44 protein-coding genes and 1 pseudogene (1 of these 45 only partly in view) are annotated in these 44,780 nt (G+C 36.4%); 22 read left to right on the top strand and 23 right to left on the bottom strand.

Going from position 1 to position 44,780, the window contains the following annotated elements:
* Positions 1–199: 199 nt before the first annotated feature.
* The 4 genes from BLW28_RS09320 (at position 200) to BLW28_RS09305 (ending at position 4,776) form a co-directional block, all read left to right on the top strand.
* On the top strand, positions 200–1,216 hold the full coding sequence (locus BLW28_RS09320) for an AAA family ATPase (protein WP_073217985.1): 1,017 nt from the start codon (positions 200–202) through the stop codon (positions 1,214–1,216).
* A 217-nt stretch (positions 1,217–1,433) separates the two neighbouring features.
* The gene (locus tag BLW28_RS09315) at positions 1,434–2,759 is read left to right on the top strand and encodes a DUF58 domain-containing protein (protein ID WP_073217987.1); all 1,326 of its coding nucleotides are present in this window, start codon (positions 1,434–1,436) and stop codon (positions 2,757–2,759) included.
* Positions 2,760–3,438: 679 nt separating this feature from the next.
* Complete coding sequence (locus tag BLW28_RS09310) at positions 3,439–3,696, top strand: hypothetical protein (RefSeq protein WP_177165885.1); 258 nt, start codon at positions 3,439–3,441, stop codon at positions 3,694–3,696.
* A gap of 141 nt (positions 3,697–3,837) precedes the next feature.
* Positions 3,838–4,776, top strand: a complete 939-nt coding sequence (locus BLW28_RS09305) for a hydrogen peroxide-inducible genes activator (protein WP_073217993.1) — start codon at positions 3,838–3,840, stop codon at positions 4,774–4,776.
* A 283-nt stretch (positions 4,777–5,059) separates the two neighbouring features.
* Here BLW28_RS09305 and BLW28_RS09300 read toward each other — a convergent pair whose 3' ends face one another.
* Both BLW28_RS09300 and BLW28_RS09295 read right to left on the bottom strand, forming a co-directional pair.
* A complete protein-coding gene (locus BLW28_RS09300; RefSeq protein ID WP_073217995.1) occupies positions 5,060–5,884 on the bottom strand; it encodes a class I SAM-dependent methyltransferase in 825 nt (274 codons plus the stop codon).
* A 342-nt stretch (positions 5,885–6,226) separates the two neighbouring features.
* Positions 6,227–7,072, bottom strand: a complete 846-nt coding sequence (locus tag BLW28_RS09295; protein WP_073217997.1) for a DUF2911 domain-containing protein — start codon at positions 7,070–7,072, stop codon at positions 6,227–6,229.
* 332 nt (positions 7,073–7,404) lie between these two features.
* Here BLW28_RS09295 and BLW28_RS09290 point away from each other — a divergent pair, with 332 nt between their 5' ends.
* From BLW28_RS09290 to BLW28_RS09275, 4 genes are all read left to right on the top strand, one after another.
* Positions 7,405–7,866: an SRPBCC family protein gene (locus tag BLW28_RS09290; protein WP_073217999.1), complete on the top strand. Its 462-nt coding sequence runs from the start codon at positions 7,405–7,407 to the stop codon at positions 7,864–7,866.
* A 15-nt stretch (positions 7,867–7,881) separates the two neighbouring features.
* Positions 7,882–8,577 carry an SDR family NAD(P)-dependent oxidoreductase gene (locus BLW28_RS09285; RefSeq protein WP_073218002.1) on the top strand — a complete coding sequence of 232 codons (696 nt, stop codon included), beginning with the start codon at positions 7,882–7,884 and terminating at the stop codon, positions 8,575–8,577.
* 2 nt (positions 8,578–8,579) lie between these two features.
* A complete protein-coding gene (locus BLW28_RS09280; RefSeq protein WP_073218004.1) occupies positions 8,580–9,884 on the top strand; it encodes a cryptochrome/photolyase family protein in 1,305 nt (434 codons plus the stop codon).
* Between the two features lie 115 nt (positions 9,885–9,999).
* The gene (locus BLW28_RS09275; RefSeq protein WP_073218006.1) at positions 10,000–10,590 is read left to right on the top strand and encodes a hypothetical protein; all 591 of its coding nucleotides are present in this window, start codon (positions 10,000–10,002) and stop codon (positions 10,588–10,590) included.
* Between the two features lie 6 nt (positions 10,591–10,596).
* Here BLW28_RS09275 and murA read toward each other — a convergent pair whose 3' ends face one another.
* The 3 genes from murA to BLW28_RS09260 form a co-directional block, all read right to left on the bottom strand.
* The gene (gene murA / locus BLW28_RS09270; protein WP_073218009.1) at positions 10,597–11,910 is read right to left on the bottom strand and encodes a UDP-N-acetylglucosamine 1-carboxyvinyltransferase; all 1,314 of its coding nucleotides are present in this window, start codon (positions 11,908–11,910) and stop codon (positions 10,597–10,599) included.
* An 18-nt stretch (positions 11,911–11,928) separates the two neighbouring features.
* The gene (locus tag BLW28_RS09265) at positions 11,929–12,594 is read right to left on the bottom strand and encodes a DUF4290 domain-containing protein (RefSeq protein ID WP_073218012.1); all 666 of its coding nucleotides are present in this window, start codon (positions 12,592–12,594) and stop codon (positions 11,929–11,931) included.
* 71 nt (positions 12,595–12,665) lie between these two features.
* Positions 12,666–12,956: a DUF493 family protein gene (locus tag BLW28_RS09260; protein ID WP_073218014.1), complete on the bottom strand. Its 291-nt coding sequence runs from the start codon at positions 12,954–12,956 to the stop codon at positions 12,666–12,668.
* Between the two features lie 466 nt (positions 12,957–13,422).
* On the opposite strand from BLW28_RS09260, the gene BLW28_RS09255 reads away from it, so the two are divergent.
* The 5 genes from BLW28_RS09255 to BLW28_RS09235 all read left to right on the top strand — a co-directional run bounded on the left by BLW28_RS09255 (position 13,423) and on the right by BLW28_RS09235 (position 18,240).
* Positions 13,423–13,968, top strand: a complete 546-nt coding sequence (locus BLW28_RS09255; protein WP_073218017.1) for an AAA family ATPase — start codon at positions 13,423–13,425, stop codon at positions 13,966–13,968.
* Entirely contained in the window at positions 13,965–15,863 is a 1,899-nt protein-coding gene (locus BLW28_RS09250) for a RecQ family ATP-dependent DNA helicase (RefSeq protein WP_073218019.1), read from the top strand. Before BLW28_RS09255 ends, BLW28_RS09250 begins: the two co-directional genes overlap by 4 nt.
* Before the next feature lie 5 nt (positions 15,864–15,868).
* Positions 15,869–16,819 (top strand): methionyl-tRNA formyltransferase, encoded by a 951-nt coding sequence (gene fmt / locus BLW28_RS09245; protein WP_073218022.1) that lies wholly within the window; start codon positions 15,869–15,871, stop codon positions 16,817–16,819.
* 180 nt (positions 16,820–16,999) lie between these two features.
* Positions 17,000–17,272, top strand: a complete 273-nt coding sequence (locus tag BLW28_RS09240) for an HU family DNA-binding protein (protein WP_073218024.1) — start codon at positions 17,000–17,002, stop codon at positions 17,270–17,272.
* A gap of 407 nt (positions 17,273–17,679) precedes the next feature.
* Positions 17,680–18,240 carry a YqgE/AlgH family protein gene (locus tag BLW28_RS09235; protein WP_073218027.1) on the top strand — a complete coding sequence of 187 codons (561 nt, stop codon included), beginning with the start codon at positions 17,680–17,682 and terminating at the stop codon, positions 18,238–18,240.
* On the opposite strand, the gene BLW28_RS09230 is transcribed toward BLW28_RS09235, so the two are convergent.
* The 4 genes and pseudogenes from BLW28_RS09230 to BLW28_RS15610 form a co-directional block, all read right to left on the bottom strand.
* Positions 18,237–19,082 carry an aminotransferase class IV gene (locus BLW28_RS09230; RefSeq protein ID WP_073218030.1) on the bottom strand — a complete coding sequence of 282 codons (846 nt, stop codon included), beginning with the start codon at positions 19,080–19,082 and terminating at the stop codon, positions 18,237–18,239. The genes BLW28_RS09235 and BLW28_RS09230 overlap by 4 nt on opposite strands.
* Before the next feature lie 55 nt (positions 19,083–19,137).
* Positions 19,138–19,524, bottom strand: a complete 387-nt coding sequence (locus BLW28_RS09225; protein ID WP_073218033.1) for an START-like domain-containing protein — start codon at positions 19,522–19,524, stop codon at positions 19,138–19,140.
* A gap of 324 nt (positions 19,525–19,848) precedes the next feature.
* Positions 19,849–20,805 carry a thioredoxin-disulfide reductase gene (gene trxB, locus BLW28_RS09220; protein WP_073218036.1) on the bottom strand — a complete coding sequence of 319 codons (957 nt, stop codon included), beginning with the start codon at positions 20,803–20,805 and terminating at the stop codon, positions 19,849–19,851.
* A gap of 237 nt (positions 20,806–21,042) precedes the next feature.
* Positions 21,043–21,138 (bottom strand): annotated as a pseudogene (locus BLW28_RS15610) (NAD-dependent deacylase); the annotation flags it as partial.
* A gap of 589 nt (positions 21,139–21,727) precedes the next feature.
* Between BLW28_RS15610 and BLW28_RS09210 the strand changes: the two are divergent.
* The 4 genes from BLW28_RS09210 to BLW28_RS09195 all read left to right on the top strand — a co-directional run bounded on the left by BLW28_RS09210 (position 21,728) and on the right by BLW28_RS09195 (position 24,912).
* Complete coding sequence (locus BLW28_RS09210) at positions 21,728–22,342, top strand: DEAD/DEAH box helicase (RefSeq protein ID WP_073218042.1); 615 nt, start codon at positions 21,728–21,730, stop codon at positions 22,340–22,342.
* A 293-nt stretch (positions 22,343–22,635) separates the two neighbouring features.
* Complete coding sequence (locus BLW28_RS09205) at positions 22,636–23,277, top strand: thiamine phosphate synthase (RefSeq protein ID WP_073218044.1); 642 nt, start codon at positions 22,636–22,638, stop codon at positions 23,275–23,277.
* Positions 23,278–23,331: 54 nt separating this feature from the next.
* Complete coding sequence (locus BLW28_RS09200) at positions 23,332–23,556, top strand: hypothetical protein (RefSeq protein ID WP_073218047.1); 225 nt, start codon at positions 23,332–23,334, stop codon at positions 23,554–23,556.
* Positions 23,557–23,598: 42 nt separating this feature from the next.
* Positions 23,599–24,912: a S28 family serine protease gene (locus BLW28_RS09195; protein ID WP_073218050.1), complete on the top strand. Its 1,314-nt coding sequence runs from the start codon at positions 23,599–23,601 to the stop codon at positions 24,910–24,912.
* Positions 24,913–25,004: 92 nt separating this feature from the next.
* Here BLW28_RS09195 and BLW28_RS09190 read toward each other — a convergent pair whose 3' ends face one another.
* Positions 25,005–26,789 carry an aminopeptidase P family protein gene (locus BLW28_RS09190; RefSeq protein WP_073218053.1) on the bottom strand — a complete coding sequence of 595 codons (1,785 nt, stop codon included), beginning with the start codon at positions 26,787–26,789 and terminating at the stop codon, positions 25,005–25,007.
* 792 nt (positions 26,790–27,581) lie between these two features.
* On the opposite strand from BLW28_RS09190, the gene BLW28_RS09185 reads away from it, so the two are divergent.
* The 4 genes from BLW28_RS09185 (at position 27,582) to BLW28_RS09170 (ending at position 30,604) form a co-directional block, all read left to right on the top strand.
* The gene (locus BLW28_RS09185) at positions 27,582–27,908 is read left to right on the top strand and encodes a hypothetical protein (protein ID WP_073218055.1); all 327 of its coding nucleotides are present in this window, start codon (positions 27,582–27,584) and stop codon (positions 27,906–27,908) included.
* A 101-nt stretch (positions 27,909–28,009) separates the two neighbouring features.
* Positions 28,010–28,720 (top strand): DUF4488 domain-containing protein, encoded by a 711-nt coding sequence (locus BLW28_RS09180; RefSeq protein ID WP_073218058.1) that lies wholly within the window; start codon positions 28,010–28,012, stop codon positions 28,718–28,720.
* A gap of 23 nt (positions 28,721–28,743) precedes the next feature.
* The gene (locus BLW28_RS09175) at positions 28,744–30,027 is read left to right on the top strand and encodes a DUF2157 domain-containing protein (protein WP_073218062.1); all 1,284 of its coding nucleotides are present in this window, start codon (positions 28,744–28,746) and stop codon (positions 30,025–30,027) included.
* Complete coding sequence (locus BLW28_RS09170; RefSeq protein ID WP_073218064.1) at positions 30,020–30,604, top strand: GDYXXLXY domain-containing protein; 585 nt, start codon at positions 30,020–30,022, stop codon at positions 30,602–30,604. The genes BLW28_RS09175 and BLW28_RS09170 overlap by 8 nt, the downstream gene beginning before the upstream one ends.
* Before the next feature lie 93 nt (positions 30,605–30,697).
* Here the strand turns inward: BLW28_RS09170 and BLW28_RS09165 are convergent, their stop codons facing one another.
* The 6 genes from BLW28_RS09165 to udk form a co-directional block, all read right to left on the bottom strand.
* Complete coding sequence (locus BLW28_RS09165) at positions 30,698–31,453, bottom strand: carbonic anhydrase family protein (protein WP_073218066.1); 756 nt, start codon at positions 31,451–31,453, stop codon at positions 30,698–30,700.
* A gap of 99 nt (positions 31,454–31,552) precedes the next feature.
* Complete coding sequence (locus BLW28_RS09160; RefSeq protein ID WP_073218069.1) at positions 31,553–32,782, bottom strand: serine hydrolase domain-containing protein; 1,230 nt, start codon at positions 32,780–32,782, stop codon at positions 31,553–31,555.
* 768 nt (positions 32,783–33,550) lie between these two features.
* Positions 33,551–35,677 (bottom strand): methylmalonyl-CoA mutase, encoded by a 2,127-nt coding sequence (gene scpA / locus BLW28_RS09155; RefSeq protein WP_073218071.1) that lies wholly within the window; start codon positions 35,675–35,677, stop codon positions 33,551–33,553.
* The gene (locus BLW28_RS09150; protein ID WP_073218074.1) at positions 35,670–37,052 is read right to left on the bottom strand and encodes a methylmalonyl-CoA mutase subunit beta; all 1,383 of its coding nucleotides are present in this window, start codon (positions 37,050–37,052) and stop codon (positions 35,670–35,672) included. Before BLW28_RS09150 ends, scpA begins: the two co-directional genes overlap by 8 nt.
* 2 nt (positions 37,053–37,054) lie before the next feature.
* Positions 37,055–37,324 carry an FtsB family cell division protein gene (locus tag BLW28_RS09145; protein ID WP_317042279.1) on the bottom strand — a complete coding sequence of 90 codons (270 nt, stop codon included), beginning with the start codon at positions 37,322–37,324 and terminating at the stop codon, positions 37,055–37,057.
* Positions 37,325–37,377: 53 nt separating this feature from the next.
* On the bottom strand, positions 37,378–37,998 hold the full coding sequence (udk, locus tag BLW28_RS09140) for a uridine kinase (RefSeq protein ID WP_073218080.1): 621 nt from the start codon (positions 37,996–37,998) through the stop codon (positions 37,378–37,380).
* Positions 37,999–38,245: 247 nt separating this feature from the next.
* Here udk and BLW28_RS09135 point away from each other — a divergent pair, with 247 nt between their 5' ends.
* The gene (locus BLW28_RS09135) at positions 38,246–38,869 is read left to right on the top strand and encodes a WbqC family protein (RefSeq protein ID WP_073218249.1); all 624 of its coding nucleotides are present in this window, start codon (positions 38,246–38,248) and stop codon (positions 38,867–38,869) included.
* Between the two features lies 1 nt (position 38,870).
* Here BLW28_RS09135 and BLW28_RS09130 read toward each other — a convergent pair whose 3' ends face one another.
* The 7 genes from BLW28_RS09130 to BLW28_RS09100 all read right to left on the bottom strand — a co-directional run.
* Positions 38,871–39,842 (bottom strand): endonuclease/exonuclease/phosphatase family protein, encoded by a 972-nt coding sequence (locus BLW28_RS09130; RefSeq protein WP_234946471.1) that lies wholly within the window; start codon positions 39,840–39,842, stop codon positions 38,871–38,873.
* Between the two features lie 50 nt (positions 39,843–39,892).
* Positions 39,893–40,768, bottom strand: coding sequence for a rhomboid family protein (locus tag BLW28_RS09125; RefSeq protein WP_073218085.1), 876 nt, complete (start codon positions 40,766–40,768; stop codon positions 39,893–39,895).
* A gap of 2 nt (positions 40,769–40,770) precedes the next feature.
* Positions 40,771–41,511: a rhomboid family intramembrane serine protease gene (locus BLW28_RS09120; RefSeq protein WP_073218088.1), complete on the bottom strand. Its 741-nt coding sequence runs from the start codon at positions 41,509–41,511 to the stop codon at positions 40,771–40,773.
* Between the two features lie 49 nt (positions 41,512–41,560).
* On the bottom strand, positions 41,561–43,438 hold the full coding sequence (mutL, locus tag BLW28_RS09115; protein ID WP_073218091.1) for a DNA mismatch repair endonuclease MutL: 1,878 nt from the start codon (positions 43,436–43,438) through the stop codon (positions 41,561–41,563).
* A gap of 5 nt (positions 43,439–43,443) precedes the next feature.
* Positions 43,444–43,728, bottom strand: a complete 285-nt coding sequence (locus tag BLW28_RS09110; RefSeq protein WP_073218094.1) for a riboflavin synthase subunit beta — start codon at positions 43,726–43,728, stop codon at positions 43,444–43,446.
* A gap of 196 nt (positions 43,729–43,924) precedes the next feature.
* A complete protein-coding gene (gene ribH / locus BLW28_RS09105; protein ID WP_073218099.1) occupies positions 43,925–44,422 on the bottom strand; it encodes a 6,7-dimethyl-8-ribityllumazine synthase in 498 nt (165 codons plus the stop codon).
* On the bottom strand, positions 44,423–44,780 hold the final stretch of the coding sequence (locus BLW28_RS09100) for a tetratricopeptide repeat protein (protein WP_073218102.1). It continues 410 nt past the right edge of the window; 358 of the gene's 768 nt are visible here — the last part of the coding sequence; the start codon falls outside the window, past its right edge — the gene reads right to left on this strand; it ends in the stop codon at positions 44,423–44,425.

Raw genomic sequence — 44,780 nt, 5'->3', positions numbered from 1 at the left:
TCAGTTCCTAACGATCTATGAAAAAAGGGTCAGACTTTAAAAAGTCTAACCCCTGTTATTTTAAACTTACACACTTAGCGGGATAGTGTCTTTAATATCCTGAAACTTGTAACTTTCAACCTGAAACCTGAAACCTGTAACCTGTAACCTGCAACTTGTAACTTGTAACCTGAAACCCGCAACATTAACCCAACAACCGATGGAAAACCCAAATAATAATAATAATAATAATACCAATAAAGACGACTTACGCTTTAATACCCGTATTCCACTTGAAGAATTAAAACAAGCGGTGGATAGTATTAAGGCTCAACTTGCTAAAATAATTATTGGACAAGAAGATTTTATTGAATTGCTTATTGTGGGATTGCTGGCTAACGGGCACGTTTTAATTGAAGGCGTTCCTGGGGTTGCAAAGACTATTACGGCAAAGTTATTTGCAAAAACACTTAAAACAGATTTCAGTCGGATTCAATTTACACCCGATTTAATGCCAAGTGATGTATTAGGAACTTCTGTGCTAAATATGAAGTCATCTGAATTCGAATTTAAAAAAGGCCCTGTTTTTTCAAACGTAATCCTTATCGATGAAATTAACCGCGCCCCAGCCAAAACCCAAGCTGCGCTTTTTGAAGTAATGGAAGAGCGGCAGGTAACCATGGACGGTATTTGCCATAAAATGGGGTATCCTTTTTTTGTATTGGCCACACAAAACCCAGTGGAGCAAGAAGGCACCTATGCCCTGCCCGAAGCCCAATTGGATCGATTTCTGTTTAAAATTAAAGTTGGGTATCCAAACTTAGAAGAAGAAGTTCAAATTCTAAAAACACACCATACCCGAAAGCAAATTGTGCCCGAAAATGCCTTAGAGCCCATAATGAACCCTGAAGCTTTAAAAACTTTTCGAACTCAGGTACAAGACATTTTAATAGAAGATAAAATATTTGGCTATATCGCCCAATTGGTGGACAAAACCAGAAATCATCCACATTTATTTTTAGGGGGATCACCACGTGCATCGCTAGCAATTATGAACGCCTCCAAAGCATTTGCCGCCATTAACGGCAGGGATTTTGTTACCCCGGAAGATGTTAAGAAAACGTTGGTACCCGTTCTTGGCCATCGTATAATACTTTCACCAGAACGTGAAATGGAAGGAATGACCCCCGAAACTGTAATTGAAATCATTTCACAAGCCATTGAAATACCAAGATAACTTGATAATGATTTATGATTTATGATTGACGATTAGAGATTGGAGAATAACGAATATTGAATTTTGAATATCGAATAACCGAGTAACAGGCTGATGCTTGGAGATTAACAACTTTTGATTTTTTTAATAAGCTGTAACATGAAACCTGTAACCTATAACTTGCAACCTGTAACCCGCAACCTATAACCTGCAACCTATAACCCGAAACAAACAACTAATGTCCCTAAAATCCTTCTACCTAACCCCCCGGTTCTTCTACGCCATAGCCACGCTATCCGTACTGTTCCTATTATCATACTGGTGGCAATGGTTGTATGGAATTATTTGGATTTTAGTAATAGGATTTGGAATCTTTTTGCTTTTGGAAATAAGCATGCTCTATCGTAAAAAAGGCTTAAATGGTGAACGCATTGTACCTGAAAAATTCTCAAATAGCGATTTAAATTCCGTTTCCATAGTACTACAAAATCAATACGCATTTAAAATCCGGGTTGGAATTATAGACGAATTGCCTGTACAGTTTCAAAAAAGGGATTTTCTAAAAAATCTATCTATTTCAGAAAATGATAATAACACTTTTACTTATGAAGTGAGACCAGTAGCAAGAGGCGAATATATATTTGGTAATGTAAATTGTTACGTTTCTTCAGCAATCGGTTTGATTCAAAGACGGTATACCTTCAATAATGAACAAATGGTTAAGGTGTATCCTTCGTTTATTCAAATGAAAAAATACGATTTCCTATCCATTGACAATCGGTTGTCGCATAGTGGACTTCGGAAAATTCGGAAAATAGGTCATACGATGGAATTTGAGCAAATCAAGGAATATGTTATTGGCGATGACGTACGCACCGTAAACTGGAAAGCCACTGGAAAACATGCGCGCCTGATGGTCAATCAATATCAGGACGAAAAAATGCAACCTGTCTATTCAATAATAGACACGAGCAGGGGTATGAAAATGCCGTTCGATGGCTTAAGTCTTCTAGATTATGCAATAAACAGTTCCCTTGCTTTTTCAAATATTGCCTTGAAAAAGAACGACAAAGTAGGCCTCTTGGATTTTTCTAACAAACAAGGTAACTTCCTCCCTGCTCAGGCGAAAAAAACGTATTTAAACCTAATTCTAGAAACACTCTATAATATTGACACCAATTTTCTCGATGCCGATTACGGGATGTTGCAGGCTGTAGCAAAAAGAAGGATTCCACAACGGAGCTTGCTCATGCTTTATACCAATTTTGAACATATTTCTGCACTTCACAGACAACTACCCTATCTACAAGCGATTGCAAAAAAACATGTCTTGGTTGTAATATTTTTTGAAAACATAGAATTAAAAAGGTTGATTGACTCTGAAGCCAAAACCATTTCTGAAATTACAGACCAAACCATTGCCCAGCAGTTTGAGCTCGATAAAAAGCTAATGGTACGCGAACTACAACAACGGGGTATTCAAGCTGTACTAACCTCGCCACAAGACCTCACGGTGAATACAATCAACAAGTATTTGGAAATTAAAGCACGGGGACTGCTATAATTTATATGTTTCCATAACAATAGTGTCCGATTAAAATATTTCAAAATTCCGTTCACCCAAAGCTGACAGGCGCTAAAAAAATTTTTAGTAAGTGATAGCTATTAATACGAATCAAAGACCAAGTCTAAAACCTGACAGGTCTTTAAAACCTGACAGGTCTTTGAGACCTGTCAGGTTTGTCATGTACGATTGACGATTTACGATTGGAGATTGGAGATTGGAGATTTACGATTGGAGATTTGAGATTGGAGATTGGAAGAATAACGAATATTGAACTAATAATAAGTGGTGAATGATGATAAAATATATGGTAAAAACCTTCAGTTTATTTGTCCAGAATCAAACAATCGTGGTTCAAACTATCACCCCAGACGCAATCCCTTTTCATACTGAGCGCAGACGAAGTACCAAAAGACTAAGTCTAAAACCTGACAGGTCTTTGAGACCTGTCAGGTTTGTCATGTACGATTGACGATTGGAGATTGGAGATTGGAGATTGGAGATTGGAAATTGGAAATTGGAAGAATAGCGAATATTCAATTATTAATAAGTGGTGAATGATGATAAAATATATGGTAAAAACCTTCAGTTTATTTGTCGTGAATCAAACAATCGTGGTTCAAACTGTCACCCCAGACGCAATCCCTTTTCATACTGAGCGCAGACGAAGTACCAAATAATGCATCTAAAAACAACAGACAACAGACAACCGACAACCAACAACCAACAACCGACAACCAACAACAGACAACCAACAACAGACAACAGACAACCAACAACAGACAACCGACAACCAACAACCGACAACCAACAACAGACAACAGACAACAGACAACCGACAACCAACAACCGACAACCAACAACAGACAACCGACAACAGATAACACCCCAGACGCAATCCCTTGTCATACTGAGCGCAGCCGAAGTACCTTTTTAGGGGCCGGGGGTCACTCCTTTTTCGTTTTCAATTTCGATTTCGTTTTCGTTTTCGATTTCATTTTCACCCCTCTCTATGAAACAACTATTACGAATAGAGAATCCCAATACAAACCCTATCTTTGCATAAACAATACTTACAATGACAATCACTCAACTCAAATACGTATTAGCTGTAGCAGAACACCAAAACTTTACCAAAGCGGCTGAAAAAACCTTTGTTACCCAGCCAACATTGAGTATGCAGATACAGAAACTGGAGCAGGAATTGGACATTCTAATTTTTGACAGAGGTAAAAAACCCATTGAACTCACCGCTGTGGGTAAAAAAATAGTGGAGCAGGCTCGGAGTATTGTCAACGAGTCGGAACGGATGCAGGATGTTGTAGATCAAGAGAAGGGTTATATTGGCGGAGCGTTTAAACTAGGAATTATCCCTACGGTAATGCCAACGTTACTGCCTATGTTTCTAAAAACATTTTCAAACCGTTATCCGAAAGTACAACTTAGAATAGAGGAATTAAACACGGATGAAATAATCATGCAGATAAATGAGGGCTATCTAGACGCAGCTATTGCCGCAACGCCTTTAGAACAAGAAAAAATTGCAGAGCGCCCCCTCTATTACGAACCATTTGTGGGTTATATTCCAGAAAGTCATCGTTTATACTCCAAAAAGGAATTGGAATCGGAAGATCTGGATATACACGACATATTACTTTTGGAAGATGGGCATTGCTTTAGGGATGGCATTGTAAACATCTGCAAGGCTAGCAAAAACAGTACACAAGACAAGTTTCAATTGGAAAGCGGGAGTTTCGAGACCTTGGTAAAACTATCAGACGAAGGCATGGGGATGACACTCCTACCCTATTTACACACGCTGGATATAGCTTCAACGAAGATCAAGAACCTACGGTATTTCAAAAACCCTTCCCCTGCGAGAGAGGTAAGCCTAATTTATAGTAAAAGCGAACTCAAAATGCAAATCACCAATGCGCTCCACGACGTTATATCAGCTGTAATACGTGGGGCAATTGCTTTTCAAGATGTGAAGATTATAAGTCCGATGAAGAAATAAACTTATTTTATAAATTATTATTGTCCGACAGAGATGTACGAACTCTTTGCCAAATGACTGAAAACGTTTGACTAAAATTGAAATAGTCTGATAATCACATTGACTGCATATTACAAGTTTATAAAATATTTATTCCTTAATTAATATCTCGATAGCTAGATTGTGTTTTTTAAAAAAATACTTTAAAAGTGTATTATTGTTTTATCACAAACTTACTTGAGATACATCCCAACAAAGACTTTTATCTCATTAACCCCGGTGCTTTAGCCTATGGTACAAGCCATTAACTCGGCTTTTTTTGTAGTTTCAAGGTAAGATGCATGCAACTATGAATATCCTTCCAAGAATCGGCGTTCCAGTCCTTTTCGATCATCTTAGACACTTTTTTCCTTTTATAACTTTTACTGAGTGGCAAAAAGTTTAATGGAATTCCGTACTTACTTTTTCCTAACATCCCTCTCTTTTCAACAATATCAAAAGATGAGTCTATTTTTTTTAGCGTTTGTTTTGAAAATGGCCATTCCCAATCTTTATCACTTTGGAAGGGTCTATACAGAGACCTCATTATTTTTATAGGCAAGCTTGTTTGAAGAGGATCATAAGAGATGATAACGCCACCTGGAGCTAGTTTTTCATTTAATTTATTCACTAATAAGTCAAAGTCCTCAAAGTGATGGAGGACACCATAGGCATAGATTAAATCAAAGTCTTTTTCGGAAAATTCCGGAGACAGGAAATCTACAGCAATCGCCTTAGCATTCTTGCAATTTGCTTTTTCAATATTCTTCTGTAGCACATCAATTGCCGTATCACTTAGGTCTATACCTATATATTCTTTAGCGTTTTCAGCTAAATATAGAGATAATGCGTTTCCACGCAAGCAACCTAAATCAAGAACCTTTTTATCCTTTAAATCACCAAACCATATTTTGTGCTCATCGTACACCCTGTCTTTCAAATCGTAATTCTTTCTATAGTCACTAAGTAATCCGTTTCTTATAGTTGACCAGATTTTAGTTGGAAGGTTTTTCTTTTTCTTACTTGTAGAGTTATAAAATTCCTTCTGTCTCTTATTAGTCTCTAGAATTTTGGATACGTCTTGGCTCATTGCTGGTTACATTGATTTTTGTTAACGGATAAATATATATAAAATTAAAATGATTATAAATCTAAACCTCACATTTTTATTACATAAAAACAAATTAATTATCGAATTTGATTTTTGGTACATTTTAAAGCGATTTACAAGCCATTTGTAAAACAATCGATTTTTAGTTGATTTCCGAAGTCTAAACAAGTACAATTATTCGATATTCATTTCCAGTTTAAATAGATTGTCTCAATACTACCTTAAAATTCTTAATCAAAAAAAGCCTCCAATAACTTGGAAGCCTTTTCTTATACCCTCAACCTAAAGATTACAAAATATTTGAGGTACCATTATACAACATTACATTGCACCCCATTCTTTTAATGTTTTGGTATTTAGGGCAACATAGTCGTCATTTCCTGCTTCTTTAGATAACCTTAATGATTCTTTTGCTGCAGCAATTGCCCCTTTTTTATCACCTGCTTTGGCGTAAATTAAAGCTTTCTGACGTACTTGATAAAACGCTGGCTTCTTATTTAGTTCCATCGCTTTGTCCATCCATTCTTTTGCTTGTTTAATATCTTTATCTGCTTGAAAATAATATACGGCAGCAGCGTAATAGTCGGTAAAAGTAGGACCATTCATTACGCGTTCAATAGCAGAAGACATAATTTTATCGGTAATGAATTTAATTGGAACTCCAACATACGTTTTACCCCAAACGATACCCAAAATTGCAGAATCATTCTTTAAATCGTCAAAACTAATTGTAAAAGTTTCAACCTCCATGGTCATTGGTTGTGCTGGCACAGTAACCTTAGCAGCTACCTTAGAATCATCCCATTCTGAAGGCTCTCCCCAATTGTTCGAATCGGTATAAAAATACACTTCCCAATTGGAAGCTCCTGGCTTTGTGAAAATAGCATAGGTCCCCGCTTTTAGCGCTGTTCCGCCTATTTCAACTTCATCACTAAACGTAATTTTAGTATTCATATTTGCTCCAGTTCGCCAAATTTTGTCAAAAGGAACTAAATCTCCGTATAAAGCCCTGCCTCGCATAGACGGACGTGAATACTCTAGTGTAACATCTGTAAGTCCTACTTTTTGTTCCGTTTTTTGGAAAGGACTAGGCTGTGGGGTCTGGATTTGCGCCTGTAGACCAATTGTGAAAGTCATTGCCGCAAAAAGCATAAGTATCTTTTTCATTTTATAAGTATTTATGTGTTTTTAATTCGGATACGAAGTTAGTCTTTGAGAAATTCTAAATCGTTAATTAAATCTTAAAAAGTCCGTTAAACTACACTGTACAGCACTCATGTAAGACAAAAAGAAACAATTTTCAATATAAATCAAATTTATTCCGTTTAAACTTTTTGAGTTATCATAAAACAAACTATCTTTAAGCAAAGATAAATTTATGATAAGAATTTTACAACGATTGTTTCGTCCAACGGAACAAAAAAAAGCACCAAACATGTTAACAAATAGGCTTCTTCAAATGAATAGCAAGCTTTCCCTTAAAAAAAGAAAGTAATTGTATGAGCATACATACACTGCATACGAAGCAGCATTTACCTATTTCAATAAATGAGGCTTGGGATTTTTTTTCAAATCCGAGGAACCTAAAAGTAATTACACCTGATTATATGGGCTTCCATATTCAATCTGGTGCAGACCGTGCAATGTTTGCTGGGCAAATTATAGAATATATTGTAACACCACTATTTGGAATCAAAACCAAATGGGTTACCGAAATTACGCATTCAGTTTATCAAGAGTATTTTGTAGACGAGCAGCGCTTTGGCCCTTATTCGCTTTGGCATCATAAGCACTTTTTAAAAGAAATAGACGGCGGAGTTGAAATGGAAGATTTACTACACTACAAACTTCCGTTGGGCTTTCTTGGAGAACTAGCACACCCGCTGCTGGTAAAACCAAAACTCGATGAAATTTTTGAGTATCGAAAAAATAAACTAGTGGAACTTTTTGGTGCTATGTAATTTCAGGATTTTAACATGAAAAAAAACATACTTTTAATAGGTGGCTCATATGGTATTGGGGCATCTATTGCAGCTAAACTTATCGACAACCACAACGTAATAATAGCTTCTAGAAGTAATGAAAACATGCCTAAAGGGTTTGTTTATCACACTTTCGATGTTCTTAATGACGCTATTGAAGCACTTGACTTGCCCGATACAATTGACGGTTTGGTATATTGTCCCGGCAGCATTAATCTAAAACCTTTTAAAAGAACAAGTTCAGAAGTCTTTAAAGCAGATATGGAACTCAATTTTCACGCCTTAATTCGGATTGTGCAAGGGTTATTACCAAAATTACAAAATTCGAATCAGGCGAGTCTAGTTTTTTTCAGTACAGTTGCGGTTAAAGTAGGAATGCCTTTTCATACCAGTATCGCAGCTTCCAAAGGTGCTATCGAAGGTTTTGCAAAAGCGCTGGCAGCAGAATATGCGCCCAACTTTAGAGTAAATGTTATTGCACCTTCTTTAACAGATTCGCCATTGGCCGAAAAACTTTTGAATTCTGAAACCAAAAAAGAAAAAATGGCCCAAAGACATCCTTTAAAAAAAGTAGGAAGTACAGATGATATTGCTGCAATGGCAACATTTCTGCTCAGTGACGAATCTAAATGGATTACAGGTCAGGTTTTTGGAGTCGACGGTGGATTATCAACTTTAAATATTAACTAGTTTTGGAGAAAAAAGTAAATGTATTCTGGTTTCGAAGAGATTTGCGACTAGATGACAATGTAGGTTTTTATAAAGCCCTTCACGGAAAATTTCCAGTACTTCCCATTTTTATATTTGATTCTGAAATAGTAAATGAACTCCCAGAAGATGATGCACGTGTGACTTTCATTTTTGAAACGTTACAAAAAATGCGAAATGAGCTGCAAGACAACGGAAGCAGCATCGCAATATATCACGGAAAGCCAAAAGATGTTTTTCAAAATATTATTTTCGATTTCGATGTTCAAAATGTAATTACAAATCACGATTACGAGCCTTATGCCATAAAAAGGGATAAACAGATAGAAAAAATACTTTCCGAAAAATCTATCGGATTTTACACCTATAAAGATCAAGTTATTTTTGAAAAAGATGAAGTCGTTAAAAAGGATGGAGACCCGTATGTTGTGTATACTCCTTATATGAAAATTTGGAAAGAAAAATTTCGTGATGGGTATAAAGGAAAAATATTTTATACTAAAGAATTTTTAGGGAATTTATATCAAAATTCACGACTTCCAAACCTTTCGCTATCCGATTTTGGTTTTAAGAAATCAAAAATAAACATTCCAGACTACGACGTTACACCTACTACAATTCAAGAATACGAGGAGAAACGAAATTTTCCTGCACAAGATGCGACTTCACACCTTGGACCTCACCTTCGTTTTGGAACTGTGAGCATTCGTAAAATTATAAAGAAAGCGATATCAGAAAACAATGAAACTTTTTGGCAAGAACTTATTTGGAGGGAGTTTTTTATGCAAATATTATGGCATTTCCCTGAAACCGCAGAAAATGCTTTTAAGAAGAAATACGATCGGATTGAATGGCGCAATAATGAAACCGAATTTGAAAAGTGGAAACAAGGAAAAACCGGCTATCCCCTTGTCGATGCAGGGATGCGTCAATTAAACACTACGGGTTATATGCATAATCGCGTTAGGATGTTGGTGGCAAGCTTTTTATGCAAACATCTTTTAATAGATTGGCGTTGGGGTGAAGCCTATTTCGCAGAGAAACTTCTGGATTATGAAATGGCAAGCAATGTGGGCAACTGGCAATGGGCAGCAGGAAGTGGTGTTGATGCAGCACCGTACTTTAGAATATTTAATCCTACCACGCAAATTGAAAAGTTTGATAAACAACACGAGTACATAAAAAAATGGATTCCCGAATATGGCACCAAAAGCTATCCTGAAAAAATAGTCGACCATAAAGAAGCCCGCGAACGTTGCTTACGTGTTTATAAAGCTGCAGTAAGCTAAGTTCAAGTATTTCTGAAAGAAATGGTGTTAAAATAAATGCAAATAATGTGTTTTTTTATGCCATCATATACAATTTTGCTACTCTTGTAAATACAAATGCCCAGAAAATTATATCATGAAGAAGTTATTAATTCTTGTCTTGCCTTTTTTGTTTTTATTTTCCGTTCATCTTAGTGCTCAGGACTCAGTTCAAGTTCATAAAAACACGCTTAATAATCAGATGATTGAAGCATTCGAGAAGAGCAATAGTTATCAGGAATATAAGGTTATTAAAAAATCGCAACTGGCTAACTTAAAGCGTAGTGTTCTAGATTCTGTGGCAACTTTAGAAAAACAAATAGCTACTCAACAAAATGATTTAGAAGCCCAAAAATCTGAAATTGACTCCTTGAGCAAAAGTTTAAAAACCACACAAGAACAACTCGCCGAGTCAAAACAAAAAGAAGATGGTATTGAGCTTTTTGGTGTTCTTACTTCAAAATCAACCTATAATGCCATAATGTGGGGAGTAATTATTTTGTTGTTTTTTGTAGGTGGATTTCTATTCTACAGGTTTTTAAACAGTCATAAGGTCACTAAAGCAGCCCAACTAAAAATGGCTGAAATAGAGATAGAATTAGAGGATCATCGTCGTAAAAGCTTGGAGCGAGAGCAAAAGCTTAGAAGAAAGCTTCAAGACGAAATTAATAAGAACCGAAAGATATAAAGCGGTTTAAGAATCTGTCCTAGTTATTTTAGCACCTATAGCTTGTAATCGTTCTACAATGTTTTCATAGCCCCTATCAATTTGTTCAATATTGTGAATGGTACTATTCCCTTCAGCAGAAAGTGCCGCTATTAATAAAGAAATTCCTGCTCGAATATCTGGAGAAACCATCGTTGTAGCTCGCAAACTTGATTTAAAATTATGCCCAATTACTGTTGCTCTATGCGGATCGCAAAGAATAATCTTGGCGCCCATATCAATCAGTTTATCAACAAAAAACAATCGGCTTTCAAACATTTTTTGGTGAATAAGTACACTTCCTTTTGCTTGAGTACACATAACTAAAACAATACTAAGAAGGTCTGGCGTAAATCCTGGCCACGGTGCATCGGCAACAGTTAAAATAGAGCCATCTATATACCCTTGTATTTCGTATTCCTCTTGAGCGGGAATATGAATGTCGTCTCCAACTTTATTTAATGTAATTCCTAATTTCCTAAAGGTTTCAGGAATAATTCCTAAGTTTTCCCAACTTACATCTTTAATGGTTAATTCACTGCGGGTCATTGCCGCCAAACCAATCCAACTTCCTATTTCAATCATATCGGGCAGTACGCGATGGTTACATCCATTAAGCGATGTAACTCCCTCTATAACCAATAAATTAGAGCCAACACCACTAATGTTTGCTCCCATTGAATTCAACATTTTACATAGTTGTTGAATATACGGTTCGCACGCAGCGTTGTAAATAGTTGTCGTTCCTTTAGCCAAAACGGCAGCCATAATAATGTTTGCCGTTCCTGTAACAGAAGCTTGGTCAAGAAGCATATACGCGCCTTTTAGTCCTTCTGGGGCTTCAACACCGTAGAATCGCTCTTCTCTATTATATCTAAATTCGGCACCAAGATTTATAAAACCTTGAAAATGGGTATCTAATCTTCTGCGACCAATTTTGTCTCCTCCAGGTCTTGGGATATAACCTTTACCAAAACGCGCCAATAAGGGCCCTACAATCATGATAGAACCTCGAAGTGAACTTCCCTCTTCTTTAAATAAATCAGATTCGAGATAGCTCAGATTAATATCGTCAGCAATAAAAGAAAACGTTCCCTTTGCTTGTTTCTGAATTTTTACGCCTAAGTTTTCAAGAATTGTAATAAGTTTATTTACATCAACAATATCAGGAATATTCTCGATTATAACTTTCTCTGAAGTCAATAATACTGCGCACAGAATTTGCAGTGCTTCATTTTTGGCTCCTTGAGGTATAATTTCGCCTTTCAGGCTATGTCCTCCTTCAATTTGAAATGTTCCCATAAATATTAAAAAATGTCGTTAGTAGCGTTTGCGATTACGATTGCTAGATGATTTGTTGCTTTTCTTTGATGAACTGGTAGCATACCGTTTTTTGCTCTTCAATAAATCTGTGGCATCGCTCAAATCTTCATCAGCATTCATAAGGTTAATTTTCCCACCAGATAATTCAAAAAGATGCTTAAATATTACATCGTCTTCAACCGTATCCTTGTTCCAATTAAGAAAGCTTTTTTTCATATGGTTAGCAATAGTAAGCACTAAGCCATCTTTTTTATCGCCATCTTCCCAACTGTTTGCCACATCGATCATTCGCTTTATGTTATTGCCATAAAAACGATATTTCGGATAGTTTTGTGGATACTTTAATGGTTCAGGACGTTCCATAAGTTCCTCTTTAGAAGGAATTGGAAACGGGGAATCAACATCCAAGTTAAAATCTGAAATTATGAACAATTGATCCCACAGCATGTGCTGAAAATCTGGAACGTCGCGTAAATGAGGGTTTAGATTGCCCATTACCGCGATTATACCTTTAACTGTTTTGTTACGCTCCTGCCTATCTTCTATTCCAACGGCGTAATCCACCATTTTTTGGATGTGGCGACCATATTCAGGAATGTTAAGATGCGGGCGTTCAGTATTGTATTCTAAATTATATTGAAATTGTCCTACTTCGTGTGTCAAAATGTTATAGTTATTCGGGGGATTAAATAATAGGAAAGACAAGAGTTTCTTTCGTCTGCAAAATAATAAAATTATAAGGAAATAACGCCTTCAACGTTAGAAACTTCAATATATTTTTTTACGACTTGTTGTGGAGAATCTAAGGTGACCCTAACGGAAACACTTGTGTAATTTCCCTTGGTAGAGTCCCGTGTAATTATATCGGCTTCTACATCATCAAAAATAGACCGAATTTCGGCAATTTTTTCATTTTCAGCAGGCACAATAAATTTAAATAAATATGGAGAAGGCCACGTGGTGTCTTCTTCTAATTGTTTCTGTAATCGTTCGTAAAACTCTTTTGTTTTTTTGTCCTGTTTCATCAGTCTATAAATATTTGTTTTTTAAAGGACTTGCTTCGACTTTGTTTATAATAAACTACTTCAAAGACTTATAAGTATGAATAGTTTGAAAATGCAATCCACTTTGGATAAAAAAATCGTGGATGTTTCATTAAAGGCATTGACTTTATAGCGACAAATATACACTTTCACCATCAATATTAATTTACTTACTTTGTAGAAATTTCAACACCGTTCAATTATGAACCGATATTTTAACGACCACAAGCATTAAGGCTGGTTGTACATAACTGAAAGAACAGCTTTCAAATCAATATATGCTTCCTATTTTATTTAATCATTTTCAGAAAATATATTGATTTCGTTTTAAGTATTTCAGCGCTAAAATATCAGTGATCATCGACATTGCAAATATCTGTTTTAAGCTTCTTTATAGCTGAAAACTATAATTATTTTAAACCAATTAGAATACGTAAAATTTAAACCATTGCATACAAAACGAATCGTAATCACAGGAGGACCAGGCTCGGGAAAAACAGCATTAATCAAATTTCTTGAACAGGAAGGTCATTTTGTAATGCACGAAATTTCTAGGGATGTTACCCGGGAAGCTCAAGAACAAGGCATTGACCAATTATTTTTAGAACAGCCCCTACTCTTTAGTGAGAAGTTATTAGAAGGCAGATTAAAACAATTTCACCAAGGCGAAGAATGTACTTCTGCCACACTTTTCTACGACCGGGGCATGCCAGACGTTACTGCTTATATGGATTTTGCCGAAATAACTTATCCTGATAGCTTTTCGGCCCCTTGCTTAAAACATAAATACGATGCTATTTTCGTATTGCCGCCTTGGGAAGATATTTACCAACAAGATAACGAACGCTACGAATCGTTTGAGCAGGCCGAAAAAATATTTGACTACCTTAAAAAAGGATATGAAGAATATGGATATCACGTTCATGAAGTGCCTGTTGGGACTATAAAAGACAGGGTGCAATACATCCTCGATAAACTTAAAACCGACTATTGAAACCGATCCGCGACATCCTACTCGAATATTGGGGGTATTCTTCGTTCAGGCCGTTGCAGGAGGATATTATAACCTCGGTGTTAAATGGAAAGGATACTGTCGCGCTACTGCCAACCGGTGGTGGAAAATCGCTCTGTTTTCAATTGCCAGCCTTGGCAATGGATGGCATTTGTATAGTTGTTTCGCCATTGGTAGCCCTAATGAGCGATCAAGTAAATGCTTTAAAAGAACGTGGAATTAAAGCCATAAAAATTACGGGGGGAATTTCATTTAACGACTTGAACGCTACCTTAGACAACGCCCTTTATGGCAATTATAAATTCCTATACCTTTCACCAGAAAGGCTACAGCAAGAAATAGTTCAAAACTACATTCGGCAGATGAAGGTTAATCTAATTGCCGTAGATGAAGCACACTGTATTTCGCAATGGGGAAACGATTTTAGACCTGCGTACAAAAACATAACTATTCTACGCAAATTGCAACCTGTAACTCCTTTTATCGCACTCACAGCTACTGCGACAACAGAGGTTTTGGAAGATACTATCTCAGAATTGCAACTCGAACTTCCTGCTATTTTTAAAAATTCGTTTGTTCGAAAAAATCTTTCCTACCAGGTTTTCGAAGAAGATGATAAATTATACAGAGCCGAACAATTGCTTAAAAACAATCCGGGCTCTGCAATTGTTTATGTACGTAGCAGGAAAAGCTCTGTAGAAATAAGCGATCAACTTAATATTTTAGGAATTTCAGCAACGCATTATCACGGCGGTATTTCGGCAAAGGAAAAATCTGAAAAATTAAAAACGTGGCGCAACGGACAAGTTTCGACGATGGTTGCTACCAATGCGTTTGGCATGGGAATAGATCATCCAGATGTGCGTTTTGTAATTCACCTTCAAATTCCAGAAAGTATTGAAGGTTATTTTCAAGAAGCGGGACGTGCAGGTCGAGATGGAGCGCCAGCGGTAGCGGTTCTTCTTTATAATGAATACGATAAAATCTATGTGCAGAAGCAGTTTGTAGAATCGCTGCCAAATCCATCAGAACTTAAAAAAATATACCGCACGCTAAATAACTATTTCCAAATTCCGTATGGCGAAGGAGAATTCACCAAACACAATTTTAATTTTTCCGAATTTTGCAGCACGTACAGCCTTAATCCTATTTTGGCGTATAACGCATTAAATAGCTTTGACAGGTTAGGAATCATCCAACTTTCACAAGAATTTGGACGAAAATCTGTGTTACAGTTTTTGGTTTCTTCAGAAAAACTGCTGAATTATTTTGAAAGGGATATGGCCACCTCAATAATTGGAAAGACAATTTTGAGGATGTACGGCGGAATTTTTGAAATGCCTACCGCCATAAACCTTGATTTGGTTGTAGCCAAAACTGGACAGTCTATTGAAAAAGTGATTGCCATTCTAAAAAAAATGGAACGTGATCAAGTTTTAGAGTTAACACTACAAACAACCGATGCTACCCTAACTTTTTTATTACCTCGCGAAGATGATAAAACGATAAACGTGGTTTCGCGCGAAGTAACCACATTGAATAATAAGAAAAAAGCTCAGGTTAATTCCATGTTACAGTATATTGAAAATACTGAAACCTGTAGGAGTATGCAATTAGTTTCATATTTTGGCGAAACTACAGCAACCAAGTGTGGAGTTTGTTCGGTTTGTAGACCTAAAACCACAAAGTTGTCTAAAGATGAAGTTAAAGAGGTTGCCAAACAAATTCTTGCGCTATTAGAAGGCAGGGATTTAACTTCTAGAGAAATATCAGAAAGACTTCATTTTTCTGAAGATAACATATTGAAAGTGATCAAGCTTTTAATGGATGCAGGAAGAATAGGAATTACCCCGAAGAATCAGTTTTATTTAAAATAGTAAAAATGTCAAAAGATTTAAGAATCATATTTATGGGAACCCCTGATTTTGCAGTTGGGGTTTTACAACAAATTGTAGACTCAGGAAAGAATATTGTGGGTGTAATTACAGCACCAGACAGACCTGCCGGAAGAGGACGTAAATTAATGGCTTCGGCAGTAAAAGAATACGCACTTTCCCAGAATTTGAAAATATTACAACCAACTAATTTAAAAGACGAAACGTTTTTAAAAGAACTGAAGGGTTTGAATGCCAATCTTCAAGTTGTTGTCGCTTTCAGAATGCTGCCTAAAGTAGTATGGCAAATGCCCGAATACGGCACATTTAATCTCCACGCATCCCTTCTACCACAATATAGAGGTGCAGCACCGATAAATTGGGCTATTATTAATAACGAGGAAAAAACGGGAGTTACTACCTTCTTTATCGATGAAAAAATAGACACAGGATCAATAATTGCAAACAAAGAAGTTGCTATTGAATCTAGAGAAACCGTTGGAAGTCTTCACGACAAATTAATGGGAATAGGAAGCGAACTTGTAATTGAAACATTATCGTTAATAGAAAATGATGCGGTTAACCCAATTCCGCAACCACAAAACGATAGCTTAAAAGAAGCACCGAAACTTACACCAGAGAACACTCGAATTGATTGGTCGCAACCCGGAGCAGCAATCGATGCTTTTATTAGAGGGCTCTCCCCATATCCTGTAGCTTGGACAATTCTTGAAAATAAAGACGAGAATTTAAAGACAAAAATATATTCTGCTCAATTTGAAAAAGACAAACATCAATTGGAGCCCGGAAGCCTTCAGATTTTAAAAAAGGAATTAAAAGTAGCCTGCCAAGACGGATATATTAATTTAAAAGAAATTCAGTTGCCTGGAAAACGCAAAATGGACATTTCTTCACTTTTAAATGGATATACGTTTGATGTAGATGCCAAACTATCGTGAACCCTTGTCAGCATTGATTTGGCTTAAAACCACAATCATTGCGTCAGGTTTATTAACAAATAGCCAAAGTTATTAACAAAATTCTCGATTTAGTGCGTCCTTTCTTGCTTGAACGGATAATCCTTATAAATTTGTAGAGCAATTAATCGAAGTTTAACCAACAATTTAATTAAAAGAATTATGAACAAATCAGATTTAATCGATGCAATGGCAGCTGATGCCGGAATTACTAAAGCTGCTGCTAAGAAAGCATTAGAATCTTTCTTAGGCAACGTTGAAGGATCGCTGAAAAACGGAAATAGAGTATCTCTTGTAGGCTTTGGATCTTGGTCAGTATCAAAAAGAGCCGCTCGTGAAGGGAGAAACCCTCAAACTGGTAAGACTATTAAAATTGCCGCTAAAAATGTGGTAAAATTTAAAGCTGGGTCGGATTTACAAAGCAGCGTAAACTAATTGTAGACAACATTTTACACTGTAAAAATCCTTCTTCAAAAAAAGAGGGATTTTTTTTATATTCACAATAATTTAGATTTGTAATTGTATATCCGCTTTTTGCCATACAAGTAAAAAAGTCTGCGAGTATCTGCGAGATCAGCGGGAACCAAAAATCTGAGAATGCGAAAGATATCCCACAGATTACGGTGATTAACGCAGAATAAAAAAAGTATTTACTATTTGAGACTACATATAAAAGTTGTTATAATGTCACAACTCACAGCATTATGATGTGTTGCGGTCAATCAAGATTTGTAATACTGCTTTTTAAGTTTCATTACTTTTAAAGCAATTTTAATTTCAATTGGTTTAATTTTTGGCAATTAAAAAATTATTACTTAGATTTATTTTACCAAAAATAAACTATGACCATATTAAACCCAGCAAAAGGACTTTTATTGGTTGCCGAACCATCTATTATTGGTGATGTATCTTTTAATCGCTCTGTCGTGCTTTTAGCTGAATACGACAAGAGTGGATCCGTAGGTTTTATCTTAAATAAACCACTTCCATATAAGTTAAAAGACTTTGTACCGGAAATAAGCTCCGATTTACCTGTATATAATGGAGGCCCAGTTGAACAAGACAATCTGTATTTTATCCACTGTATTCCTGAAATAATTCCAGACAGCATAGAAATTTCCGATGGTGTATATTGGGGTGGCGATTTTGGCGCTATTTTAGATTTATTAAAAGATAATAAGCTTAGAAAAGATCAGATTCGATTTTTTCTTGGGTATTCAGGCTGGGAAAGCAATCAATTAGAACAGGAATTGGAAATTAATAGTTGGGTTGTTGCTCCCAATACCTATCACAACAGTATTATTGGCAAAACAGATGTCAATTTCTGGAAAGAAAAAATGCGGGAGTTTGGTGGCGACTATCTACTGTGGTCTAATGCTCCCGAAAATCCAGCACTTAACTAGCTCATCCTACCCTTTAAACTCAGTTTTGGAAGTATCATTTTGGCAAAACTATTTCCAAATTCCTTTTTACGATATTTGGTTATTGGAATAATTCCTGAAATAACATTCGTAACAAAAATCTCATCTGCTTTTTGCAATTCAAATGGCGAAATAGAAGTTTCTTCAAACACAAATTCTGGAATTGTTTTTATAATTTCTATCAATTGCTTTCTTGTTATTCCATTTAAACAACCATCAGAAAGTGGTGGCGTTTTTACGGTATTTCCCTTCAACAAAAATATATTTCCATTAAGCGCTTCTATTACTTGTTTTTTCTCATTTAGCAACAGACAGTTTGCGTACCCGTTTTCCTGTGCATAAATACTACCCAAAATATTCACCAGTCGGTTGGTTGATTTAAGTGTTGAAAGTAAATCGGCAATTACAAAATGATCTTTAAAAAGTTCTACTTCGCAGGAGGTATCTTCTATAGTATAAAACGGATTAGCTAATTTTTCAATGGAAATTGCGTAGTCGATGTCGCGTGTTTGAGGAGTGTACTTTCCTCCTTCCTTACGCCAGACTAAAAGTTTTATTCGAAGTGATTCATTTTTATCTCCTGAAGCATCAATTGTTTTTACAATTTCCGATTCTAGAAATTCCATAGTAAAGTTCATCGGGATTTCCATGCGCAATATTCGCATAGAAGCCATAAGTCTAAAGTAATGGTCTTCCCAGAAAAATATTTTTCCAGCTGTATATCGTAAAGTTTCAAAAACTGCATCGCCATAATTGAGTCCGCGATTACTTAATGTGAGAATTGGAGTTGATTCTTCACATGTATTTCCGTTTAAATTAACCATAAAAAAACCGTCCTTTATTGGGACGGTTCAAAGTTACTATATTTTAGCGCAAATTTTAGGTAGAACCTAGAACTTGCTTAAGGTTTGCAACCATATTTTCCCAAAGCATCTTTCCTTCGTCTACTTCATCGTCTTCGGCATAATCAACAACAATTAATGAAACATCTTTTGTAATTTCATCTACTTGAATACGAAGTTCAAAATAATAATCTTCGCCCTCATCTTCCATCCATCGGAATTTGATTCGCTCGGGACTTTTTTTACTTAAAAGTTTTGCTTTTTCTTCGCTTTCAGCCCAAATAAATGAGAAGTGTTCGTCTCTGGCATTTACATTATCCGCATACCATTCGGAAAGACCTGAAGGTGTTGATATATACTGGTATAACAATGAAGGAGAGACCTGAATAGGAAATTCCATTTCATATTTTATCTTTTTTTCCATAGCAATCTGTTAGATGATGCCCAATATATAGATATTAATTTTAACCTCAAATTATTACCTCATATTTTTTATTCAATACTATCCGACCTTACCGAAAAGGCATTTTGACCACCTCTCACTCCTGAAAGTAATTAAACTTATCCTGCGAATAGACACCTAATTTAGGTTAATTGGGACTCTATTATTTGGTTATTATATTAAATGAATTCTTAGCTGCAACGTATCATTTGGTTAAGGTTGTTGTAAAACCTACAAACTTTATATATCTAAAATTTGCTACTGATTCAATTAGCTAATAATGATCAGGTACCGTTAAGCCGCTTGTTAGTCCTCAGTTTCTAATGTTGCCAAGTAGCGTTCTGCATCCAGGGCTGCCATACAGCCCGTTCCAGCTGCCGTTACCGCTTGACGATATTCATTATCTTGAACATCACCGCTTGCAAAAACTCCTGGCATATTAGTTTTGGTAGACTTTCCTTTGGTGATGATATACCCAGTTTCGTCCATTTCTAGCTGACCTTTAAAAATATCTGTATTTGGTTTATGTCCAATAGCGATGAAAAGTCCAGTAATTTTAATCTCACTTTTTTCACCAGTTTGGTTGTTTACCATTCGTAAACCCTCTACTACTTGATCGCCTAACACTTCGTCTACCTCAGTATTATAAAGAACCTCAAGGTTTTTAGTATTATTTACCCTGTGCTGCATTGCTTTTGACGCTCTCATATAATCTTTACGAACAAGCATTGTAACCTTACTGCAAAGATTCGCTAAATATGTAGCTTCTTCTGCAGCGGTATCACCCGCTCCAACAATTGCCACTTCTTGGCCTTTGTAGAAAAATCCATCACAAACTGCACAGGCTGAAACTCCACCTCCACGAAGCTTTTGCTCGCTAGGTAATCCCAAATATTTAGCAGTTGCACCTGTTGAAATAATAACGGTTTCTGCTTCAATTTGTTTGGCATTATCTACAGTAACTTTATGAATACCCCCAACTTTCTCACTAAACTCCACCGCTGTAACCATACCAATTCTAACTTCAGTTCCAAACCGTTCGGCTTGCTGTTGTAATTGAACCATCATTGTAGGGCCATCAATACCCTCTGGATACCCTGGAAAGTTATCTACTTCGGTTGTAGTAGTTAGCTGGCCACCTGGCTCCATTCCTGTGTACAAAACGGGTTTAAGATCTGCTCTTGCTGCATAAATTGCAGCAGTATATCCGGCAGGGCCAGAACCAATAATCAGACATTTAATTCTCTCTATAGATTCGCTCATAGTATTTTCTTCAAAATTTCACTTAAACCGCAAAAATACTAACTTTTAAAGGAATGAAGATTTAATTTTTATTAAGAAATCGTTATTATGGAAAATGATTTTACAATAAATATAAATTCTGGATATCTAGTCTAATGTAAATCATTATTGATTAAAAAAATTCAATCTATTTTCGGGCAAAATTCGCTGTTTAAACTATAGTACAGCCGTGAGCGGATTTTTAGTTTTATGTCTTTCGAATAAATCAGCGGTCTCCGTTATCTTAATGGCTTTTTCAATTTCCGGTACCTCTTCGCCAAACCAAACGATATGAGGGCGTAATTGGCTGCCATTGTTCTGGAAATTCTTTTTGTAGTTGCTTAATTGTCTTCAATTGACTGTTAACACCTTGAATAGTTGATTCTCTGCAACTGTTCATAGAACCGCTTTTGTCTAATACAAAGTGGTAACGTATTTTCTTGTTTTCATAATAATGTGTGTTTGATTTTTGAACAAATCTATACATCAAAACCGCCAAAATGAATTCTTTGCAATCTTGCAGTTCAAAACGAATAAAGCAATATTTAATAAGATTATAGGTGAACTAACTATTTCGAAAGTCGTTATTTCTAAGAAATCATTAGAAGTATAGCCACCTAGCATCCCTATTAAAAGAGAATAATCTAAATCAATTTCCCGCAGGATAGCGCATTCAATCTTTATCGCTAGTCACCCAATCATTGAATCCGTAATCAAAAATGTTCAACACTATTTAAGTAGGCTCAAACCTGTAACTTATTACAAATAAATTAACATCTTAAAGAATAGCCTTACGGTAATTAAATAAATAACCAATACAACTTGGTACATCTAATTCATTTACACGTGGTATCTTTGCCAAACTAATAAAATATTTACCCGAAGCCTCATCTATTACATACCTATGCCTTTTAAAAAACTACATTCCGATATTAAAGAGAAGTTAGAATCCTTAGAGTTTACAACCCCTACTCCATTTCAAACTCAGAGTATTCCGGTTATAAAAAGTGGCGCAAATGTGTACTGCGTTGCTCCTAAGGGTAGTGGAAAAACAACCACGCTTATTCTTACAACCTTGCAAAAACTTAAGTGTAGAGCAGTCGGAAATGCACCAAGAGCCTTAGTTCTTGTAGAAAATAAGGAAATTGCGATGGAACTGTACGATGCGTTTTTATCGTACACTAAATACACTTCATTGCGTGTGTATGTAGGCTATGAAGAACTCCATAACGATGTTCAAAAGTCGGAAATTGCGATGGGTGTGGATATTCTAATTTCCACCCCAAAATCGATGAATAAGCTATTCTTAACCAATGGTGTAAGCACATCCGACATGAAGATTTTTAGTGTTGACGATGCGGAATTTTTAGTTCAAAAATCAGCATACGCAGCGATTATGTCCATTACTCAAAGCATCAGAAAATGCCAGTATGTTTTATATTCAGAAACAATGCACCCCATGCTAAAACGCTTTGAAGGGCATTTTATGGAGTTTTCGAAGAAGGTGGTAGTTTTTTGAGAGGAAAGAGTTAGGGATTGACGATTTTTGATTAACGATTTCAGGTTGACGAATTTTGAATTTTAATTTGAAAGAAATTAATAATGAATATCAAATAACCAATTAACGATTGACGATTGACGATTGACGATTGACGATTTCAAACTAAATAACCAATAACCCAATAACGAACGACCAAATAACGATTTCAGATTAACGATTTTTGATTTAAAAGAAATGTACGTCCCTGATATAGGTTGTACGTAGGGCTTAAGATAAAATCATTAATGAATCCCGAATAAAACACAAAGACTTTGATACCTAAACTACATTATATATCGCAAGGCAGTTCGCCAAAAGAGCATTTGGAAAACATTCAAAAAGCGTGCACTTCTGGAGCTGAACTAGTGCAACTAAGATTAAATAGTAGTGCTGAAAAAAAGCTTTTGAAGTTTGCTGCTGAAGCAAGAGAAATTACTGCACATTTTCAAACTAGATTGATTATAAACGACAATTATAAAGTAGCAAAAGAAGTAAAAGCCGATGGAGTACATTTAGGAAAAACCGACTCCTGCCCTACCGTTGCGCGCAAGCATTTGTACACTTGGCAATTTATTGGTGGAACAGCAAACACACTCCAAGACTGTCAAGCCTTAATTGAGAAAGAAGTGGATTATATCAGCTTAGGTCCGTTTAGATTTACCGAAACCAAAGACAATCTGCCTCCTGCATTAGGCTTAAACGGCTATGCAGCTATTATTGACGTATTAAATACGGAAACACCAATACTAGGAGTTGGCGGCATTACTACAGACGATGTTGCTGCAATTCTTGAAACTGGAATCTCTGGCCTAGCGGTATCTGGAACAATTACCCGGGATTTTAATACGATTAGAACATTCAATCAATTACTAAAAGCTTCTATAACAGAAGAACAGCGCTATACATTTGAGTAGTCGATAGTTGGGAGACGGTAGACGTATAGTCGAATTGTTATAAAATATATTACTATGAAATTAAACTTATTGTCTTGGGATGCGCAGAGACCAGACAGAAGAGCGATAACCAATTGTATTGTAACGATTTCATTAGGCGTTAATGAATCTTTATCAAACGAACTTACTGATATTCTCCTAGAAGGAGACGCAGTGGAAATTGAGATAGACGGCAAAGACACCGCCTCTGCTTTAAGAGCATTGAGAAAGTTAGATATTGATTACGAAATTATTGAATAACTATTAGCCTTCAGTTTGTAAGATTTTTAAATTGGATAAATTATGAAATCAATCCGTTACTATTATTTATTGCTTTCGCTACTCCTAGTTGTAGGGTGTAAAAGCGCGTCAGTTGTTGTAATACCTACAACAGAAGTTTCCAACTTTCAGAAATTGGCAGCTATTGAAAATATTGTCAGTATTGAGAAAAGAGCTGTTGTAAGTCATTTTGATGAAAACTATGAGCTTTGGTTCGAACAGCCTATCGACTATAACGACTTGTCAAAAGGGACATTTAGACAACGTGTGTTTCTAGGTTTTGAAAACCCTACACAACCTGTAATTGTTGAGCTTAACGGATATGGCCTTGGTTCTGAAAAAGCAGGGGAATTAGCCAATCATTACAATGCCAATCAACTATCTATTGAGCATCGTTATTTCAATAACTCACGCCCCGAAGAAATAGACTGGAATACGCTTACCTTAGAAAACGCCGCTAAAGATCAGGCTACTATTATCAATGCGATACGAAATGCCCTGTATCCAAATTCCAAATTTATTTCTACTGGAATTTCTAAAGGTTGCCAAACAGTTATGGTGCATCGCCTTTACTTTCCAGAAAATGTTGATGGTTGTGTTTGCTATGTGGGCCCTTTAAATTTCGCTAGAGAGGACGATAGAATATTTGAGTTTTTAAAGAATGTGGGGACGGCTGAAGAAAGAGAAAAAATTAGAAGCTTCCAAGAATTAAGCTTTGAAAACAAAGCAGCTTTATTAGAAATATTGAAGAATAAAGCCACAGAAAAAGGAATGTCTTGGGAGTTTGGAATAGAGAAAGCGCTCGAATATTCCATACTTGAATATCCTTTTGCCTACTGGCAATGGGGTACAAAACCAAATTCTATTCCGATGGCATCAGCTTCAACAGAAGATATTTACAAGCATTTATTTGAAGTTGTAGGTTATGGTTTTTTTGAAGCGAATTCCGTAGAAAACCTTCAACCGTATTTTTGGGCGGCTTTAACAGAACAAGGAATTTACGGCTACGAAACAATGCCCTTTAAAAAATATCTGAATACTGATAAAATATACACTTTTGATTGGGCTTTCCCAGAAGGAATAACGAAAGCATTCGATTCAAAATCTATGCTACGTATTAAATCCTTCCTAGATTCCGAAGCAGAAAAAATGCTTTTCATTTATGGTGAATACGATGCCTGGAGTGCAACAGCTGTCGAGTTAGTGAACAATGCTTATAAACGACAACTGTACAAATTCACTAAACCTAAAGGAGATCATAGAACCCGAATCAAAAGCTTTAATCCTGACAAAAAGAAAGAGATTTATAGCATAATTGATGGTTGGCTTGAAGAATAAGTGGCAGTTGGCATTGGCAGTTGGCAGCAGTATTCAGTGTTCAGCACCTATAAAAACAGTTTTGTTTATAGTTTATGAACGATGATAAGCGCTTACAACTCATTACACATTCCTTTAAGCCATTCTTTTTCGTCAGTATTCAGCATTGGGGATAGTTGGTCGTAAACCATTTTATGGTAAGAATTAAACCAAGCTGTTTCTGAAACAGTTAATAAAGATTTATCAATAAGCTGTCTATCTATCGGAAACAGTGTGAGTGGCGTAAAACCTAAAAACTCCCCAAACTCTGTTACTTGTTTAACCTGAGAAAGCACTATGTTTTCAATGCGAATTCCATAAACTCCTTTTTTATAACATCCCGGTTCAATAGTTGTCAATTGATTTGGCGCATGTGCTGTGCTCCCACTACTCGTGGCAGGATTAGTTGTAAAGCCTTGTGGCGGTTCGTGCACCATTCCAAAACTACCAATTCCATGCCCTGTTCCGTGTGGATAATTTAAACCTTGTTGCCATAGATGAAATCTCGCAAATGCATCTATTTGCATGCCCACAGTGCCTTTCGGAAATTGCAATTGCTCCAGCATTATATATCCTTTTAAAACAGCAGAATAAGCCGTTTTTAATTCGGTTGAAGGAGTTCCGCCTAACCAGACAGTACGCGTAATATCGGTGGTACCATCTTTATACTGTGCACCGCTATCTACTAATAATATGTTCTCGTTTTTAACCATTGCCGACCCCTTTTCAGGTGCGGTATAGTGAATGATAGCACCATTGCCTTTATAGCCAACAATCGCCGCAAAAGATTCACCTACATAATAATCTTGTTGCTTTCTAAAACTCTCTAATTTCTTCCCAATTTCAAATTCCGAGATTTCTCGTGTGGCAAGCTCGCTTTCCAACCATATAAAAAACTTGGTAAGTGCCACGCCATCCTTTACCATACAGTTTTTGGCACCTGCAATCTCTGTTTCATTTTTAATAGCTTTTAATTCTTTTGCTATTGAATTCTGAAATAAAAACTTGCTTTCCACTGCGTTAAAAACCGCATAATTTAGGGAGGATACATCAGTGATGATCTTTTTATTGACGTCTAACTTCTGCAATTCCGCAATTGCTAATTTGTAGTCAATTATTTCAATATGCAATTTTGAAAATGTATCAATCGCAGTTGTTGAAAACCTACTTTTATCGCAAAACAAACGAGTGTTATCAGGTCCTACGAGCGCATAAGCCGTAACTAACGGCGTGTAGTCAACATCTCGTGAACGGATATTAAACAACCAGGCGATTTCATCTAAACTTGAAAATAAATAATAGTCGGCTTTCGAGTTTGTTATTTTATCTTGAACCTTTTGAATCTTAGAAGCCGTTGATTCTCCACTGAATTCTAATGGATGAATATCTATTGGAAAACTAGGCAAAGCAGGCCTATCGGTCCAAATTTCGTCTACTAAACTTGGAATATTTTTAAGCTCTATATTCTTAGGCCTTGACCGCTCAATGATATAATCCATTTGGGCTTTGGAAAACTGTAGAAAATCTAGTCCGATTACAGCGCCTTCGTCTAAACTATCGCACAACCATTGAACGTGTTCTGGCGCGTGTGGAATGGATTGTTTGTGTAAGTTGATGTCATACTCCTTACATTCGTCTTCGAATTGTAAAAAATAACGGGAATCTGTCCATAGCGCTGCTTCATCTTTGTTTAAAACTAGCACTCCAGCTGAGCCCGTAAATCCTGAAAAGTATTCTCTTATTTTCCAATGCTTTGCTACATATTCAGATTGATGGGGATCTGTTGAAGGGATTATAACTGCATCTAAATTAAACTTAGTCATTTCATGACGCAGTTTTTCTAGTCTAATGTTGATCATAGCTAATTTTAGGTTTATGAGGGATGCTTAATTGAGGCATAAAACTAACAATAACCAATGGATTATAGACTTCAAATTAGAATAAACAAATGGTTTTAAAGTAGGATTATAGTTGATTTCAGAATGCGTTTAAAACTTTAGCCATTCGGCCTTAGATAATGAATTAGTTGTCGCTATCTTTATTGTTTTAAGGGAACTAATTTTTCCATAGCAGATGATGATTTTGAACCTATCTGTTTATAAGGAAAATACTGGGAGTTTATAAAAGATGATATTCTGGAGGTCATTAAAAATTACAGAGATAAAAACTCTAAGGTCTAGCTTTTTATTTACCCTTCTGCTAATTATTTGATTGGCAAGGTATCTCCCAATCCAATCTCTTATGCTTTCTTTAACCAAAAGAATCCCCAAACCTTTCTATTTTTGAAAATCCAAGCAATCTGAAAGCGGATGAAACAACTTTTCACGGGGTTATTGATGTTTTACTCCATTCATTCGTTTTCTCAGAAAGAAATGCTGCAAGACTCTATCGCAGTGAAGGATTCAATTTTTAAGAAAGAAACTTCAACTATTTTCCGCTCCATATTAAACCTGATAATCTTGTCAATACGCGCCCCTCAGATACAGTAGGTTGAGTATTCGACGAAGTAAACACCCTAGACGAAGTGTTTATCAAATCAAAATCAGGGTTCAATGCGGTTTCCTTGAGAATTCTTAAAAAAGAAATCAAACCACTCACTACGAACGGAACGAAGACTATACACAGCAGGCGACTTTAAACCCATTCACCTCTTGTCACTCTTAGGAGGCTCCTTGGCGGTAGATCCTATTATAAATGCTATTAGCGGAAAAACAAAAAGATTGAAACGATACATTGAAATTGAGAAAAAGGAAAGTAATTTGATTTTTCTAGAAGACCATTTTATGGAATTTATGGTTGAGAATCTCAATGTTGAAAAACAATTAATCGGTAGGTTTTTAAATTATTTAGTTGAAAATCAAGAATTGAAAGGTTTGATAAATAGGAAGGATTTTGGAGAATTACACTTTTTAATCGGTGATGAATGGTATAAGTTCAAAACGCTTCAAAATGAACCAGCTTTAAAAACTGATGAATAGGAAATTCATTTCTACACTCTCCTAAAACGATTTAGCTCCATTTAAGAAATAAACTGTAATTTAGGTCGACGAAATACTTCAATCTCACGCATACGAATATTATGAACAAAACAATCATTTTCCTTATTTGCAGCTTCTTATCTTTTGGAATTCATGCCCAAAGCATTATTGGCGCTTGGGAACATTATCACACATCTGCAGAAAATGAAAACCTGAGAAGCGTGTTTATTGTTTCTGATAAATATCAAGTTCTAACCACCTATAATGCCGATTCAGGTGCGTTCATTGCCACTAAAGGCGGCAGTTGGGTTATGGAAGGTGATTCGATAACCGAGACGGTAGAATTTGATTCCAAAAACCCTGAAACTGTTGGAAGTGAATTGAGCTATAAAGTTTTCTTAAACGACTCTACACTTAAAATAGCAGAAGGTGATATAAAAATGAAACGAATCGACGACGGCACTCCGGGAGCATTGCACGGCGCTTGGTTAATGTCTGGCAGAACCGTTGATGCGAAAAAACAAGTAAGAGATACTGACACGCCAAGAAAAACGATGAAGATTCTTTCTGGCACCCGTTTTCAATGGATTGCTTACAATACCGAGACGAAACAATTTATGGCTACAGGAGGTGGTTCTTACACAACTGAAAATGGGACTTATACCGAAAATATAGAATTTTTCTCTAAAGACAATACTAAAGTAGGACTTCAACTTAAGTTTGACTATAAGCTGAATAACAGCGATTGGCTTCATTCTGGATTCTCAACTAAAGGAAATCCCATTGATGAGGTTTGGAGTAAAAGGAAATAACTCTCAAATAACAAAACTACTTAATGAGCATAGACAAGGATCTTCCTGATTTAATCAAAGCTGGAATTATAACTGAGGAAACGGGAAGCCGGATTCAGGAATACTACAAGGCCAAAAGTAACTCGTCTCCCAACCGACTGTTTGTAGCTTTTGGTATTCTGGGATCATTGTTGGTTGGTCTAGGAATAATACTGATAATCGCCCACAATTGGGATGACCTTTCCAGAGCCACTAAAACCTTTATCGCATTCTTGCCTTTGGTCGCTGCACAACTGATATGTGCTTATGTACTTTTAAAGAAATCAGGGAATTCTATCTGGATAGAAAGCACAACCACATTTCTTTTCTTTGCGGTGGGCGCGTGTATTTCGTTGGTATCACAAATATATCATATCCCTGGCAACCTAGGTCCTTTTCTCCTGATCTGGATGGTGCTTTGTCTGCCTTTAATCTATGTAATGAAGTCGTCAATGGCGACACTCCTTTATATAGTCGGGATTACTTATTATGCCGTCGAAAGCAGTTATTTTTCATATCCTTCAAGTTCAAGTTACCTATATTGGGTATTGTTAATAGCCGTTTTTCCACAGTATTACCTCCTAATTCGCAGTAACCCAAAAAGCAATTTCTTAACTGTTGAGAATTGGCTAATTCCGTTATCGATAACTACTGTCCTCGGAACCTTAGCTTCTAATGCAGAGGAATTTATGTTTGTCGCTTACTTCAGCCTTTTCGGTCTGTTTTACATCATAGGAAACAATACATTCTTTAAGGACAAGAGTTTAAGAAACAATTCCTATAAAGTTATTGGAACACTCGGCACCTTGATTCTTTTGTTCGTCACAAGTTTTGACGGGTTTTGGAATGATTTAAGAACTGAATATTACAGCTATGAAAGCTTGTTAACAGCAAACGAACTATGGGTCTCAATAGGAATTTCAATTGTAGCACTGGTATATTTCTACAAACAGCAAAAAGATAAACCGATGCGACAACTTCCCCCCTTATCCCCTATTTTCTTGTTGTTTATAGTCATCTTTTGCATTGGCTACTTTTCAAGTATTGCTGTGGTTTTAATAAACCTAATCATTTTGACAATTAGCATTTTAACTATCGTAGACGGGGCAAAACGAGAGCATCTTGGCGTATTGAATTTCGGACTTGCCATAATTACAATTTGGATAATAATCCGCTTTCTCAACACCGACTTGAGTTTTGTTATTCGCGGACTTTTACTAATGGCAATTGGCATTGGGTTTTTCAGTGCCAATTACGGGATGCTTAAAAAAAGAAGGAGAAATGAATAGCAAGAAGATAGTATTGACAGCGTTTATTCTGGTAGCCATCGTTCAGTTGGCTATTCCCGGAAAGATAATTTGGGATAGGGAAACAATTCTCGAAACAGGAAAGGAATTTAAATTTGAAACTGCTCCCGTTGACCCTTCCGATCCCTTCCGGGGAAATTATATTGTACTTGATTATAAAGAAAACAGCTTTAATGTTGAGTCCACTAAAGAATGGATTGACGGCGGAAAAGTTTACGTAATCCTAGAAACCGATACTAACGGATTTGCCAAAATAAGCTCCATTTCCCGCAAAAAACCTACAAACGACTTAGATTTTGTTAAAGCGAAAGTAGATTATGTAATTGACAGCAAATTTAAAAAACTATTTATTTCCTATCCTTTTACTCGGTTCTATATGGAAGAATCTAAAGCCTATCCTGCAGAACAAGCCTATGTAAAATCGCAAGTGGATTCGACTAAAACAACTTATGCCTTGGTTAGCATCAAAAATGGTGACGCTGTTTTAAAAGATGTTTTGATAGATGGGATACCAATTCGCGACGTTGTGGAAAGAACCCAAGCTAAAAATCAGCAATAAATAACAAAATAGCCGTTTCAGGTTTTGAAACGGCTACTATAAATAAAACAGAACAAGTTTTCTATAAATGTCGGCTGTTTTTTATTTGAGACTTTATTCTAACCACTCAACCTTTCCAGTTTCAAGACTATAAACGGCGCCTACTATTTTAATCTCGCCATTATCTTCCATTTCTTTTAGAATTGGGCTGTCCTTTCTAATTTTGGCTATAGTGTTTTCCACATTGCTTTCGCACGCCATAGCTACAAATTCTGAATTAGAAGAAGTTCTGTCACCTTTATATTCAACCATTGCTACAGCTGGTTTAATTTTTTGAAGCATTGGAGTAATGTTTCCTAATTTAACATCGTCTACCGCTGCATTGATAGCGCCACAATTGTTGTGACCCAAAACAAGAATTAACTTTGAACCTGATACTTTGCAGGCAAACTCCATACTGCCAAGCATGTCTTCATTTACAAAATTTCCAGCCACTCTCGCTACAAAAAGGTCGCCTATACCTTTATCGAATACGTTTTCTACTGGTATTCTACTGTCTAGGCAAGATAATATAACTGCTTCTGGAAACTGTCCCGTGGCACTGTTGGTTACTTGTTCTGAATAGTTTCTTGAAGTAAGGTTATTTTTCATAAACCGAGCATTTCCGTCGATTAATGATTTCATTACATCATCTGGCGACATAGCATCTTGTTCCTTTTTAGTAATTACATTTCCTATTAATACTTCTGTTGGAGCTTCGGGAGAAACGGTTAATTCTGCTACAGTATTTTCTGAAGCTGTGCCTTGCTTACAACTTGTAAATGCTAATAAAGCTAAAGCCATTGCTGAAATTTTGAGTGTGTTGTTCATAATAGTTGATTTTAAAGGTTAGAATTTATTATAGTTATTGGTGAAATTTTTCACTAAGTATTCTTTTCAATTTGAAATAATAAATTCCTTTAGAACCCACTATTCTTGATATTTTTTTGTAGCCGCTTGACAAGCATCCCGAACACCAAAAGCTAGCTCAAAGAAACTTTGATCATTTTCATTTGAAGGATCAACTCTTATAAAGTTTGCCGTTGCCAAAACTGTTATTCCCGTATCTGGATTATAGCGCAACGTAGAAATGTAGCTCAAATGTGCACCGTCGTGACCGTAGCCAAGCCCTGCATTAAAAGTTAATCCCAATCCGTAAACACCGTGCGCCTCATCAGCTATTTGCATCTCTTTCATCAACGCCACGTTTTCAGAATTTACGCCTGCATTTCCAGTTAAAAGCTTCTCCATCCATTTAGCGATATCGTTGGGAGTAGAAACAATGTTCCCTTCTGTTACGTGGATTGACATATTATCTAGCGAAGTTTCTATAGTTGTTTCTCCTTCAACGTACAAATGTGAATTTATGTAAGGAATTCTCATTTCCAAATCGCTTCCTTCCCACACACTATATGTTTTAGTTAGGTTTAATGGTGTAATAAAAGTTTCGGTTATATACTGACTGTACGTTTTACCTGAAACGATTTCAATAATTTTTCCTAATATATTATACCCTGTATTGGAGTAATTAAAACTTGTATTAGGCATAGCTGTGCTCAATTCGTGTTCTGCATTTATACCCACTAATTCATCAAAAGTAAACGTGTGTACATTGTTCTGACTGCGAACATAATCTCCATACCTAGTCCCTGCGTAAGGGGCATTAACCGTTTCGGGGATTTCATTATTGGTAACATCAAAAACACCCCCACGATGTTGCAATAATTGCTTTATGGTAATTTGATTGCGGTACGGAACATCATAAGCTGGATTGTCTGTAATATATTTCCCAATTGTATCTTCAATACTTAACAACCCATCTTGTTTCAGCCTCATAATTGCTGCTGCGGTAAATGTTTTGGTAATGCTGGCAACCCTAAAATAGGAGTCTGGAGTTGGCTTAGGTGTAATATTACTCGATGTAATAAAGCTGCCCGATGGTCCATTGATATAGAGCATTATACCCGACTTGTCTATATTCCACTTGGCATCAAAGGTATTGTAAATACTGTCTGCCACACCTTGCAATGATAATTGTACATTATTCTCCTCTTCACTAACATTACTTTTTTCACACGAAATAAAAGTCGTACTACAACTAACAACAATAAAGAATAAGGCTGTTTTAATATTCATAATATGAAGTTTACTTGGTTTCATTAACTATTGAATTTTATTTATTTATATAATTAAGATTAGATGTTCTGTTGTAAGAAATGTTTATGACGCCATTCATCTTTTAAAGAATTTAAGATTAATTTTTTTTAGTTGATTAGTCCTGAAACAACTCTTACATTCCGCTTTCATTTTTCAAGAAATATTTGTCAAATATATTAATAAAAAACGTTATTTATTCAATTTAAATTATGTTTTTCAAAAAATAAAGTTATTTTTATTGAGGTATTAATGTTTTTTAACCCAAAAATGTACGTAGGTCTACGTATTTTGTAATTTGTTCATTTTATCGAAGAAAAAAAGGGTTTGAAAATTTAATGAAGAATAATACAACACTTTAACCACCTGTTTGTCAACACAATGAATTAAATGTTACTAACTACCTTATTAAAAGTTGGTAGCTTCTATCAATGTTTTTCAAAATTGAAACTAAAAGTAGTAAAATGTGCTATTTATTTGGAGAAATAATATTGAAAATGGATTAACGAAGGTTTTTTATGAATCAAATAGTATGAGTTATAAGAAAATGGAATGTTAAAACAGACTACATTTCATCAAAACAAATAGCTTTAATTTGCTATAAAAGCTGCTAGAATTTAGTTCAAGACGTTGATCGTAAAAAAAACAGGACTGAAGCCGATAGTAATTATATCTTAGAGCGACAAAGTATTCACAACAAAAGTATTAGACCTCACAGGTTTTTGAAACCGGTGAGGTCTAATCTATTTTAAAGTACTGATTGTTAACCCTTACTCACTCTACTCCCCCTATCAAAACTCCCAACATCTCGATAGCGGCATCGCTGATGCGGGTGCCAGGGCCATAGACTCCTACTGCGCCAGCGTCAAAAAGATATTGGTAATCTTGATGTGGGATTACACCACCAACGATGACCATAATATCCTCACGGCCGTAGCTTTTCAGGGCTTCGATTACTTGTGGCACTAACGTTTTGTGTCCAGCAGCTAGCGAAGAAACACCAAGAATATGTACGTCGTTTTCAACAGCTTGTTTCGCTGCTTCTTGCGGGGTTTGGAATAACGGGCCTATGTCAACGTCAAATCCTAAATCGGCATATCCTGTGGAAACTACTTTGGCTCCGCGGTCGTGACCGTCCTGCCCCATTTTGGCAATCATAATACGCGGACGGCGGCCTTCGATCTCTGCAAACTTGTCTGCTAATTTTCGAGCTTCTTCAAATGATGTATCTTTCTCCATTTCTTTACTATAAACGCCACTTATCGATCTAATTTCGGCTTTATACCTTCCAAAAACCTCTTCCATAGCATCGGAAATCTCTCCAAGGGTAGCTCTGTGACGTGCTGCTTCTACGGCCAAAGCCAATAAGTTTCCTTCGCCTGTCTTGGCGCAGTGGGTAATCGCTGTAAGGGCTTGTTTTACTTTATCAGAATTGCGTTCAGATTTAATTTTGCTGAGTCGCTCAAGTTGAGAAACTCTCACCTTTGCATTATCTACGTCCAGAATTTGTAATGGATCTTCTTTTGCAAGGCGATATTTGTTAACGCCGACAATTATATCTTGATTACTGTCTATACGCGCCTGCTTTCTCGCTGAAGCCTCTTCTATGCGCAGTTTAGGGATTCCAGCTTCAATTGCCTTTGTCATTCCTCCTAGCTCCTCTACTTCTTCTATTAGCGCCCAAGCCTTTTTAGCAATTTCGTCTGTTAAGCTTTCTACATAATAACTACCAGCCCAAGGATCGACCGTTTTAGTGATTTGGGTTTCGGTTTGAAGAAAAATCTGCGTGTTTCGTGCAATTCGTGCAGAGAAATCTGTTGGTAGAGCAATGGCTTCATCTAAAGCGTTTGTATGTAACGACTGTGTGCCTCCAAAAACTGCGGCTGCCGCTTCAATAGTAGTTCGCGCCACGTTGTTAAAAGGATCTTGCTCTGTTAAGCTCCATCCACTGGTCTGGCAGTGGGTACGTAGCGCAAGTGATTTTTCATTTTTAGGGTTAAATTGCTTTACAATTCGTGCCCACAGCATTCGGGCTGCTCGCATTTTAGCAATTTCAGTGAAATGATTCATCCCAATTCCCCAGAAAAAGGAGAGTCGGGGTGCAAAAACGTCAATGTCCATTCCTGCATTAATTCCCGTCCGGATGTACTCCAAACCATCTGCTAATGTGTACGCAAGTTCAATTTCGGCCGTCGCCCCAGCTTCTTGCATATGATATCCTGAAATGGAAATGCTATTAAACTTGGGCATATTCTTGGAAGTGAACTTAAAAATATCACTCACTATTTTCATTGAAGGCGTAGGCGGATAAATGTATGTGTTCCGAACCATAAACTCCTTAAGGATATCGTTTTGGATAGTCCCAGCTAAATCTTTAGGTGAAACACCTTGCTCTTCAGCAGCCACAATATAAAACGCCATAATAGGAAGAACAGCGCCATTCATTGTCATTGAAACGCTCATTTTGTCCAACGGAATTTGATCGAAAAGAATTTTCATATCCTCAACGCTGTCTATTGCCACTCCTGCTTTTCCTACATCGCCAACTACCCTTTCGTGGTCGCTGTCGTATCCACGATGTGTAGCAAGGTCAAAAGCCACCGAAAGTCCTTTCTGGCCAGCAGCAAGGTTTCTTCTGTAAAAAGCATTACTGTCTTCGGCCGTTGAAAAACCAGCATATTGACGAATCGTCCAAGGTCGGCGGACGTACATTGTAGAATACGGTCCGCGTAGGTGTGGCGCTATTCCAGCTACAAAGTTTAGGTGTTTGAGGTTTTCAATATCTTCTTTTGCGAAGGTTTTCTTAGCATCGGTCGTTTCAGAATTCGTTGATGCTTCAGACGCCAGCCTTCTGTCATCAGACCCTTTCAAGCTAATATGTTGTAAATCTTTTCTACTCATTGCTAATTCTTTCCTGTTCAACTTCTTCCGCCAAGCGTTTTTCAATGATTGGAGCTATTAATGTTTTAACGGGATTCCGTTTTACGAAAGGAAACAGCTCCAGGTTATCTTTCATTCTATCATTTTTATTAGGGTGGTAATTGGTTCCTAATAATTTAAGTTCACCTTTATCAAAAAGTTGTTGTTCCTTTTCGGCGCTTTCTTTTATTTTTTTCTGAATAGTTCCTTCTTTCAGTTGTTTTAAAAATCCACCGCTTTTTTCTATTTCTTTAAAAATATCGAGTGCTTTTGTGGCCAATTCGTCTGTCAAACTTTCCACGTAATAGTTACCGTCGGATGGATTTGAAACAGTGTCGAAATAACTTTCATGTTTTAAAATCAACAGTTGGTTGCGCGAAATACGTTGACCGAATTCATTGCTTTTATGATAAAGCGAATCATAAGGTAAATTGTAAATAGTGTCTGCACCCCCAAGAACGGCACTCATACATTCTGTGGTTGTGCGGAGCATATTTACGTTGTAATCGTATAAGGTTTTGTTACGTTTGGAAGGAAATACCAGAATATGACAGGTCTCCTTAACGCCATACTCTTTTGCCAATACGGCATATAGTTTACGAAGGGCGCGGATTTTAGCTATTTCAAAAAAGTAATTTGAGCCAATTGAAAGTTTGAAAGTCATACTTAACCCTTGCCTCTTGGCTCCGAGCGGAGACGAGGAAACGTGATTTAAATATTCGTTTGCGTGTGCTAAGGCATACGCCAGTTGTTGCACTATATTCGCACCTGCATTTTGATAGGTCGATACGTCAACACTTAGAATGTTGGCCGAACTGTTTTTTATAAGAATAGTATCGAGCACTTGATGATCTTCCTTCGCGTTTGCATACCAGTTCCCTGTTTTTGAGAGATTTCCGATTAAATCAATATTGTAATAAACGTTCGCTTTGTGCTTAGAAAGAAAGGTTATTAATGTATTGAGAAATGTTTCAGACAAAAACCTAAATTCAAAATAAATTGTTGCTTTTTCAAATGGGAAGCTGCTGAATACAACTTCAATATCAAATTCTTTAGTAGCTCTAAAAACAATAGACTCAGCACCGCGATTTATGGCGTCTAAGGCTATATTATTTGCTATGAAAACATCGTCTATAAAGACTTCTTGAGCGACTCTCCACGATTTTGGTTGTCCAGGAATAGGCTGAAAGCTTTCAGAAAAATCATCTTGATGATAAAATGGTTTTACATTTACGCCTTCGAGGCTTTGCCAAATAAGCGTATCGTTATAATCAGCACCTTTTAGGTCGTACTGTATTTTTTGCTTCCACTCTTTGGCAGAAACTTCTTTAAATTCTTTGAACAAAAATTCACTCATTTTTACTTTTTTTGCTTGATGCTATCCTCGTGTTCTATAATATAAATATCCTCGTTTTTCTTTTTAAGGTAATATTTTTCACGAGCAAACTTTTCCATTTCTTCCGCATCCTCCATTTTTTCAATAAACGATTTATCTTGGTTTATTTGTTCTTGGTAGAATTCGGTGTTTTCTTTTAACCCTTCAATTTCTTTGTCTAATTCTCTGTGTATAAGATACGAATTAGTGTCAAAAAACAACATCCATACAAAAAACAGGATTAGTATAAGCACGTATTTATTGCTTATAAACCGAAAGAACCTGTTATTTTTTATGTTTGAAAGCTTCACGATTCTATATAGTTCAGTTTCTGGTGAATAATGCTTCGTATCACATCCACGGCAACTGTATTGTATTTATTGGTAGGAATAATAATGTCTGCGTATTCTTTTGTTGGTTCGATAAACTGTTGGTGCATTGGTTTTAGCGTATTCTTGTAACGCGTTAAAACTTCGTCCAGATCTCGTCCGCGCGTAGCTATATCACGTTTTAATCTACGAATTAACCTTTCATCGCTATCTGCATGAACAAATATTTTAATATCGAACATGCGACGAATCTCTGGATTGGTCAAAATTAAAATCCCTTCCACGATAATCACTTTTTTTGGATAAGTGGTTATTGTTTCGCCAGTTCGGTTGTGTTCTATAAAGGAATATACGGGCTGTTCAAAGGAATTTCCCATTCTCAATTCCTTTAAATGAGAGACCAATAAATCGAAATCAATCGCTTGCGGATGGTCAAAATTAATCTTTGTGCGCTCGTCAAGCGTCAGATGGCTGGTGTCGTGGTAATAGGAGTCTTGAGAAATCACACAAACTTCATCAGGTGGAAGTTCAGATATAATTTGCTCAACCACAGTAGTTTTTCCACTCCCGGTACCGCCGGTAATGCCAATTATAAGCATAGAATAAAAGTTTGTACAAATGTAGGAAAAAGGTTTCAAGTTTTCGGTTGAAGTTTGGGGGTTGGGGCAAGAATTGTACTTTGATGTTTTGTTCCTCGGTAGCGGGCTACAATTTTCACAAAAGGATCCAGTGGTTTTCACGCAAAGACACAAAGGCATTATAAATTCCCTTGCTTCGATTTTGATTTCGATTTTGACTTCGATTTCTACTGGTTTTCTTATTACTTTTGAAGTCACTAAAATCACAATGAAAACAATTTTACTACATCCCTCCTATTTTCCCTCTATTGAACAGATGGCAGCCGTGGTGCAGGCCGATGATGTTGTTTGGGAAGTGGAAGACAACTATCAGAAGCAAACGTATAGAAACAGAGCTTATATAGCGCACAGCAACGGAATTCTCTTGTTGAACATACCTGTTAAACACAACAAAAACGGTAACCGACAAAAGTGTAAAGAGGTAATTGTTGAAAATGATTTTCCGTGGCAAGAACAGCATTGGAAAAGTTTGTTGAGCGCCTATCGTACTTCTCCATTTTTTGAATTTTATGAAGACGATATTGAGCATCTTTTTACAGACCCGGTCGACAACCTAATGACGCACAATCTAAATGTTTTTGAAACCTTAGCGGGTCTTATTGGAATTGAAGTTAAGACTTCGAAAACAGTTGAATTTCAAATAGACCCTCCTATACTTGATTTCAGGCATTTAGTAAATTCAAAAAAGAAAACTAGTTTTAAAACTGAACCATACACGCAAGTTTTGGAGGCAAATCACGGATTTTTACCCAACCTTTCCGTTTTGGATTTGTTGTTTAATGAAGGCCCAAACACATTGGAATATTTAGAAAGACAAACTATTGTATTTTAAACTACCAGCCTAAAGTGGCACGGATGGCATAATGATCGGAAAATGTATTTTTTAAAGTTTTAAAAGAAGCTACTTCCAGTTCGTCGGAAACAAAAATATAATCTATTCGCAACGGAAATTTATCAAATAGAAATGTAGTACCCAATCCGTTACCTCTTTCGCGGAACGCGTCTTTCATTGTTCCTCTCATTTTTCGATAACTGTATGAAAACGGCGTGTTGTTAAAATCACCGCAAATAATTACTGGGTTTTTCGTTTTTTGTTTATGATTTTGAATGGCATCTATTTGATATTGCTGCTTTTTAAATGCTTGAGCAAACTTTCTTCGGAGTCTGGTGTTGTCAAGATCTTGTAAAAAGGCGACCTCTGGCAAAATTCCAATAGACTGCAAGTGAACGCTATAAACACGCAATGTATCCTTATCCTTTACTATATCTGCATAAATAGTATTGTTTCCGGTATTTTTAAAGTCGAAAGCGCCTTTGTTAATTAAAGGGTATTTTGAGAAAATAGCGTTTCCGAGCTTTGTTTTTGAAGTCTTAAAATGCTCGTAACGATACGGATAGTCAGAGAAATCAACGTTATTGGGATGATAATATTCTTGAATACAAATTACATCGGGGTTTTCTGTTTCGAAATATGTCTTCATCGTATTCACAACATCACCAGAAGGTTTTTTTTCATAATTATTAAAAAGCCTGACGTTATAGGACATCACCGTTAAACTGTTATTATACGCAACAGTATCCTCTTCTGATGAAAACTTATAAAAGGCATTGAAATAAAAGTAGGAAATTACAACAAAAGTTGCCGAAATAAAAAACCTACGTCGCAATTGGAAAGCCCAATATAGCGCAAAAAGAATATTAAGTATAATTAATAATGGAACGAGTAAACTTAGCAGTGCAATGGTTGGAAACCGACTTGGAGGAAGATATGGGATAACAAAGGACAACAAAAGTAAAAAGGCCATAATTAGGTTGACCCAATAAACAATTGTATTGAAAAATTTTCCCATATTCTTTAATCCTCTCTTCCTGCTTTAAACAGGAAGTCTTTTTCAGCCTTCGTCAAGCTTTCATAACCGCTTTTACTTATTTTATCTAAAATAGCATCTACTTTTTCCTGATAATCAGATTTTTGATTTTTAGCTCGTGGGGGTTTTGGAGTCGATTTTTGATTTCGATGAACTTTCCGAAATGGTTTTTTCGATTTTGGTTTAAACAAGTTCGTAACCCAATCAATTAAATTTTCAAACCATTTTCCAATATCATTCCCCTTTGCCAGTTGCACAGCATACACGTATCCAAAAACACCACCGCCAACGTGGGCAAGCAATCCTCCCGCATTTCCGGAAGATGGAATTCGAACCAAATCTAAAACAAAAAGGAACAATGCAATATGCCAAAGTTTAATAGTGAATGTAAAAAGTCTGAATTGAGTGTTTGGTGTATAAGTTGCTATAAACGCCATAACAGCTGTTACTGCTCCCGAAGCACCAATTAAATATCCTCGTTGTTGCTCAAAAACCGGAAATAAATTATATGAAATCACAAACAACAATCCACCAAAAAGAGCGCCTAGTATATATACTGTAAGCAAGCGTTTTCCTGTGAAAAGGTTTAAGACAAATTGTCCAAACCAGTACAACCAAATCATATTAAACAGAATATGAAAGAAGTCAAAATGAAGAAATCCGTACGAAATTAATGTCCATGGTTGAAGCAGAATCGTACCTAAGTCATCACTAAGCACAAACCATCGTGCAAAATAACTCGGAGTCATCCCAAAAATGAACGATCCTAAACTTACTGTCAAATACACAATGGCATTGACAACAATAAGTTTGACCAAGACACTGGCCGTTTTAAATTGATATGTTAAGTTGGCTGTATTCATAGTTAATTCCAACGGTGATTATCAAAACTGTTTTTTTTCCAATAGTAAGCTATAATGAATCCAAAGAGTGCGCCGCCAAGATGGGCAAAATGAGCTATACCAGTTGCAGCTCCAGTAACTCCAAGATATAAATCAATTAATATTAAGGCAGGAATAAAATATTTTGCTTTAATAGGAATAGGTAGAAAAATCAGCATCAATTCAACATTCGGAAACATAATTCCAAAAGCTACCAAAACTCCATAAATTGCACCTGAGGCACCAACTGCTGGCACATTCCATGCCGAAAATGATCTTCTTAAAAGATCGGTATCTACTCCAGGTATTTCCCTATAAGAACCAGGGCTTAGAGTATTGTGAAACAAGCTCCAAACATCAGAATTAGAATAACCTAAGGATTCAATAGCATTAAAGCCGGAATGAACAAAATAATAATTCACTAAGGTATATATCAGAACCGAGCCGAGTCCTGCAGAGAAGTATAAAAATAAAAATTTATTTCGTCCCCAATTAATTTCTAACGGAGAGCCAAAAGCCCATAAAGCGTACATATTAAAAAGAATATGCATTAGGCCACCGTGCATAAACATAGATGTTAATGGTTGCCAAAATTGAAAATTTGGGTTTTCAAAATAATACAATGCAAAAAGACGTTCTGAAACTTCGCCTGTGGTTAGTGTCCCGACGAAAAACAGTACGTTAATAACTATTAAAACCTTAATGGTTTCGCTTATTCTTCCCATAATTATTTCCCGCAAAGGCGGAAATCTATTTCATCCCAAAGGGATTGTTCTACATAAATTTTTTATCAATCTCTCCGAGATTAATTATAGTAAAAACCGGTTTATTGCCAGGGCTTACGGTAGGCTCCTTACAAGCGAACAATTGATTAATTAAATGCTCTTGCTCTTCACTATTAAGTGAAACTCCTGTTTTGATGGCCATACTAGCTGCCATTGATTTGGCTAACATATCATTTTGGCTAAATCCGCTATCGGGCAAATCTTCTTTAATGTTATAGACTAATTGCTGTAACAAATTTACAACAAGACTTTCCACTATCATCACAGGAATACCGCTAATCTCAATGTTTTCTCCTTTTAATTCAGAAAAAACAAAGCCGGTATGCTCTAATTGTTCACGGATTTTTGCAATAATCTCCACATCAGATTTTGAAAAGTTTAATTGAAGTGGAAATAGCAATTGCTGACTAACAGCTTCTTTAACGGTAATATTCTTTAGAAGTTCTTCGTAAAGAATACGTTGATGTGCCAAATTTTGATGAATTACCATCAACCCTGTTTTTAACGGACTTACAACGTATTTATTCTGAAGTTGAAATGTAACTTGCCCCGTTTCAGACTTATCATTTTCAAAAAGATTACCTGTAACTTCCTCACTTTCAAATTCAATTTGATGTATTGAAACAGGATCTGAAGTTTCCGTAGTTTCAATTTCATCATGTAGTCCCACATAAAGCGATTCCCACGAAGGATTGGCGCCTACACTAGATGTTCGCGCTCTTTCAAACGGGAAATTTATATTTCCTTGCTTTGGCTTCTCTTTAAATGGATTAAAATCCCTATCAACTTCAATAGATGGGGCTTTCGGGCTCTTTTTTCCGTATTCATACGGAGTATCGAAGCCTTTATCCCTTTCAAAATCGAGAACCGGTGCGATGTTAAACTGACCTAAACTATGCTTTACAGTTGCCCGAAGCATAGCATAAATAGCATGCTCATCGTCAAACTTGATTTCTGTTTTCGTAGGATGAATGTTGATGTCTATTGAGTGTGGATCAACATCCAAAAAAAGAAAATATCCAGGATGAACTCCGTTTTTCATTAATCCTTCATAAGCTGAAGCGACGGCATGATGTAGGTATGAACTGCGTATAAAGCGGTCGTTTACAAAGAAAAACTGCTCTCCTCTACTTTTTTTTCCATACTCAGGCTTCAATACGAAACCGTTTATTTTTAAAATTTCTGTTTCCTCATTAACAGGAACTAATTTCTCATTGGTCTTGCTTCCGAAGATATTTACAATGCGCTGCCTTGAATTTGAAGCAGGAAGGTTAAAAACATCACTTCCGTTGTGTATCATTTGAAAAGCAACACTTGGATGCGCTAATGCCACACGATGAAACTCATCAATAATATGGCGTGTTTCCACTGTATTGCTCTTTAGGAAGTTTCGTCGTGCTGGAATATTATAAAACAGATTCTTTACAGCAATCGTAGTTCCTTTTGGTACAACAGCCGGATCTTGTGAAATAACTTTACTACCTTCAATAGTAAGATGAGTTCCAATATCATTACCTTCGGTTTTAGTTTTCAATTCTACGTGGGCAATTGCTGCAATAGAAGCTAAAGCCTCACCACGAAAGCCTTTGGTATGAAGGTTAAAGAGATCTTCAGCCGATTTGATTTTGGAGGTGGCGTGCCGTTCAAAGCTTAGTCTGGCATCTGTTACACTCATTCCAACCCCATCATCGGTAACTTGAACTAGGGTTTTTCCTGCGTCTTTAACAACGAGTGTTATACTTGTTGCTTTGGCGTCAATGGCATTTTCAAGTAATTCCTTTACCACAGAAGCCGGTCTTTGCACAACCTCTCCTGCCGCAATCTGGTTTGCAACATGATCTGGCAATAACTGGATAATATCTGTCATGAAAATTATTGGTAGAAAATGGATAGGTCGAACCCTATAATTAAAAGGAATACAAACAATAAAACTCCTATTAAAACTAGGAGTCGCAAACGGGTGTTTTTGTCGGAGGTTTCTCTCAATTCGCCCCACGCGGTTTTGAACTTCCCCTTTAAGCTTTGGTTTTCGCCTACAGTAGAACGATACTTATCAAACTTGTGCTCAATTGAAAAAGGGCTTCCATCCCCGTCATGCTCGAAATAGCGTGGTTTGTAATTAAACTTTTTATTTTTTCTTTTACCTAAAAGTCCCATAATTGTCGTGCTTCAAAGATACTTAAAATCCTGTGTTTTGTAAAGTCTTTGTACAGGGATTTGGGCAATTACCATACCACAGTATATAGCATTGGTAGCTGGCAGATTAGGATTGGGGATGGTTATGGTTAATGGATAATGATTAATGTCTAATCAATATTAGAATCATTTAACCCAAAACCACAAAATAAAAACCTTAGAACTTAGATTCTCTCTTAAGCTGTGCCATTTTTATGGCCGCAATTGCAGCTTCTGTGCCTTTATTCCCGTGCTTTCCACCGCTTCTGTCTATGGCTTGTTGAAGGTTGTTGTCGGTAAGTACGCAAAAAATAACAGGTATATTTCCTTGTACGTTTAGGTCTTTAATGCCTTGTGCTACCGCTTCACACACATAATCAAAATGCTTGGTTTCTCCTTGAATTACACTTCCAATAGAGATGATAGCATCGAGCATGTCATAGCTTTCGGCCATACGCTTACAACCGTAGATCAGCTCAAAACTTCCTGGCACATTCCAACGAACAATATTCTCGTTTAATGCACCACAATCTTTAAGTGCATCAAAAGCACCTTGGAACATTCCTTCGGTTATGTCGTGATTCCATTCTGAAACAACAATCCCAAACCGAAAATCTTTCGCATTTGGGATAGTTGTTTTATCGTAGGTCGATAAATTTTTATTTTCGGTAGCCATTTAGTTCTTCATTGCTTCGGCACGGCCGGTGTAGATTTCAGCTTTACTAACTTCAGTAGATTTTGGATAATCTTCTGTAATTTTCCTAAAATGATTCAACGCTTTATCGCTTTGGTTTAAAGCCATTGCTGCAATTCCTGCTTTCAAAAGAAAACGTGGAGTAGTAAAGTCATTATCCCGCATTTTTGCAGCTTCTTCATAATACTTTAAAGCCTCTTCATTTTGGTTCAATTGTACAAAAGCATCGCCAATAGCGCCTTTTGCCAATGGAGCTAAAACTTCATCTTTACTAGTGAATTTATCTAAATGCGCTATCGCTTCTTGATATTTATTAAGGCTTAAATATGCCATACCCGCG

Source organism: Aequorivita viscosa, from assembly GCF_900106795.1.
Taxonomy (GTDB): domain Bacteria; phylum Bacteroidota; class Bacteroidia; order Flavobacteriales; family Flavobacteriaceae; genus Aequorivita; species Aequorivita viscosa.
This window is presented reverse-complemented; position numbering and strand designations above follow the sequence as displayed.

Bases quoted from the DNA above. Each gene is read 5' to 3' on its own strand.
- BLW28_RS09320 (WP_073217985.1), top strand. From the start codon at position 200: ATGGAAAACCCAAATAATAATAATAATAATAATACCAATAAAGACGAC.
- BLW28_RS09315 (WP_073217987.1), top strand. From the start codon at position 1,434: ATGTCCCTAAAATCCTTCTACCTAACCCCCCGGTTCTTCTACGCCATA.
- BLW28_RS09310 (WP_177165885.1), top strand. From the start codon at position 3,439: ATGCATCTAAAAACAACAGACAACAGACAACCGACAACCAACAACCAA.
- BLW28_RS09305 (WP_073217993.1), top strand. From the start codon at position 3,838: ATGACAATCACTCAACTCAAATACGTATTAGCTGTAGCAGAACACCAA.
- BLW28_RS09300 (WP_073217995.1), bottom strand. From the start codon at position 5,884: ATGAGCCAAGACGTATCCAAAATTCTAGAGACTAATAAGAGACAGAAG.
- BLW28_RS09295 (WP_073217997.1), bottom strand. From the start codon at position 7,072: ATGAAAAAGATACTTATGCTTTTTGCGGCAATGACTTTCACAATTGGT.
- BLW28_RS09290 (WP_073217999.1), top strand. From the start codon at position 7,405: ATGAGCATACATACACTGCATACGAAGCAGCATTTACCTATTTCAATA.
- BLW28_RS09285 (WP_073218002.1), top strand. From the start codon at position 7,882: ATGAAAAAAAACATACTTTTAATAGGTGGCTCATATGGTATTGGGGCA.
- BLW28_RS09275 (WP_073218006.1), top strand. From the start codon at position 10,000: ATGAAGAAGTTATTAATTCTTGTCTTGCCTTTTTTGTTTTTATTTTCC.
- murA (WP_073218009.1), bottom strand. From the start codon at position 11,910: ATGGGAACATTTCAAATTGAAGGAGGACATAGCCTGAAAGGCGAAATT.
- BLW28_RS09260 (WP_073218014.1), bottom strand. From the start codon at position 12,956: ATGAAACAGGACAAAAAAACAAAAGAGTTTTACGAACGATTACAGAAA.
- fmt (WP_073218022.1), top strand. From the start codon at position 15,869: ATGTCAAAAGATTTAAGAATCATATTTATGGGAACCCCTGATTTTGCA.
- BLW28_RS09240 (WP_073218024.1), top strand. From the start codon at position 17,000: ATGAACAAATCAGATTTAATCGATGCAATGGCAGCTGATGCCGGAATT.
- BLW28_RS09235 (WP_073218027.1), top strand. From the start codon at position 17,680: ATGACCATATTAAACCCAGCAAAAGGACTTTTATTGGTTGCCGAACCA.
- BLW28_RS09230 (WP_073218030.1), bottom strand. From the start codon at position 19,082: ATGGTTAATTTAAACGGAAATACATGTGAAGAATCAACTCCAATTCTC.
- BLW28_RS09225 (WP_073218033.1), bottom strand. From the start codon at position 19,524: ATGGAAAAAAAGATAAAATATGAAATGGAATTTCCTATTCAGGTCTCT.
- trxB (WP_073218036.1), bottom strand. From the start codon at position 20,805: ATGAGCGAATCTATAGAGAGAATTAAATGTCTGATTATTGGTTCTGGC.
- BLW28_RS09210 (WP_073218042.1), top strand. From the start codon at position 21,728: ATGCCTTTTAAAAAACTACATTCCGATATTAAAGAGAAGTTAGAATCC.
- BLW28_RS09200 (WP_073218047.1), top strand. From the start codon at position 23,332: ATGAAATTAAACTTATTGTCTTGGGATGCGCAGAGACCAGACAGAAGA.
- BLW28_RS09195 (WP_073218050.1), top strand. From the start codon at position 23,599: ATGAAATCAATCCGTTACTATTATTTATTGCTTTCGCTACTCCTAGTT.
- BLW28_RS09190 (WP_073218053.1), bottom strand. From the start codon at position 26,789: ATGATCAACATTAGACTAGAAAAACTGCGTCATGAAATGACTAAGTTT.
- BLW28_RS09180 (WP_073218058.1), top strand. From the start codon at position 28,010: ATGAACAAAACAATCATTTTCCTTATTTGCAGCTTCTTATCTTTTGGA.
- BLW28_RS09175 (WP_073218062.1), top strand. From the start codon at position 28,744: ATGAGCATAGACAAGGATCTTCCTGATTTAATCAAAGCTGGAATTATA.
- BLW28_RS09170 (WP_073218064.1), top strand. From the start codon at position 30,020: ATGAATAGCAAGAAGATAGTATTGACAGCGTTTATTCTGGTAGCCATC.
- BLW28_RS09165 (WP_073218066.1), bottom strand. From the start codon at position 31,453: ATGAACAACACACTCAAAATTTCAGCAATGGCTTTAGCTTTATTAGCA.
- BLW28_RS09160 (WP_073218069.1), bottom strand. From the start codon at position 32,782: ATGAAACCAAGTAAACTTCATATTATGAATATTAAAACAGCCTTATTC.
- scpA (WP_073218071.1), bottom strand. From the start codon at position 35,677: ATGAGTAGAAAAGATTTACAACATATTAGCTTGAAAGGGTCTGATGAC.
- BLW28_RS09150 (WP_073218074.1), bottom strand. From the start codon at position 37,052: ATGAGTGAATTTTTGTTCAAAGAATTTAAAGAAGTTTCTGCCAAAGAG.
- udk (WP_073218080.1), bottom strand. From the start codon at position 37,998: ATGCTTATAATTGGCATTACCGGCGGTACCGGGAGTGGAAAAACTACT.
- BLW28_RS09135 (WP_073218249.1), top strand. From the start codon at position 38,246: ATGAAAACAATTTTACTACATCCCTCCTATTTTCCCTCTATTGAACAG.
- BLW28_RS09130 (WP_234946471.1), bottom strand. From the start codon at position 39,842: ATGGCCTTTTTACTTTTGTTGTCCTTTGTTATCCCATATCTTCCTCCA.
- BLW28_RS09125 (WP_073218085.1), bottom strand. From the start codon at position 40,768: ATGAATACAGCCAACTTAACATATCAATTTAAAACGGCCAGTGTCTTG.
- BLW28_RS09120 (WP_073218088.1), bottom strand. From the start codon at position 41,511: ATGGGAAGAATAAGCGAAACCATTAAGGTTTTAATAGTTATTAACGTA.
- mutL (WP_073218091.1), bottom strand. From the start codon at position 43,438: ATGACAGATATTATCCAGTTATTGCCAGATCATGTTGCAAACCAGATT.
- BLW28_RS09110 (WP_073218094.1), bottom strand. From the start codon at position 43,728: ATGGGACTTTTAGGTAAAAGAAAAAATAAAAAGTTTAATTACAAACCA.
- ribH (WP_073218099.1), bottom strand. From the start codon at position 44,422: ATGGCTACCGAAAATAAAAATTTATCGACCTACGATAAAACAACTATC.